Below are 54592 nucleotides of genomic sequence, written 5' to 3' on the forward strand. Positions count from 1 at the left end.
CGGTAGTTCAGTCGGTTAGAATACCGGCCTGTCACGCCGGGGGTCGCGGGTTCGAGTCCCGTCCGCTGCGCCATATTTTCCAGGTCTGACTTGTCAGGCTTGAGATTGAACAGCCAAGGCTGATTGATCAGATGTTTAAAGGCGGTTGAGGTGTTTTGCTCAACTGATCAAGCGATACGCAGCGGTAGTTCAGTCGGTTAGAATACCGGCCTGTCACGCCGGGGGTCGCGGGTTCGAGTCCCGTCCGCTGCGCCATATCTGCCTCAAGGCCCACTGAACGCCTTGAAGCACAAAGCAAGCCTTTGGCTACTTTGACCCGATAGCAAAGACCCTGGTCGAAAGACCGGGGTTTTTTGTGTCTGCGATTTGGTGGTGTGTTGCTAGAGCCGGCGAGCCGGCTCCTGCGGCATTGTTAGAATCCCAGCTTGTCGCGCAAGCCGTAGTACCACGCCCCCAGCGCCGCAAACGGCGTGCGCAACAGTTGCCCGCCCGGAAACGGGTAATGCGGCAGGTCGGCAAACGCATCAAAACGCTCTGCCTGGCCTCTCAATGCCTCCGCCAGTACCTTGCCCGCCAAGTGGGTGTACGTCACGCCATGGCCGCTGCAGCCCTGTGAGTAGTAGATGTTGTCGCCAAGGCGCCCCACCTGCGGCAAGCGCGACAGGGTCAGGAGGAAGTTGCCGGTCCAGGCGTAGTCGATCTTCACATCCTTGAGTTGCGGGAAGGCCTTAAGCATTTTCGGGCGGATGATCGCTTCGATATTCGCCGGGTCGCGCGCGCCATATACCACGCCGCCGCCGAAGATCAGGCGTTTGTCGCTGGTGAGGCGGTAGTAGTCGAGGAGGTAATTGCAGTCCTCTACGCAGTAATCCTGCGGCAGAAGGGTCTTGGCCAATTCATCCCCCAGCGGTGCAGTGGTGATCACTTGCGTACCGCAGGGCATCGACTTGGCTGCAAGCTCCGGTACCAGATTGCCCAGATAGGCATTACCCGCGACGATGATGAACTTGGCCCTGACCTTGCCCTGGGCTGTATGCACGACCGGATTGGCGCCACGCTCGATACGCACTGCCGCCGATTGCTCGTAGATCGTGCCGCCCAGGGATTCTACGGCCGCGGCTTCGCCGAGTGTCAGGTTGAGCGGATGGATGTGGCCCCCGCTCATGTCCAACAGGCCGCCTACGTAGTTGTCACAGGCCACCACCTCACGGATGCGACGCTCGTCCAGCAACTCCAGCTGAGTATGGCCGTAGCGCTCCCACAGGCGCTTCTGCGATTCCAAGTGGCCCATGTGCTTGCTGTTGAGTGCGGCGAACACGCCGCCGTCCTTCAAGTCGCACTGGATCTGGTACTTGGCTACCCGCTCGCGAATGATCCTGCCGCCCTCGAACGCCATCTGCCCCAGCAACTGAGCTTGCTGAGGACCTACGCTACGCTCGATCACATCGATGTCGCGGCTGTAGCTGTTGACGATCTGCCCGCCATTGCGGCCCGACGCGCCAAAGCCCACCTTGGCAGCTTCCAGCACGGTAACGCGAAAGCCGTTCTCTAGGAGAAACAGCGCACTTGAGAGTCCGGTATAGCCGGCACCAATGACGCACACATCGGTTTCGACTTCACCCTGCAGCATCGGGCGCGGCGGAACGGCATTCGCGGAAGCGGCGTAATACGACTGTGGGTAGGGGGTGTTCGCCATCCTGGAACCTCTGTTTTATATTTTTTACGAGTGCGCCGATCCTACCTGAGTTGAAAATTGCCTGCCAGCCACCCAAAAAATGCAGGTAGGTTGGTCGCAAATAAAAAATTCGCATATTCATAGGCTTAGCTGCAAAAAAGATGTTGACACCCCTCCGGAATTCCGTAGAATGCCGCCTCACAGCAGGCACGTAGCTCAGTTGGTTAGAGCACCACCTTGACATGGTGGGGGTCGTTGGTTCGAGTCCAATCGCGCCTACCAAACAAAATCCGCTCTGCTGGGCGGTCTAGAAGGGCTCACCGAAAGGTGGGCCCTTTTTTGTTGTCTGCGATTTGAAAAGTATCATTTCGTTGCCTGCCTCTCACTAGATAGTCTTCTTCATTCCCTCATCCGTGCCAATCCAGCCAGTTCGGGCTTGGATTTCTTTTTTGCAATGCCAGCCCTTGCGCGTTCACTTTCTACAGCTGAAATCTCAAGATCTTTGACGGGGTGTCGATACTGCCGTAGTGCCATCTTTTTGGGTGGGTGATGTTAAAACAGGGAGAAGCAAAATGTCGGGTGTAGAGTGGTATTACGCGCTGAGCGGTTCGCGACAGGGACCTTTTACGTTTGAGCAAATGCAAGGTTTCTTGAGTTCGAACACTATCAGCGCGCAAACAAAAGTATGGCCGGGCGAGGGCGATTGGGTCGCTCTGAAAGACACTGACTTGGCCCAAAGCATTCCACGCCCCTCGGGCCCACCACCTCTTGCAGCAACAGAAATAGACAATCGATTTGTATGGGCGTTGGCGGGCGTCCAGTTGGCGGGTGGGTTGATCGAATACTTTTCCGGTATGAGTATTTGGTGGGTTTTTGTGATCTTCAACGTAGCCCTGTGTGTTGTCGACGAAAAGCGTTTGAAAGCAGCCGGTCATGCCGCGCCACAAAGCTGGTGGGCGTTGATTGTTCCTGTTTATCTTTGGAAGCGAGCGGCGCTTTTGAAGCAGGAAAAGCACTATTTTTACGGTTGGGTGGCGGCGTTCGTTGTATCGGTCGTGCTGGGAATGTTCGGTGGCCAGTCCGCTATCGAAGAAGCGGCATGCCCAATTGTCACCGACATCATTCATAAGCAGTTTTACCAAACGTCATCGTGCGTTGCCGTGACGATTGACGACGAGATTAAAAGTGGTCTCTATCGTGCGAGCGCCTTGCTCGATAACGGAAATGAGATCGACATCACCATCGAGGAAAAGGGCAAGCAGATCCTTGTTCGGATTCCTCGCCAGTGATCGCATTGGCGTGACCAGTAAAAGCCCAACATTGTGTTGGGCTTTTTTTTGCTGCTGCGACTAAACGTGCAACGCTTGTCTAAAGTAATTGCCTGGCAGGCCGATGCATTCTCAAATCTCTGAACGTCGGATATTTGGCATGCTTATCAACATTAGCACTACCGTTTCCGTAGCAAGCACTCCAAGCACTGTCACGTCGACGGATACCGCCACCACCGAAAGTACACGTACCGCCAGCAGTTCCTCCGCTGGCGCGAGCGGTGAAACTAAAGGTGCGGCCGGCGCGGGCGGCGGCCAGGCCTCATCGAGCTCGCAGGAGTCCGATCGGGTCAAAGAGTTGAAAAAACAGATCGAGCAGTTGCAGCAGCAGCTTCAAGAACAGCAGCAGGCCCTTCAGAAGGCTCAGTCCAGTAGCCAGAGCGCAGACGCCAAGGCTGCCGCTATAGCCGCGGCTCAAACGCAAATTGCAGGCACTGCTGCCGCATTGCAGACGGCAACTTCGGCGCTATTGCAGGCCGTCACGGATGAGGGGGGCAGCGCGTCCGGTTCGATGGTCAGCACCACCGCCTGATCGCAGAAAAGTGTGTTGAACCGCCGTTTTTATCCGCGGTTCAGCACACTTTCTCCTGCACCCTTGGGCAATCGATACACATCCACCAGCGCCCACACCCCCAGCAACGCCACCCCGATGAACGCCACGCGGAAATCCCCCGACTGCGCCTGAACCTCATGGCCTTGCACGGTCATGGATGCGCGCAACAACAGCGCAGCCACCGTCACGCCCATGCCCATGGCCAGTTGGAATGACAGGCTGAACAACGCCGACGCTTCGCTCATGCGTGCCTTGGGCACATCTGCGAAGCCAATCGAGTTGTAACAAGTGAACTGCATTGAACGTGACAGCCCGCCCACAAACAACACGGCCGCAATCAGCGAAAACGGCGTCTGTGCCGTGAACAGCGCGCACGCCATTATGGACACCACGCCGATTACCCCATTGACCAACAACACTCTGCGAAAGCCGTAGCGTTGCATGATGGCGGTGGTGAAGGGTTTCATCGCCAGGTTGCCGGCAAACACCGCAAGTACCAACAGCCCCGCGTCCACTGGCGACAGGCCAAATGCGACCTGAAACAGCAGGGGCAGCAGGAAAGGCAGGGCGCTGATGGCAAGGCGAAACAGTGAGCCGCCGTAGATGCTCACGCGGAAGGTGTTGATGGACAGTGTATCGAGCGGCAACAGGGGAGCGCTGTAGTGCCCACAATGGTGCACGGCCCATACCGTCAGCAGTAAACCTGCCGCAACCAGCGCTGCGCCCGGGATGAGCATTTCGCCTGCCTGGCTGCCCAGCCATTCCAGCCCGCCCAAGAGGGCCACGCAGGCGCCTGCCAGCAGTAAAAAACCCTTCGTATCGAACTTGCGCACATCCGCCTCGCGGCCTTCCGGTACCAGCCACAGTGCCGCGACCAAGGCCAGGGCGCCCAATGGAAGGTTCACGTAGAAGATCCATGGCCACGATGCATGAGTCACGATCAGTCCACCCGCCAGCGGCCCAAGAATCGGCGCCACCAAGCCGGGCCAGGTAATCACTGCGACCATCTTCACCAAGTCTTTTTTATCGGTATTGCGCAGCACCGCTAGACGCCCGACCGGCACCATCAGTGCGCCACCGATGCCTTGCAGGACGCGGGCAAATACGAACATTTCGAGGCTTTGGCTGAGCCCGCAGAGCAGCGAGGCGAGGGTGAAAACAATGATCGCGCCAGCAAATACCCGGCGTGCACCGTAGCGGTCGGCGATCCAGCTGGACAGAGGAATGAAGATCGCCACGGCAAGAATGTAGGCGGTGATGCCAATGTTCATGTCGACCGGCGTCACGCCGAATGCCGCGGCCATGGTTGGCAGCGCGGTGGCGATCACCGTGGCGTCGAGGTTCTCCATAAAAAAAGTCACGGCGACCACCAGGGCGATCAGGCGGGTTTGCGTGCTGAGGCCGGTGTCGGCTGTGGATGAGGTCACCGGTATTTCCCCTTGTTGGATGAGGGATGGCTGCTTGGCGTCGGTCTCAGCCGTTCCATATTTAAAGTTGTAATGAAGGCGCCATAAGCACGCGGCGCCACGATGCGCGAATCTGTCGCCGACTGTCTACAGGTTGTTAACGGTGTGGACTCCAGTCGCCGACAAAATTTATTGGTTCGCAGCAACAATTTTTCTTGTTGGACACCTTCCGCTTTCAGGCAGCACAGTTGCTGCCACTGACGCTCGCCCTGACGGGTCAACAATAAAAAAACCGAGCCGACTGCACGCCACTTCCTGCTGTGAACCCTTTGTTCACATCCTGCTGTAATGGCGCCGCAGCGCGCACTTAAGGACCTCTCCGCCATGCAAACTGTTGTGAACTTATGGCCGTTGATCGGCGTACTTGTGATCGTGGTTGGCTTTGTTTTACGTTTCAATCCGCTGTTGGTGGTCACCGCTGCGGCTATTGCCACCGGGCTTGCTGCCCACTTCCCGCTGGAAAAAATCCTCGCCACCATGGGTGATGGCTTCCTTCAGACCCGTGCCCTGCAATTGATCCTGTTGTTGCCTCTGGCCGTCATCGGCTTGCTGGAGCGCCATGGCTTGCGCTTGCATGCGCAAAACTGGATTGCACGGTTTGAGCGTGCCACTGTCGGGCGTCTGCTGATCATCTATCTGTTCGTGCGTGAATCCACCGCCGCCATGGGCTTGACCAGTCTGGGCGGGCACCCGCAGATGGTGCGCCCGCTGTTGGCACCGATGGCCGAAGGTGCGGCGGAAAAGCGCTACGGCAAGCTGCCGGACAAGTTGCGGCATAAAGTGCTGGCCATGTGCGCGGCGACGGACAACGTCGGGCTGTTTTTTGGCGAAGACATTTTCGTTGCGTTTGGCGCCATTGCATTGATGCACACGTTCCTGCTGGGCTCTGGGATTGATGTCGAGCCGCTGCACATCGCGGTGTGGGGTATCCCGACGGCGATCTGCGCCTTCATCATCCATGCGATCCGCTTGCATCGGTTTGATCGACGATTGACGCGTGAGATGACTCCCGTCGCCACGCCGGCAGGGGCCTCCCAATGATTATTTCCATTCAATACCTCTACTGGCTGGCTGGTGTGTTGTTGCTGATCACCGCAGGCATGATTCTGTTGGACCGAACCCATCCCAAGCGCTGGTCCAGTGCCTTGTTCTGGCTGTTGTTTGCCATACCGTTTCTGGTGGGCGAGCGCCTGCCATCGGTGGTGATCGGTGCGGGTGTGGTGGTGATGGCATTGATAGCAGGGTTCGGCGGCGTGGGGCGTGGCACCCATGTCGAGCTGCACGACAAGGCCTCGCGCGCCAGTGCTGGCCGCCTGGGCCACAAGCTGTTTATACCGGCGCTGGCCATTCCCCTGACCACGGTAATCGGCTCGGTATTGCTCAAGCACACCGAGATCGGCGGTATACCGTTGCTGGATCCGAAAAACACCACCTTCGTGTCTCTCGGTATCGGCTGTCTGATCGCTCTCGGCCTGGCCTGCTGGCTGACCCGCGATACGCCGGTGCAGGCCTTGCGCGAATCACGCCGCCTCACCGAAGCCCTGGGCTGGGCCATGGTGTTGCCGCAGATGCTGGCGATGCTCGGGCTGCTGTTCAATGAAGCGGGCGTCGGCACGGCTGTCGCCCACGTCACCACCACTTACATCAACCTGGATTTCAAGTTGGTCGCGGTGATGGTGTATGTGTTGGGCATGGCACTGTTTACGGTGATCATGGGCAATGGCTTCGCCGCCTTCCCGGTGATGACTGGCGGCGTCGGTGTGCCGGTGTTAGTGGGCATTTACGGCGGCAACCCGGCAGTGATGGCCGCCATCGGCATGTTCTCCGGTTACTGCGGGACCCTGATGACGCCAATGGCCGCCAACTTCAACATCGTGCCGGCGGCGTTGCTGGAATTGCCGGACAAGAACGCAGTGATCAAGGCCCAGTTGCCGACGGCGCTGATGATGCTGGTGGTCAATATTGTGCTGCTCTACCTGTTGATGTGAGGTCTTGTATGCGTACCGTACTGCTGACGGGCTTTGAGCCCTTTGATCAAGATTCGGTTAATCCGTCCTGGGAGGCGGCGCGCCAATTGGACGGCGTGAAGCTCGCCAAGGATGTGCAGATTGTTGCGCGTCGGCTGCCCTGTGCGTTCACCACCGCCCCCGAGTGTCTGGTGCAACTGATCAATGAACTGCGTCCGGTCATGGTTATCGCCACTGGTCTGGCGCCGGGGCGCGGCGAGATTTCCATCGAGCGGGTGGCGATCAATATCAACGACGCGCGTATCCCCGACAACCTGGGGTATCAGCCCATCGATACGGCAGTTGTCGTGGATGGCCCGGCGGCCTATTTTTCGACGCTACCGATCAAGGCCATGGTCAAGGCGGTGCGTGGGGCGGGGATAGCCGCGGCGGTGTCCCAGACGGCGGGCACGTTTGTCTGCAATCAGGTGTTCTACCGTTTGCAGCACGTGCTTGCGGGCACGGATGTTCGCAGTGGTTTTATTCACGTTCCCAACCAGCCATTGATGGCGCTGTCGAGCTTGGTCGATGGGTTGCGCGTCGCAGTAGCTACGGCGTGGAGCACGCCGGTAGACGTGGTGGAAGTGGGCGGTCAGGTCAGTTGACGCCGCCCCTGGGATGACACTTCGGCTTGCCGGTGGCGGCAAGAGGCGATTGTTTACGCCTCGCGGCCAGGGAAAAACAGTTCGAAACAGGTCACGCCGTCCTTGCTGCTGACGCTGTACCGGCCGTGATGCAACTGCATGATGGTCGCCACAATCGACAGGCCCAGGCCATTGGACTGGGCCGAACGTTCCCTTGATTCATCCACCCGATAGAACCGCTCAAACAGTCGCGATAAATGCACGGCAGGGATGGTTTCCCCCTGGTTGCTGACTCGCAGGTGGATGCCCTCGGCGTCCGCAATCGCCTGGATCAACAACTCGGAACCCGGTGCGCCGTATTTGATGGCGTTGGCGCACAGGTTCGCCAGGGCCCTGCGCAGCAGCATCGGTTCGGCCCAGATCACGCCTTCACCCTCGGCACGAATGCTGATGTCCGCATCGCCTGCCAAACCTTCAAAGTAATCGGCGATGCGGGCCACTTCATCGGCGGCGCTGAGTGCCTGGCGCTGGCGCAGGGCGCTGGCCGGGTCGGTGCGGGCCAAGAACAGCATGTTGTCGAGCATTCGCGCCAGGCGCTCAAGCTCTTCGACATTGGAGGCCAAGAGCTGCTGATAACTTTCGATGCTGCGGTTCTGTTGCAGGGCAACCTGGGTTTCCCCCAGCAGGTTGTTGATCGGCGTGCGCAGTTCGTGGGCCATGTCGGTGGATACTTGGCCCAGTTGCGCAAAACCCTTGGCCAGGCGCTCAAGCATGGTGTTGAACGACTCGATCATCGGCAGCAGTTCTTTTGGTACTCCCTGGCCGTCGATGCGTTCGGCCAGGTTACCGACGCCGATCCCTTGAGCGTGTCGGGCCAGTCGACGTAACGGTAGCAGGCCGCGATGCACCAACAAGTAGCCCACCAGTGCGAGGAAGATCGCGGCGATGCTCGCCAGGACGTACACGCTCAACCGATAGCTGGCGAGCATGGCGGTACGCTCGGTCATCAGGCGCCCGCTGGTGACTTGCAGGCTCCCGAGGTCGCCGGAGTCTATGGATGCGGCCAAGGTGGAAAAGGGCACGCCATTTACGCCCGGCAAATGCTGCACATCGCTCAGCGTGAGGATGTGGCCTTTGGGGACCGGCTCGACTGCTGGCAGATCGATGTTGGCGGGGTTTACCAGCAGCAGCGGTTTTTGGCCGGGTGCGGCGATGCTCAGCACCGATTCCCGGTTGCCCAACATATTCTGGAACAGTTCCGGCTTGGTCTTGATCAAGTCCAGTGTGTTGCTGTCGTTAAGTAGGTTGCGTAGTTGATCCACGCGGGAAATCAATTGCACATCGTCGCGGCGGATCAGCTCGCGCTCCAACTCGCGGTACAGCGCCACGCCGACGGTAGCGAGCAGTGCAAAGGCGAGCAGGGCGAAGATCAGGGCCAGGCGCAGTGTCAGGGAATAATGGCGACGGTGGGTCATGGTTGGGTATCGAAACGGTAGCCAATGCCCCGCACGCTGTGGATCAACTTGAGCGTGAACGGGTCGTCGATTTTCAGGCGCAGGCGCCGTACGGCCACGTCCACCACGTTGGTGTCGCTGTCGAAGTTCATGTCCCATACCCGCGAGGCGATCAGCGAGCGCGACAGCACTTGGTCCTGATGGGTGGCGAACAGGTGCAACAGTGCGAACTCCTTATTGGTCAGGGTGATGCGTGTACCGGCGCGAGTGACGCGGCGTTTCAGTACGTCGATGTGCAAATCTGCGATTTGCAGGTGTTCTTCTTCCCTGATCGGGCCGCGACGGGTCAGGGTACGTAAGCGTGCTACCAGCTCGGCGAAAGAGAACGGCTTGATCAGGTAATCATCGGCACCCAGCTCCAGGCCCTTGATGCGATCGGCAATATCGTCGCGAGCTGTCAGAAAAAGCACTGGGGTGTCGGAGTCTTTACGCAGGCGGCGCAGTACTTCCCAGCCGTCCATTTTCGGCATCATTACATCCAGCACGATCACGTCGAACGGCGTTTCCAGTGCTTGGTGCAGGCCGTCCACGCCGTCCCGTGCCAGGCTTACGGAGTAACCCAGTTCCTGCAGGCCGTTGAGGAGGTAATTACCGGCCTTGGGTTCGTCTTCGACAACGAGGATGTTCATGTGAAATGCCTTGATTCAATACGTGGCGCCAGTGTAGCTCGATCAATTGTCACTGGCGTAGGCCATGGCCTGCACTGGGTAGTTGAGTCGTGCCAGTGCGCTCACGGTAACCCCGTACTTCAAACAGCCAGCCAACAGGATGATGACAAATTCGTAATGATTGGCTGGCTGTTGGGGCGTCAGCGTTTACAACCCAGTAGGTGATCCGTAGATTGCATCGGGCCGATTATTCGTTTCAGCTTACGAGGAAACCCCGCAGTGTCTATCCGAGGTTCAGCTGTATCAGCCCGCCCTTACCGCGCCTTCCTGTTCGATATGGATGGAACCCTGCTCAACTCCATTGCCGCTGCCGAACGAGTGTGGGGCATCTGGGCTGAACGCCATGGGCTGGACGTGGCGGCCTTCCTGACCACCATTCATGGTGCGCGGGCGATTGACACTATCACGCGCCAGGCATTGCCCGGCGTCGACCCGCAAGTTGAAGCGCAGTGGATTACCGAGGCTGAAATCAACGATGTGGAAGGCGTCGTGGCGATTCCCGGTGCCGTCGAGTTTCTCAATAGCGTGCCTGGTGATCAGTGGGCATTGGTCACCTCTGCGCCGAAGGCGTTGGCATTGCGTCGGTTGCAGGCAGCGGGTATCGCGCCACCGGCGGTGTTGGTAACGGCCGAGGATGTGGCTATCGGCAAACCGAACCCCGCCTGTTATGAGCTGGGTGCGCAACGCCTGGGCGTGCCGGTGCAGGATTGTCTGGTGTTTGAGGATGCGACGGTGGGGATTCGTGCGGGGGAGGCGGCGGGTGCGGATGTGCTGGTCGTAACATCGACGCACCTCAAGCCCATGCCCACGGAGCATCCATCGATTGAAGGGTATGAACAGTTGCAGGTGCATCGCAGCGCTGATGGCTTGTTGTACCTGCAGAGCGCAGTGGACTGACACAAAAAAGCCAAGTCCGTATCCGGTCTCGGCTTGGTTCGCTTGGTCAGCCGCCAGTTCTATTTTCGGCCCGCCGGCACAGCTGACGCTGCAATGCCTTCTGGATAGGCTTGAGGCAGAACATGAACAGGTACGCACACAGCAGCAGTGCCAAATCAAACCAGGACTTAGGATAGGCGGGGTCCGAACCTTCGACTTCCAGCCGCAGGCCATATTCTACGCCCACAAAGGCCAGCCCAATCAGCAGGGCAATCATCCAGGATCTGGAAAAAAATGGCTGCGCGGTAATAGGCCTCATCGACGTGCTCCTGAGTCCACACGGATGGAAGTATGTCAGTCAGGAGATTCGGCTTTGGATAGTGGAACAAGTTCCAGACGCGAGGATAATTTCATCTTTGGGGCGCATGGACTTTGGACGACGCTGATCACTCATTCAGCCCAAGAACAGTCCAATAGGCTTTCGCCAGCCGTTACATGAACGAAAGGGCTGGCTACTGAGTGCGCCTCAAGGCGTCTGGTTTTTATCCGGAGCGGTCAGGCCGGCCTGGATGCGCTGGTAGATCTCCTCGCGATGCACGGCAACATCCTTGGGGGCGTTGATGCCGATTCTTACTTGCTGGCCGCTGACGCCCAGGATGGTGATCGTGATGTCATCACCGATGTTTATGCTTTCACCGACTTTGCGGGTGAGTATAAGCATGGACTTCTCCTTGATTGCTTTTAGGACACATGTTTCAGACAGGGCAGGTGTCGGATGTGTGTAGCTTACTGCTAAGCGCTTCCCTGTGACTGCCTCTTTTAGGACGCATAGAGGCGACATTAATTCCCATGGCGGCATCATACAGGTCTGGGATACATCATTCGCATTGTTTAAGCCAACGTTTATGACGGCCAGAATAGACAGTGAATGATAAAGTTGCCTCTTTATCCTTAGAGGAGCAGGGCAGTGCGTAAAGTAGCGATGGCAATTGCGGTGTTGGCACTGGCCGGTTGCGGTGAAGGCAAACGCGTCGACGCCCCCAAGGCCAAGCCTGCCGTGACCGAAAGCCAGCCACAAACCGGTGCGATTGCCGCCCAAGAGTGGGACCTGCGAGTAGGTCCGCCGGACCACAAACTGCAGGCGATCACCGACCTGACCGCCTGGTTGCTGGAACATGGTTTTAATTTTTATATCGTGAAGGTCGACGGCAAGGACGAAGTGCTGTTGGGGCCGTTCGCAACTAAGGCCGAAGCCGAGGCAAAGCAGACCCTGCTTAACGAAAAGATGGCTCGTGCCAAGAAAACTGACACGGTGTCTGAGATCATCGAACACCAGCCTGCGCAGTAACGGGCCGATTGGGCGGCAGCGCCGCCCATCTTCAACCGCAGGCTTTCAGGTTGACCGGGCCGACAAACTCATTGCCACGCCCCATCACACACGCCACCGTCTGGTTACGCTGGCGCTCCCAGGCTTGGACCGGGTAGGTTTTGTTCCAGGCTTCGTACAACTGACGATCCTGTTTCGACAGGCGCAAGCCGTATTGTTTGCTCATGTAGAAGTAGGTTCGCGCGATCATCCCGCGTACGGAAGGTCGCGGCATCACCTTCTTGGCCTTGAAATCCACTTGGGTCAGGCATGAACCGTACTGCCCGCGTTGCACCGGCAGCCAGCCAAAGCTGAAGTTGCTTCGGTCTCCATTGACCTCGCCGATACTCGGCACCAAATTGTGCAGGTCTGCTTCGGCACGCTTGAACACGTCATCATGGCGCGTGCAGTTCTTGCGCCCGCCATTCTGCCAGCACTGGCGCTGATGTCCGATCTGCCAGGCCGGAACAATGTGTTCCCACTCGATGCGTGCGGCGCGGTTGGCGTTTTTGCGTGGGATATATCCGCAGGCTTTCAAGTCAACGCGGTTGCCGCTGTACTTGCAGCCGCAATAGAACTCGGTGGATTGCGGGGCGTAGAGTGTCCAGGCAACTTTTTTGGCTTCACTGAAGGTTCGGGGCGCCTGAGCGTGAGCGGTAACGGCAAAAAACAGGCAACACACAGCAATAAAACGGGCACTCATTCAATCAATCTTCCTTCGGCACAACCCAGAAAATCTGCACGCCACCGTCATCCCGGTAGGCTAGGGTGACGTTGTCGTTCTCCGCAATCTCCTCCAACAAGCGCTGCCAATCGTCCTCTGGTTCCTCCGGCAAGCGGAAGATCAGGGCTGCCTTGGCTTTTTGGGCATTGGTGGAGTTGATGATTTTTTGCACGCGAATGGCCAGGCGTGTGTAGGCATCGGGCGGGGTAGGTACTGCGGAAGATGACTTTGCCACGGAGCATTCCTTAATAAACTGTACGTGCATACAGTATTTAAGTGTGGGCAATTTCGCAACCGCTTAAAATTTAAGAGATTCGTCTGGCGGCGAGTTAGGGGGTTGGGTGTAGGGCGGGGGGAGAGGGATAGGTAGGTTGTTGTGGCGAGGGAAGTTGTTCCCGCTGGTCCGCGAAGCGGCCCCAAAAGAAGCTTTCGGGCGCTGCGTACATGAGCGGGAGCAAGCTCCCTCGCCACATACAAGGTTCAGTCAGGAATCAATATTCCCAGAAAATCCGTTGAAGCTCTTTGCTGTCTTGGGTCTTGGTCAGGGCAACCATTGCCAGAATCCGCGCTTTCTGCGGGTTCAGGTCGAGGGCAGCAACCCAGTCGTATTTGTCGTCAGGCTGTTCAGCGTTACGCAACACCATGCCGCCGGCATTCACGTGGGAGGAGCGAATGATCTGCACGCCTTGCTTGCGCAGTTCCACCAGGGCAGGCACCACTTTGGAAGATACCGAGCCATTGCCAGTACCCGCGTGGATGATTGCCTTGGCACCAGCCTGGGCCAGGGCTTTGTAGGCTGTGTCGCTTACGTTGCCGTAGCCGTAGGCGATTTCGACGTCCGGCAGGCTTTTGATGTTCTTGATGTCGAATTCCGAATCCATGGTATGGCGCTTGGCAGGCAGGCGGAACCAGTAGGATTTGCCTTCAACCACCATGCCCATTGGGCCCCATGGGCTCTTGAAGGCTTCGGTCTTGATATTGATCATCTTGCTTACGTCGCGACCCGATTGGATCTCGTCGTTCATGGTCACCAGCACCCCTTTACCGCGCGCGTCCTTGCTGCCGGCTACAGCCACGGCGTTGTAGAGGTTGAGCATGCCGTCGGCCGACATGGCGGTGCCTGGGCGCATGGAACCAACTACCACGATTGGCTTGTCAGTTTTTTCCACCAGGTTCAGGAAGTAGGCGGTCTCTTCCAGGGTGTCGGTACCGTGGGTGATCACGATGCCATCCACGTCTTTGTTGTCAGCCAGTTCGGCGACGCGGCGACCCAGTTGCAGCAGGTTTTCGTTGTTGATGCTTTCGGATGCAATTTGCATCACTTGCTCGCCACGCACATTGGCAATCTGGCTAAGTTCAGGAATACCGGCGATCAATTGCTCGATACCGACTTTGGCCGCCTGGTAGGTAGCGCTGTTGGCCGCACTGGCGCCAGCGCCGGCAATGGTGCCACCGGTGGCGAGAATTACCACGTTGGCCAGTTTGGTCTTGGATTCAACTTCCTTTGCCTGAGCGGCAACAGGGAACAGCAGCAGAAGGGCTAACGCGCCCGGAACAAAGTTCTTCAGTGCAGATTTCATTGTTTTTCTCTCTGGTTTTTGATGAGTGCTGTAGCAGGTTCATCTAGAGCGCCCGGGCGGTTCTGAATGCCACGAGGTGCTGGGTAGGAGCAGGATTTGTACCAGGCTGATTAAGTTCTTGGATATAAATTAACTAGCTGATTTATAACAATAATTGTCGTTCTTATGGCAGGTCCCGCAATGCGTCTGTCCGGCTTTCCGAACACGCTGCATGATTGCGTTCGGTTGTCCGAAGATGATCATCGGGAAATACTGAGTCGCATGAAGAGGTCTGTCGTTTCAGAGAACGAAGCGTTGGAGGGAATGTTTAATAACGTCCTTTCGCCGGACGGGAGGACAGAGGCTAGAGGCCTTAGATGAAAGGCTGTGTTCTACCGTTGACAAATCTCGACAAGGTTCTCATAGTTTGATTAACGCAAACGTTTGCGAGATGTTTCACGCGGCGCTCCCTGAGTGCTCTGAAAGATCGAATCAGCCACCCGTGTGGGATGGCTGCCGAAGGACTCTTCGGTGCAAGCGTTGCTCACAATAATCATAAGATCGGAGTGAACCCATGAAGCTGCCATTCGCTGGACGTCTTCTTGCTGTCGCTGTGCTTGCTGCCGCATCCGCCGCTTTACCTCTGTCCTCTGCCTTTGCTGACGACGCCGCCGCCAAACCCAAGGTCGGCCTGGTGATGAAATCTCTCGCCAATGAATTCTTCGTCACCATGCAGGACGGTGCCAAGGCTTACCAGAAAGACCATGCCGCCGATTTCGACATGATCACCAACGGCATCAAGAACGAAACTGATACCAGCGCGCAGATCGATATCGTCAACCAAATGATCCTCGCCAAGGTCAACGCCATCGTCATCGCGCCTGCTGACTCCAAGGCACTGGTCACCGTACTGAAGAAAGCCTCCGACGCCGGTATCAAGGTCGTCAACATCGACAACCGCCTGGACCCCGGTGTACTGAAAAGCAAAAATCTCGATATTCCCTTCGTTGGCCCCGACAACCGCAAGGGCTCCAAGCTCGTGGGCGACTACCTGGCCAAGCAACTGGCTGCAGGTGACAAGGTCGGCATCATCGAAGGCGTACCGACTACCACCAACGCCCAGCAGCGCACCGCCGGCTACAAAGATGCGATGGACGCTGCCGGTATGAAGATCGTTTCCACTCAATCCGGCAACTGGGAAATCGACCAGGGCCAGAAAGTCGCCTCGGCCATGCTGAGCGAATACCCGGACCTCAAGGCCTTGTTGGCCGGTAACGATAACATGGCCCTGGGCGCTGTCTCCGCGGTGCGTGCGGCAGGCAAGGCGGGTAAGGTAATGGTCGTGGGTTACGACAATATCGAAGCGATCAAGCCGATGTTGCAGGACGGCCGCGTACTGGCTACCGCCGACCAGGCAGCTGCCCAGCAAGCGGTATTCGGTATCCAGAACGCCCTTAAGCTGGTCAAGGGTGAGAAAGTCGATGCCAAAGACGGCGTGATCGAAACCCCGGTCGAACTCGTCCTCAAGAAGTAATTCTGGCGGCACCCAACAGCGCCCGCTCGTCCTGAGCGGGCGCCTGGAGATTTTCCTATGTCATCTTCCGCCCCGAACGCTGTCCTCTCGGTCAGCGGTATCGGTAAGACCTATGCCCAACCGGTTCTGTCCGACATCACCCTCACGCTCAACCGTGGGGAAGTGCTGGCGCTGACCGGCGAGAATGGCGCAGGCAAAAGCACCCTGTCCAAAATCATCGGCGGGCTGGTCACGCCGACCACCGGGCACATGCAATTCAATGGTCAGGATTACTGTCCTGCAAGCCGTACCCAGGCTGAAGCGTTGGGTGTGCGCATGGTCATGCAGGAACTCAACCTGCTGCCGACGCTGACCGTGGCCGAAAACCTGTTCCTGGATAACCTGCCCAGCCACTGTGGCTGGATCAGCCGCAAGCAACTGCGCAAAGCCGCGATCGAGGCCATGGCCCAAGTCGGCCTGGACGCCATCGACCCTGACACGCTGGTCGGCAGCCTGGGCATCGGTCACCAGCAAATGGTTGAGATCGCCCGCAACCTGATTGGCGACTGCCATGTACTGATCCTCGACGAACCCACGGCCATGCTCACCGCGCGTGAAGTCGAGATGCTGTTTGAGCAAATCACCCGCCTGCAGGCTCGGGGCGTGGCGATTATTTACATTTCGCACCGGCTGGAAGAGTTGGCCCGTGTTGCCCAGCGCATTGCGGTATTGCGCGACGGCAAGCTGGTCTGCGTCGAACCGATGGCCAATTACAACAGTGAGCAATTGGTCACCTTGATGGTGGGGCGCGAGCTGGGTGAACACATCGACCTGGGGCCGCGCAGCATCGGCGGCCCGGCCCTGACTGTGAAAGGCCTGAGCCGCTCGGACAAAGTCCGTGACGTGTCCTTTGAAGTGCGTGCCGGCGAGATCTATGGCATTTCCGGCCTGATCGGCGCTGGCCGTACCGAATTGCTGCGTCTTATCTTTGGTGCCGATCTGGCCGACAGCGGCACCGTGGCCCTGGGCTCACCGGCTAAGGTGGTGAGTATTCGCTCTCCCGTGGATGCAGTGGGGCATGGTATCGCCCTGATCACTGAAGATCGCAAGGGTGAAGGCTTGCTGCTGACTCAGTCCATCAGTGCCAATATTGCCCTGGGCAACATGCCGGAAATCTCTGGCGGCGGCGTGGTAAACAGCCGCGATGAAACCGCGTTGGCCAAGCGCCAGATCGACGCCATGCGCATCCGCAGTTCCAGCCCGGCGCAACTGGTGTCGGAACTGTCCGGCGGCAATCAGCAGAAAGTGGTGATTGGCCGCTGGCTGGAGCGCGACTGCTCGGTGATGTTGTTCGACGAACCCACCCGCGGAATTGATGTGGGTGCCAAGTTCGACATTTATGCCTTGCTCGGCGAATTGACCCGCCAGGGCAAAGCGCTGGTGGTGGTATCGAGCGACCTGCGTGAGCTCATGCTGATCTGCGACCGCATCGGCGTACTGTCTGCCGGGCGTCTGATCGAGACCTTTGAGCGTGACAGCTGGACCCAGGACGAATTGCTCGCCGCCGCCTTTGCCGGCTATCAGAAACGTGATGCGCTGCTCAATGACGCAGTGCTTAGGGATACCCCATGAAAACCACAACTACCTCCGGTAAAGCGGGCGGCAACTTCTACGGACTGGGCACCTACCTGGGGCTAGCGGGCGCCTTGCTCGCGATGATTGCGCTGTTTTCGGTGCTCAGTGACCACTTCCTGTCCTATGACACCTTCAGCACCCTGGCCAACCAGATCCCGGACCTGATGGTGCTGGCGGTGGGCATGACGTTCATCCTGATCATCGGCGGTATCGACTTGTCGGTGGGCTCGGTGCTGGCCCTGGCGGCGTCGGCAGTCAGCGTGGCGATTCTTGGGTGGGGCTGGAGCGTGTTGCCGGCCGCTCTGCTCGGCATGGGCTGCGCCGCGTTGGCCGGCACCATCACCGGCTCGATCACCGTGGCCTGGCGGATCCCGTCGTTTATCGTGTCCCTCGGTGTGTTGGAAATGGCGCGGGGCGTTGCGTACCAAATGACCGGTTCGCGCACCGCCTACATCGGTGATTCGTTTGCCTGGCTGTCCAACCCGATTGCGTTTGGTATCTCGCCGTCGTTCATCATTGCCTTGCTGGTGATCATCGCTGCGCAGCTAGTATTGACCCGCACCGTGTTCGGTCGTTACCTGATCGGTATCGGCACCAACGAAGAGGCCGTGCGCCTGGCCGGTATCAATCCCAAGCCTTACAAGATTCTGGTGTTCAGTCTCATGGGCCTGCTGGCCGGTGTCGCGGCGTTATTCCAGATCTCGCGTTTGGAAGCAGCGGACCCGAACGCTGGCTCCGGTCTGGAGCTGCAAGTGATCGCCGCGGTGGTGATCGGCGGCACCAGCCTGATGGGCGGGCGCGGTTCGGTAATCAGTACCTTCTTTGGCGTGTTGATTATCTCGGTATTGGCCGCTGGCCTGGCACAGATCGGCGCCACGGAGCCCACGAAGCGCATCATCACCGGTGCTGTGATCGTGATTGCCGTGGTTCTCGATACGTACCGCAGCCAACGTGCTAGTCGGCGGGGCTGAACCATGGCAACGATCAAGGATGTGGCGGCGCTTGCAGGGATTTCCTACACCACCGTGTCCCATGTGGTGAACAAGACGCGCCCAGTGAGTGAGCCGGTACGGGTCAAGGTCGAAGCGGCCATCAAGCAGCTCGACTATGTGCCCAGCGCCGTCGCGCGCTCGCTCAAGGCCAAGACCACGGCCACCATCGGTTTGCTGGTACCCAACAGCCTCAACCCGTATTTCGCGGAGCTGGCACGAGGCATCGAGGATTACTGCGAGCGTAACGGCTACTGCGTGATCCTCTGCAACTCCGACGACAATGCTGAAAAACAGCGCAGCTATTTGCGGGTGTTGTTGGAAAAGCGCATCGACGGCTTGATCGTGACCTCGGTGGGTGGTGATGACAGCGGCCTCGCCGCTGGGTTGAGCGCGGTGCGCACGCCCATGGTGATTGTCGACCGGGCGCTGGACGGCATTGATGTCGATCTGGTGCGCATCGATCATGAAGAGGGCGCCTACCTGGCGACCCGGCATTTGCTTGAGCTGGGGCATCGGGACATCGCCTGTATCGGCGGCCCGGCCCACACCCGTGTCGCGCAAATGCGCCTGGCGGGATACCAGCGCGCGCTCCGCGAGGCCGGTGTGGACGTTGCGCCCAATCGCACCCGGGAAAGCGACTTCACCAGCACCGGCGGTTATGCTGCTGCCGTGCAATTGCTGGCGCAGAACCCGCCCAGCGCAATTTTTGCCAGTAACGACATGATCGGCTTTGGCGTATTGCGTGCTGCAGCTGAGCGTAATATCCGCGTGCCCGGCGAGCTGTCGGTGATCGGATTTGATGATATTCAAATGGGCCGCTACGTGTACCCGGCCCTGACGACGGTCGGCCAGTCGATCCTGCAACTGGGCGAGACGGCCGCCGAGCTTTTACTGCGACGAATTGCAACACCCCAACTGCCGATCGATCAACGCATCGTGACGCCGAGCATCGTATTGCGCGAGTCGACGGCGCCCGTCGCCGGTGTGTTCGCGCAATACCGCTGAACCGAATTGATGAGTACTGATGTATGCCAGCAAAAGTAGTGGTAGTAGGCAGCTTGAACATGGACCTGGTCACCCGCGCCAGCCGGCTGCCCCGTGCCGGTGAGACCCTGATTGGCCAAACTTTTTCCACGGTGCCGGGCGGCAAGGGTGCCAACCAGGCCGTTGCATCGGCGCGACTGGGTGCGAGTGTGGCGATGATTGGCTGTGTCGGCACCGATGCCTACGGCACTGAGTTGCGTGACGCATTGCTGGTGGAAGGTATCGATTGCCAGGCCGTCAGTACCGTGGACGGTTCCAGTGGCGTGGCGTTGATCGTGGTGGATGACAGCAGCCAGAATGCGATTGTGATTGTTGCCGGCAGCAACGGCGAGCTGACGCCCGCGTCACTGCAGGCGTCTGATGCGGTGCTGCAAGCCGCCGATGTGATCATCTGCCAGCTGGAAGTGCCGATGGCCACCGTGGCCTATGCGCTCAAGCGCGGTCGTGAACTGGGCAAGACCGTGATCCTCAACCCTGCGCCGGCCAGCGCACCGCTGCCCGCCGAGTGGTATGCCTCGGTCGATTATCTGATTCCCAACGAAAGCGAGGCCACCGCATTGAGCGGTGTGACAGTCGACTCTCTGGACAGTGCCAAAGTGGCTGCCACGCAACTGATTAAAGCCGGTGCCGGCAAAGTCATCATCACTCTGGGCGCCCAAGGTGCATTGTTTGCGGATGGCAGTGGCTTTGAGCACTTGGTGGCGCCCAAGGTCAAGGCGTTGGATACCACGGCTGCCGGCGATACCTTTGTCGGTGGTTTTGCGGCGGCCCTTGCCAGCGGTAAAAGCGAAGCCGAGGCCATACGTTTTGGTCAGGTCGCTGCAGCATTGTCAGTCACACGTGCGGGTGCGCAACCTTCCATTCCTACGCTGCATGACGTTCAAGGTTTTGTACCTTTATGAAAAAGACCCCTCTGCTCAATATCGCTCTGTCGCGGCTGATAGCTTCCCTGGGCCATGGCGACATTCTGGTGATCGGCGATGCTGGTTTGCCGGTGCCGCCCGGCGTCGAGTTGATCGACCTGGCGCTTACAAAAGGTATTCCTGATTTCATCAGCACTTTGCGTATCGTGCTCAGTGAGATGCAGGTGGAAAGCCACGTGCTGGCGGAAGAAATCCTGCTCAAGCAGCCACCTGCGCTGGCGCAGTTGAACGTGCTGAGTGAACAGGCCGCCCTCGGCGAGCGACGTCTGCTCAGTCATGAAGCGTTCAAGCAACTGAGTCGCCAGGCGCGCGCGGTTGTGCGCACCGGCGAATGCCAGCCTTACTGCAATATCGCGCTGGTGTCCGGCGTAACGTTCTAGAGTTCCCCAACGACAAGGAGTGTTTTATGCAACGTGGTCTTCCAATCCTGAGAAATCTGTTTCGGAGTGTCCTGCTTTTGTCCGCGCTCACTGCTGCAAGCGCCCACGCGGCGGAAAAAATCGACCTCATCATCGACACTGACCCAGGTGCCGACGATGTAGTGGCCTTGCTCTTCGCCATGGCTTCCCCGGACGAATTGAACATCCGTGCGCTGACCACCGTCGCCGGTAACGTGCGCCTGGACAAGACCTCGCGTAACGCGCGCCTGGCCCGCGAGTGGGCAGGGCGTGAGGATATTCCGGTCTACGCCGGTGCACCAGCGCCGATGCTGCGCAAACCGATCTATGCCGAAAACATCCATGGCAAGGAGGGCATTTCCGGCGTCACCGTGCATGAGCCTAAAAAGGGCCTGGCCGAAGGCAATGCCGTTGATTACCTGATCAAGACCCTTCGTGCTGCCAAGCCTCACAGCATCACTATCGCCATGCTGGGTCCGCAGACCAACCTGGCGCTGGCACTGACTCAGGATCCGGAAATCACCCAGGGCATCAAAGAAGTGGTAGTGATGGGCGGCGCGCACTTCAATGGAGGCAATATCACGCCGGTTGCCGAGTTCAACCTGTTCGCCGATCCGATTGCTGCAGAGATCGTGCTCAAGAGTGGCGTCAAGCTGACTTACCTGCCGCTGGATGTGACCCACAAGGTACTGACCAGTGAGGCGCGTCTGAAAAAGATTGCCGACCTCAAGAACAACGCCAGCAAAGTCGTCGGCGATATTCTCAACGAATACGTCAAAGGCGATATGGAGCAATATGGCATCCCGGGCGGCCCGGTACATGACGCCACCGTTGTTGCGTACCTGCTCAAGCCTTCGCTGTTCAGTGGTCGCGAAGTCAATGTGGTGGTGGACAGCCGTGAAGGCCCGACATTCGGGCAGACCATCGTCGATTGGTACGACGGTCTGAAACAACCAAAGAATGCGTTCTGGGTTGAGAGCGGCGACGCTCAGGGCTTCTTCGATCTGCTGACTGAGCGCCTTGCGCGGCTGAAGTAAATCGATTGCCGGTCGACGTTCGTCGGCCGGTTCTTATTCGCGCTCGGGGTTGTGTGCCCCCATGTGATCGGCCGGGTATTTCTCGAATACCTGGCCAATGAAGGCTTGTGCCGCCTGAGTGCCGAGTTCCTTGACCAGCAGGTCTATACCGATGATTGCCAGTTCCTCTGGGCTTCCGGGGCTGTAGGAGCTTTGTCCTTGGGGCCACTTGGCTTTGATGTCGGCTTGGAGCGTTACGGTGGTCATGGAGGTCTCACGAGCTGAAATACTGGGTAATGCGCTGGGGCGCGGCTTTACCGGGCGCAGTTAAGCATTTTGCGCGGCGTTTGGCACTGCTACTTAGGCATGAATCAAGTGCTGTGCGACACTGTGCTCCTGTTTAATTGCCGGGGAATACCGCGTGCAGATCGATTTGAATGACCCCGAGAATCTCACCCTGGCCGCCGTGCGCCAATTGATCGCCAGTGCCAGTGATGACGAACATACTCAATTGCGTGTGACTAAGGCCGGTATCGCCTACCTATCATCTGGGGTAGTCGGGGGCACTGACATAGATGGCCTGTTGTTTCGTCTTGAGACCTGGGCAAAGGGCTCTGGTTACGTCGGAAATGTCGCTGCCAGCGACGAGGTCTGGGTCACACAGGTTTTCAACGCACTGAAGCAAAACTGGCCCAAGCCACCTTTTGACTACATCGACATCTACTGATTATGTTCATATCTGGTCACGATTGATCGGGCGAATGACTGCTGATAGTCAGGCAGACTTGCCCGACGGCGATTTACGTCTTGAAACCAATCTGCAAGACGGTTGTCGCACGATCTCTGTTCATTTTTTCAATAGGAGGCTTCATGCCTTGGAAGCTCGCATCATTCGGTACTTTGTTGGCAGCACTCGCGTTGGCGGGTTGCAGCACCCCGGGTACCTCTGAGCCAGCCAAAGACGCCGCAGTGACCGATGCAGGTCATAGCCGCTGTGAGTCAAAGGCTGCCGAGTTCACAATCGGCCAGAAAGCTTCGCCTCAGTTGCTGGAGCAAGCCCGGGCCCGTGCCGGTGCGCAGAATGCTCGCATCCTCAAGCCCAACGATATGATCACTTTGGAATACCGCTCCGACCGCCTGAACCTAAACGCTGACGACAACTTGGTGATCACTCGCGTCAATTGCGGCTGATCACTGCTTTTGCAGCGCCCATAAAAAACCCCGCCACATGGACGGGGTTTTTTTAGCTCAGCGGAGAATTACTCGCCGCGAACCTGTGCAGCTTGCATACCCTTTTGGCCTTTCTCAGCCACGAAGGAAACGGTTTGGCCTTCTTTCAGGCTTTTGAAACCGTCGCTTTCGATAGCTTTGAAGTGTACGAACAGGTCGTCACCGCCACCTTGAGGAGTGATGAAGCCGAAGCCTTTTTCATCGTTGAACCATTTAACGGTGCCGGTTTGGCGATTAGACATGGTGTATCTCCAAGAAACATATATTTTCAGTAGTGCTGTGCTGCTCAGGCCAACTGGGCACACCGGGCTATCATAGTCGAAATGTTCGGCTTGGGAGCCCCCCCAAGGCATTGTTTGCCAATCAATAGCGTTGCATTTAGTGCTTAGGTCGGCTGAAAGCCCCGGTCTACGGGGCTTTGGCGCGAAATATCAGCTGTTAAAAAAAGCCGTAAAAGCTGCGTAATTTGTGAGAAATGGCAGTTTTCGGGCGATTTTTCCAGCAGAGCGGCCGTCTGATCTGGCGCCGATCTTACTTTTTCTTCACGACTTTGCAGGATGAAATTGCAGCGACCGCTTTGTTTTTAAGTGGTGCACTGGCGTTCGGATTGGTCATCAATTCCTTGATTTCGGAACTGCTCAATTCGGCGTTGATCTTGTCGGCGCCACATTCGCAGTGGGCTGTGGCGGTTTTCACGTCCACGTTCTGGCTTGCCGCGGAAGTGCAGTCTTTGACGAAGCTGTCACGGGCACCGGCTGGCCAGTTGGAGGGCGCAGCAGCCTGCGCGCCGATGGAAAGGAGGCTCAGGGTAGCGGCGAGAGCGAGGGTAGAAGTAAAACGCATCATGGGATGCTCCTTTGGGTCGAGGACAAACAGCGATTCTCAGTGGGTTTGAGGTAGTGCGTACAGCTCAAGTTCCGTTTTGCAGCTATAAAGGCTGGAATTAGTAGTTACCTGGCCTGGCGCCGGCGCGATGACCGTTCATCTGTGCTAGCATCGCTCCCCTGGCTATTCTCGGGCGCGCCATTTGCCGCCTCGCCATGTTCTTTTTGTTCACTCCAGTCACTCTGGTTCGATTATCGGTTGGCCGAAAGGCTCCTGCCGCTGTAAGGCAGGCGTTCATCACTGAACGGCCTGGTATTGGATCTTGTACTGGCTCATCCCAACCCACGTGACCTTTGGTAGGGGTCACCACTAGGAGAGGAGGCGCCATGCCAACTATTACTCTTCCCGATGGCAGTCAACGTTCATTCGATCATGCTGTATCCGTATCCGAGGTCGCCGCATCCATTGGTGCCGGTCTGGCAAAGGCGACTGTGGCCGGCAAGGTCGACGGCAAACTGGTTGATGCCAGTGACCTGATCACCTCTGACGCCAGTCTGCAAATCATCACGCCCAAGGATCAAGAGGGGCTGGAGATCATTCGCCACTCTTGCGCGCACTTGATTGGCCATGCGGTCAAGCAGTTGTACCCAACCGCGAAGATGGTAATCGGTCCAGTTATCGAAGAAGGCTTCTATTACGACATCGCCTACGAACGTCCTTTCACTCCGGACGACATGGCTGCCATTGAGCAGCGCATGCACGCGCTGATCGAGAAAGATTACGACGTCATCAAGAAAGTCACCCCGCGCGCCGAAGTGATCGAAGTGTTCACTTCCCGTGGTGAGGACTACAAGCTGCGTTTGGTGGAAGACATGCCGGACGAGCAGGCCATGGGCCTGTACTACCACGAAGAATACGTCGACATGTGCCGTGGTCCGCACGTGCCGAACACACGCTTCCTCAAGTCATTCAAGCTGACCAAGCTGTCCGGCGCCTACTGGCGCGGCGACGCTAAGAATGAGCAGTTGCAACGTATCTATGGCACTGCCTGGGCTGACAAGAAGCAGCTGGCCGCCTATGTCCAGCGCATCGAAGAAGCTGAAAAGCGCGATCACCGTAAGATCGGCAAGCGCCTGAATCTGTTCCACCTCCAGGAAGAAGCGCCGGGTATGGTGTTCTGGCATCCGAACGGCTGGACCCTGTATCAGGTGCTTGAGCAGTACATGCGTAAGGTGCAGCGTGATAACGGTTACCTGGAGATCAAGACCCCGCAGGTCGTTGATCGCAGCCTGTGGGAGAAATCCGGGCACTGGGCCAACTACGCCGACAATATGTTCACCACCCAGTCGGAAAACCGCGACTACGCCATTAAGCCAATGAACTGCCCATGCCATGTGCAGGTGTTCAACCAGGGCTTGAAGAGCTACCGCGAGTTGCCGATGCGCCTGGCCGAGTTCGGTGCTTGCCACCGTAACGAGCCGTCGGGTGCGCTGCACGGCATCATGCGCGTGCGCGGCTTCACTCAAGACGACGCCCACATCTTCTGCACAGAAGAGCAGATGCAGGCTGAATCCGCTGCGTTTATCAAGCTGACCATGGACGTTTATCGCGATTTCGGTTTCACCGACGTCGAAATGAAGCTGTCCACTCGTCCGGAAAAGCGTGTCGGTTCCGACGAGCTGTGGGATCGCGCCGAAGCGGCACTGGCCGCAGCGCTTGATAGTGCGGGGCTTGCGTACGACCTGCAGCCGGGGGAGGGCGCGTTTTACGGTCCGAAGATCGAGTTCTCGCTGAAAGATTGCCTTGGCCGCGTCTGGCAGTGTGGTACCCTGCAGCTCGATTTTAACCTGCCGATCCGTCTGGGAGCCGAATACGTCTCCGAAGACAACAGTCGTAAGCACCCGGTTATGCTGCACCGGGCGATCCTCGGCTCGTTCGAACGGTTCGTCGGGATCCTGATCGAGCACTACGAGGGTGCATTCCCCGCGTGGCTGGCTCCGACCCAGGCAGTGATCATGAATATCACTGATAAACAGGCAGAATTTGCCGCTGAAGTTGAAAAAACTCTCAACGAAAGCGGATTTCGTGCCAAGTCCGACTTGAGAAATGAAAAGATCGGCTTTAAAATCCGCGAGCATACTTTGCTCAAGGTCCCCTATCTTTTGGTTATTGGAGATCGGGAAGTCGAGATGCAGACTGTCGCTGTGCGTACTCGTGAAGGTGCTGACCTGGGCTCTATGCCCGTCGCCCAGTTCGCTGAGTTCCTCGCGCAAGCGGTTTCCCGGCGTGGTCGCCCAGATTCGGAGTAATTATTATTAAGCGTGAAATGAGACAAGATAAACGAGCTGCACCGAAAGCCCCGATCAACGAGAATATCTCGGCACGCGAGGTTCGGTTAATTGGCGCTGACGGCGAGCAGATTGGCATCGTCTCGATTGATGAAGCGCTTCGTATTGCAGAAGAGTCCAAGCTGGACTTGGTGGAAATCTCCGCCGATGCAATCCCACCTGTTTGTCGGGTGATGGACTACGGCAAGTCGATCTTCGAAAAGAAGAAGCAGGTTGCCGCGGCGAAGAAGAACCAAAAGCAGATTCAAGTAAAAGAAATCAAGTTTCGTCCAGGGACGGAGGAAGGGGATTACCAGGTAAAACTGCGCAACCTGGTACGTTTCCTGAGTGATGGGGACAGGGCCAAGGTATCCTTGCGATTCCGCGGCCGTGAGATGGCCCACCAGGAGCTGGGGATGGAACTCCTCAAGCGGGTTGAAGCTGACTTGCTTGAGTACGGTTCGGTCGAACAGCATCCTAAGATGGAAGGACGCCAACTGATCATGGTCATCGCCCCGAAAAAGAAGAAGTAATCAACAGGGCACGGCAGGCCTTCTGATTATGTTTATCAACTGAATGCGGAGTATCCGAACATGCCAAAGATGAAGACTAAAAGTGGTGCTGCTAAGCGGTTTCTGAAAACTGCTAACGGTATCAAGCATAAGCACGCTTTCAAGAGCCACATCCTGACCAAAATGTCGACCAAGCGTAAGCGTCAACTGCGCGGTAGCAGCTTGCTGCATCCGTCTGACGTGGCAAAAGTCGAGCGCATGCTGCGCCTTCGTTAATTTTGGATCAAGAATAGAGGAAGTAACTCATGGCTCGTGTAAAGCGTGGCGTCATGGCCCGTAAGCGTCACAAAAAAATTCTGAAACTTGCTAAAGGCTACTACGGCGCGCGTTCACGCGTATTCCGTGTTGCCAAACAAGCGGTAATCAAGGCAGGCCAATACGCCTACCGTGACCGTCGTCAGAAAAAACGTCAGTTCCGCGCTCTGTGGATCGCTCGTATCAACGCCGGTGCGCGTGTTAACGGTCTGTCCTACAGCCGTTTCATCGCTGGCCTGAAAAAAGCGTCCATCGAAATCGACCGTAAGGTTCTGGCTGAACTGGCCGTGAACGAAAAAGCGGTGTTTGCTGCGATTGTCGAGAAAGCTAAAGCCTCCTTGGCTTAAGTACCCCCGACAGTCACCTTGGGCTGCTCCTGTAGCCCAAGGTGGTAAACGTCATAAATAGGGGAAGAGCCTTCAAGCTCTTCCCCTATTTTGTATCTGGAGTCTGTACATGGAAAACCTGGACGCGCTCGTCGCTCAAGCTCTTGAGGCTGTGCAAAGCGCTGAAGATATCAATGCCCTGGAGCAAATCCGGGTTCACTACCTTGGCAAAAAGGGTGAATTGACTCAGGTGATGAAGACCCTGGGGAATTTGCCAGCCGAAGAGCGCCCGCAAGTCGGCGCGCTGATTAACGTTGCCAAGGAGCGCGTCACAGAGGTTCTCAATGCGCGCAAGGCGTCGATGGAGGAGTCCGATCTCGCGGCCAAACTCGCCGCCGAGTCTATTGATGTAACTTTGCCTGGCCGTGGCCAAGCCTCGGGCGGTCTACATCCGATCACCCGGACTCTGGAACGTATCGAGCAGTTCTTCACCCATATAGGCTATGGCATTGCCGAAGGCCCTGAGGTCGAAGACGACTATCACAACTTTGAAGCGCTCAACATCCCAGGCCATCACCCGGCCAGGTCGATGCACGACACCTTCTATTTCAACGCGAACATGCTGTTGCGCACCCATACCTCACCGGTACAGGTCCGCACCATGGAAGCGAACAAACCGCCGATCCGCATCGTCTGCCCAGGTCGCGTTTATCGTAGCGACTCCGATATCACCCACTCGCCGATGTTCCATCAGGTCGAAGGCCTGCTGGTTGATCGCGATATCAACTTCGCCGACCTCAAAGGCACCATCGAAGAGTTCCTGCGAGTGTTCTTCGAGAAAGAGCTGGCGGTACGTTTCCGTCCATCGTTCTTCCCGTTCACCGAGCCTTCCGCTGAAGTCGACATGGAATGCGTGATGTGCAGCGGTAAAGGCTGCCGAGTCTGCAAACAGACTGGTTGGCTGGAAGTGATGGGCTGCGGCATGGTTCACCCCAACGTGCTGCGCATGTCCGGGATCGATCCGGAAGAGTTCTCGGGCTTTGCCTTCGGCATGGGCGTTGAGCGTCTGGCCATGCTGCGTTACGGCGTGAACGACTTGCGTCTGTTCTTCGACAACGACTTGCGGTTCCTCGCGCAATTTCGCTAGTCGTAACGAATCTTTAGGAGAGCAGGATGAAATTCAGTGAACAATGGCTGCGCGGCTGGGTAAGCCCGCAGGTAGATCGCGACGCGCTGGTTGCTCGTCTGTCGATGGCCGGTCTTGAGGTCGATAGCGTAACGCCGGCCGCCGGTGTTTTCAGTGGCGTGGTTGTGGGCGAGGTGCTTAGCACCGAGCAGCACCCGGATGCCGACAAACTGCGTGTGTGCCAGGTCAGCAACGGCGCGGAAACTTTCCAGGTGGTGTGCGGAGCGCCCAACGTGCGCCCGGGTCTGAAGATTCCGTTTGCCATGATCGGTGCCGAACTGCCAGGCGACTTCAAGATCAAGAAGGCTAAGCTGCGCGGCGTTGAGTCCAACGGTATGCTGTGCTCCCAGGCGGAGCTGCAGGTAGGCGAAGGTAACGACGGCTTGATGGAGCTGCCGGCGGATGCGCCTGTTGGCCAGGACATTCGTGTCTACCTGGAACTGGAAGACGCCAGCATCGAGGTCGACCTGACCCCAAACCGTGGCGACTGCCTGTCCCTGGCTGGGCTGGCCCGTGAAGTGGGCGCGCTGTACAACGCCCCGGTTACCCGTCCAGTAGTTGCCGCCGTGCCTGCGGTACACGATGAAGTGCGTCCGATTGAGGTGCTGGCGCCAGCTGCCTGCCCACGTTACCTGGGCCGCGTAATTCGCAACGTCGACCTGTCCAAGCCAACTCCGCTGTGGATGGTTGAGCGCCTGCGCCGCGCCGACGTACGCAGCATCGACGCTGCCGTCGACATCACCAACTACGTGATGCTTGAACTGGGCCAGCCGCTGCACGCCTTCGATCTCGCCGAAATCAACGGTGGCATCCGCGTACGCATGGCTGAAGAAGGCGAGAAGCTGGTTCTGCTCGACGGCCAGGAAGTCAGCCTGCGCGCCGACACCCTGGTGATCGCTGACCATTCCCGCGCTCTTGCGATCGCCGGCGTAATGGGTGGCGAGCACAGCGGTGTTTCCGCGACCACTCGCGACATCTTCCTTGAAAGCGCGTTCTTTGACCAAATCGCCATCGCTGGCAAGGCCCGTTCCTATGGCCTGCACACTGATGCGTCGCACCGTTACGAGCGTGGCGTAGACTGGAAGCTGGCCCGTGAAGCCATGGAGCGCGCCGCTGGCCTGCTGCTGGATATTACCGGTGGCGAAGCCGGCCCGATCACCGAGACTGTCAGCCAACAGTACCTGCCATCCGTGGCGCCGATCACCCTGCGCGCTAAAAGCGTTGAGCAAATGCTCGGCCTGGTCATCGCGCCGGCTGAAATCGAGCAACTGTTGTCGGCCCTCGGGTTGAATATTTCTGCAGGTGGGGAAGGGCAGTGGCATGTTGAAGTGCCAAGCCATCGCTTCGATATCAGCCTGGAAGTCGATCTAATCGAAGAGTTGGCTCGTCTGTACGGTTACAACCGCCTGCCGGTTCGTTATCCGCAAGCGCGCCTGGCACCGCAACCCAAGGCCGAGGCGCGTGCGCACTTGCCAGAGTTGCGTCGTCTGCTGGTTGCCCGTGGTTACCAGGAAGCGGTGACCTACAGCTTCATCGATCCGAGACAGTTCGAACTGTTCAACCCTGGTGTCCAGCCCCTGTTGCTGGCCAACCCGATCTCCAACGACATGGCCGCGATGCGCTCGTCTCTATGGCCTGGTCTGGTGAAGGCCCTTTCCCACAACTTGAACCGCCAGCAAGACCGCGTGCGCATGTTTGAAAGTGGTCTGCGTTTCGTGGGTCAGTTGGACGGTTTGAAGCAAGAGCCGATGCTGGCCGGTGTTGTCTGCGGCAGTCGCTTGCCGGAGGGCTGGGCGCAGGGCCGCGATGCTGTGGACTTCTTCGACGTCAAGGCTGACGTGGAAGCCGTCCTTGGCTTTGCTGGTGCATTGGATGCGTTCACCTTCGTTCCTGGCAGCCACCCGGCGCTGCATCCAGGGCAGACTGCACGTGTTGAACGTGAAGGTCGCTTGGTAGGCTTCGTCGGTGCTATCCACCCAGAATTGTCGAAAACCCTCGGTCTCGACCGTCCAGTATTCGTTTTCGAGTTGGTCCTGGCTGAAGTCGCCTCGGGCAAGATGCCTAAATTCAGCGAGCTGTCGCGCTTCCCAGAAGTGCGCCGCGACTTGGCACTGATCGCTGACCGTGAAGTTGCCGCCACTGCCGTTTTGGATGTTATCCGTGAAAATGCAGGGGAATGGCTGACAGACCTCAGGCTATTTGACGTCTATCAAGGTAAAGGCATTGATCCGCATAGAAAAAGCCTTGCAGTTGGCTTGACCTGGCAGCATCCATCGCGCACTCTTAATGACGATGAGGTGAATACCACGACACAAAATATCCTCACCTCGCTCGAACAAAGGTTGAACGCCACGTTAAGGAAGTGACGTATGGGGGCTTTGACGAAAGCTGAGATGGCGGAACGTCTGTACGAAGAGTTGGGTCTGAACAAGCGCGAGGCCAAGGAATTGGTCGAGCTGTTTTTTGAAGAAATCAGACACGCTCTGGAAGACAACGAACAGGTCAAGTTGTCCGGTTTCGGCAACTTTGACCTGCGTGACAAACGCCAGCGGCCTGGCCGCAATCCAAAAACGGGAGAAGAAATCCCGATCACGGCTCGCCGTGTGGTCACCTTTCGTCCAGGGCAGAAGTTGAAGGCCCGAGTTGAGGCTTATGCTGGAACCAAGTCATAACGACGAGCTACCCGTCATCCCAGGCAAACGATATTTCACCATTGGTGAAGTCAGCGAGCTTTGTGCGGTAAAACCGCATGTGTTGCGCTACTGGGAGCAGGAGTTTCCTCAACTTAACCCCGTCAAACGCACAGGGAACCGTCGGTATTATCAGCGCCAGGATGTGCTGATGATCCGACAGATCCGCGCGTTGCTGTACGACCAGGGGTTCACCATCAGCGGCGCTCGCCAGCGCATGTCCGGTGATGAGGCCAAAGACGATACCACCCAATACAAGCAAATGATTCGCCAGATGATCTCCGAACTCGAAGATGTGCTGGTGGTTTTGAAGAAGTAATACTGGCTTTTAAAATACTTCCACATTTCAAAAGCTTGCGGTATATTCCTGATCGCTTCGTTCAGAAGCGAACCCAGTAAAACGCCTAGTCGGGGCGTAGCGCAGTCCGGTAGCGCACTAGCATGGGGTGCTAGGGGTCGAGTGTTCGAATCACTCCGTCCCGACCATTATTCCTGAGTAATATCAGACACTTGAGCCGATCAGATAGATCGGCTTTTTTGTGCCTGCGCAAAACTGGCGCAAAACTACACAGTGATTTCGCTGATATTCAGGTCCGGAATCGCCTCTGACCAGATGATTTCCTCATGGTCCCGCTGGTAGTTTTTGGTCATGCCCTTGCTCGCATGGCCAGCGATCTTTTGCCCATCCTTTCCGGCTTTCTTGTACAGGTGCAGCGACAGCGCTCGCACTTCGTGAAAGCCCGGCATTTCCTCTTCCTTCGATCCCGCGTAGCAGTTCGCAGCCTGTCTGGCCTCCTTGAATGCTCGGGTCAAATACCGCTCCTCAACCTTCGTCCAGTGGTCCTTTGTCTGTGCCTGCTTCTGTTTCAGCCGATCTGGTTTACGGTGCACCAAGTAGGGCGAGGCGTGCGCAGTAGTGGTCGAATTCTTTGAGGGTTAGCGACTGATCAACGAGGAACTGAGTGATCATCCGCTGAACAATTACCGCCTCTTCCTGAGTGCTTGCAGCGTGCTTGAGGATTTCGAGCGCGTCGTCGATAAGGATGTGAGCGCTCATAGGTTGCCATCCACGTCGTCTTCGAGCTCTTCCCGTTCTGCTGCAACCGCGTCAAAGGCGTAGGGCCTGAGCAAATCCATGGCGATTCTTTCCGCGGCTTCGATGGGACGCTGTTCGCCCATCAGTTCCGCAGCGTGCCCGCGTGAATCCGCCTGACTGCCAAGGATCGAGGAAAGGAACAGTCGAGCGAACGAATCACGCTCGTCCAGGCCGTCGATCTGGCGCTGATTCAGGATGCCCTGCAGGTAAGTGCAATACCGATCAAACGTCACCACCTGCGGTTGGCCGTGGCGACGCTTCCACTTGATGTCCATGCCGCACACCAACTATTCCGCAGAATGTTCAAGCCACTCCTGTTCCGGATTCGCGTCGCTGACCTCTGGAGGCAACTTAGCGTCGAAACGCTCATGGCAAATCTTCAATGCTGCGTTTATGGTCGCCTCCAAGGTGGCGGGTTGTTCACCTGTATTCGTCAACACTCATGCCTCCCGCTGGTTGCCGATGGGCGCGGGGGAGGCGTGCTGACGTAATAGAGGTGGGGAAGGGGCCGGAATATCGCTTCTTGAGGGGGCTCGTCTTATTTCAAATAAGTGGCAACGTATCTGAGGCTGTGCCAGCATCCGGCAATAAATGTTGGCAAGGAAGCTGAACAATGCTCGATGCTCTGGAAGGCACGCCACTGTGGGTTTACGGCGCATTTCTCTTGGTCTGCTACTACGGTTTGAGTGCCAGGAAAACCAGTCGTGAAAGTCAGCGGTCGCTGATCATCACACCGGTTGTTTTGGTGGTCTGGTCACTCCTTTCTCTCAGCTACGCGGACCGCGTTGAGTTGACCGTGGGCAGTTGGGTCACGGGAATGCTTTTAGGTGGCTTAGTCGCATTTGCACTATTTCCTCGACGCGGACTGACTTTGGACGAGGAGGGCAAGCACCTGATCGTTCCTGGGACATGGAAAGTTCTTGGTATCTCGCTTCTCTTTTTTGCCGTGAAATACTTCATCGGTTATCAAGCTGCCGTACATCCAGAATTCTCGGCCACTGTGGGAATGCTCGCCCTTGCTGATGCCGCATCAGGGTTTACGGTCGGCTTGTTCTGCGGACGCACGGGTGTCTTCTACTTGGCGTGGCATGCACTTCGAGATATCCATGAAAGCAAACGCACTATCTGAGCTCGGTCGTTGATAGCTCGATGCGTTCTCATAGAGACGATCGGGCAGCAGCCTTGCAGTCGGCTGCCGTCATTCGATGACCGTCTTCACACTCAACGACGCGACGGCCGTTAAAGAGCCTTTTCCGGCGCCGGTTGGTCGTTGGGTTGGGCGATGATTGTTTTGAGCTCTGCGCTCATGGGGAATTTGAGATTCAAGCCTTTGGGAGGGATGGGCTGAGTAAACCATTTATCGTAGATGGCGTTGATTTCACCCGAGACAAAAAGTGACTTGATCGAGTCATCCACGACTTTTTTGAGATCCGGATCACCCCGACGCATTGTGCAACCATAGATTTCGTTGGATTGCGGGGTGCCAGTCACCACCCAATCTTCCGGTTTCTTCGCCTTGGCCATCTCGCCCGCCAGCAATGCGTCGTCCTGCATAAACGCAATGGCGCGGCCGGACTCGAGCATTTGGTAAGACTCGCCAATGTCTTTGGCAGAGATTACGTTCATGTTCATCTTTTTCTCGGCATTCATGACCTTGAGCATCCGCTCGGCAGTGCTGCCAGCAGTAGTCACTACGTTCTTGCCGTTGAGATCTTGAAAGTCCTTGTAAACCGAATCCTTCCTGACCAACAGGCGGGTGCTGGCTTCAAAAATGCCGACCGAGAAGTCGACCTGCCGAGCTCTCTCGGCGGTATTGGTTGTGGAGCCGCACTCCAGGTCCACAGTGCCGTTTTGCACCAGTGGGATACGCGTCTGTGATGTCACCAGGTTGTACTGTACGTTCAGCTTGGGCATACCGAGTTCTTGCTTGATAGCCTCGACAATCTTTAATTGAATGTCATGGGAGTAGCCCACCGGCTGACCGGATCCGTCGGCAATATAAGAGAACGGAATGGACGAGTCTCGGTGACCCAGGGTGATGGTCCCCGAGGTCTTGATTTTCTTAAGCGTGCCGGTGGGTTCGGCAGCCATGAGGGCAGTACTACTTAAGGTCACAGTCAGGGTAACGCCCAGGATTGCAGGGAAGGCACGCATCAAAAGCTCCTCATTAGGGTGAAGCGAGAGGTCTCGCGGGGCTTGGCGACTCGCTTGTTGTTAGTGACGGTCCAGCCAGACGGTCTGTGCATTACAGAATTCGCGCACACCGAAATGCGACAGTTCACGGCCAAAACCGCTTTTCTTTACGCCGCCGAAAGTGACGCGTGGATCGGTTGCGCAATAGCCATTGATGAATACGCCTCCGGTTTCCAGTTCGCCGGCCAGCTTCTGGGCAAGTTCGACATTGCTCGTGTAGATGGTCGAGGCGAGCCCGAATTCACTGTCATTGGCCAGTTCCAGAGCATGTGCGGCGTCCCGCGCAGTGATGATCGATGCCACGGGTCTAAGGCCGGAAACGTTAGTCATGACACCGTCCTGTAGGATGGGAATGGATGCATAGCTTCTAAGCAACAGCGCCGGTTTTGAATCAGATCGCGCGAGCCAAAATGGATTGTGCGCGACCAATGACCGGCGCATCGACCATTTGCCCATCCAGCACGAAAACGCCTTCACCTGAACGAGCGGCTTCGATAATGCGTTGCGCCCAGTGCAATTCTTCCTGGCTTGGTTTCAGCGCCTGATGAATGATCGCGACTTGGGTTGGATGGATACACAACGCGCCACCAAAGCCCATGTCGCGTGCAAAACGAACAGCACGTAGCAGCCCTGCGGTGTCCTGGATCGACGGAAATACCCCATCCAACGCTGGAGCGAGCGCGGCAACCCGGGTTGCAAGCAAAACGGCGTAGCGCGCATGGCTAAGGATTTCTTCAGCGGCAGGGCTGTCAGTAGACAGGTTCAGGTCCAGACCCAGATCCAGACTACCGAACGACAACCGCTCAACGCCTTGAGTGCCGGCAATTTCGTTGAGTGCTGACAAGCCCTTCGCGCTCTCGATGATTGGCCAAATCGGTTTTTCGGTACCGGCAGCTGTGGTGACCTGTTTCGCGCTTTCTGCTTTGGGCAGCAGAATTCCGATAACGCCGGCGTGGCGTCGGCAAAGATCCAGATCCGCAACATGCGCCCAGTGATCCGGGGCATTCACTCGGACCAGAATCCGTGCATCCGGGGCTTCGCTCAGGAACGCGTCGAGATTATCCCTCGCCTGCTCCTTGAGGTTTTCTTGCACGGCATCTTCCAAGTCAACGATGACTCGATCCGCTCCGGTGGCAATAGCTTTTGAGATGCGCTCTGGTCGAGTGGCCGGCACAAACAGGGCGGAGCGAACAATTGATTCGCTCATGGCGTTGCTCCATTGCTGAACTCGATCTCTCCAATCTGTGCTGTGCCGTCCTGATTGCCAGCCCAGACCTGTGCCTTGCCGTTTTCGATTAGACGTCCGCCCACCTCGAAAGGCTTAGGCGAAATCAGAGGTCGTACTCCGCGGAATGCGAAACGCTCCAGGCGCGCAGTTGGATGCGCTTTGGTAAAGGCACGCAAACTCAACGTGGCGATCAATGGACCATGTACCACCAGCCCCGGATAACCTTCGTTCTCTGTCACATACGGCCAGTCATAGTGAATACGATGACCATTGAAGGTCACTGCGGAATAGCGAAACAGCAGGGTTGGAGTGGGCTCTATCCGTTCCTGCCATTGGCCTTCAGGTAGCTTTTCGGTACCGTTAAGTTTGGGCGGGGAAGGTTCACGGTACACAATGTCCTGATCGTCTTGAAGCGCGCGTTTGCCGTCCTGGAAAAACTCATGGCGTACTGTGACGAACAATAAGGAACCCGTGCGACCGTGCTTCTCCTCGACGTTGAGGATGGTCGATACACAGGTCACTTCAGCATCCACTTTTAATGGCTGGAAAAACTCAATTCGGCTTCCCGCCCACATGCGATTGCGGTTATGGGCCGGCGGCAAAAATCCCCCAAGCGCTGGATGGCCGTCCGGCCCCAGTTCGCTGGCACCCACCGGCTCCTGAAAAAATGCCCAGTGCCACAGGGGCGGCAGCGGCTCACCAGGTTGTGGTGCCGACTCGCCCAATGTCGCGGCAATGCGTCTGACCAGAGTGAAACTGATCCGGTCCTGGCTTTCCTGACGTCGTCCAATCCAGGCGGAAAAATCGGAACTGATGCTCATATTCTTTGCTCCAATTGGTCAGTGATCAGGCCAGGGTGGCCATTTCTGGAATCGCTTCAAAAAGATCCGCCACCAAGCCGTAATCGGCCACCTGGAAGATCGGCGCTTCCTCGTCCTTGTTGATCGCAACGATCACTTTGGAGTCTTTCATGCCGGCCAGGTGCTGGATCGCGCCGGAGATACCGACGGCGATGTACAGCTGTGGAGCAACGATCTTGCCGGTCTGACCGACCTGCATGTCGTTCGGAACAAAACCGGCGTCGACCGCGGCGCGCGAAGCACCCACGGCAGCGCCCAGCTTGTCGGCCAGGGCGTACAGGTGTTTGAAATTGTCGCCGTTCTGCATGCCGCGGCCGCCGGAAACGACGATCTTGGCAGCGGTCAGTTCCGGACGATCGGACTTGGCCAGTTCTTCGCCAACAAAGCTGGAGATGCCAGCGTCGTGGGCAGCGGAGACGGCTTCAACGGCAGCCGAACCACCTTCAGCAGCAACCGGGTCGAAACCGGTGGCACGCACAGTTATCACCTTGATCGCAGCGGTCGATTGCACGGTAGCGATGGCGTTACCGGCGTAGATCGGACGCTTGAAAGTGTCTGTGCTTTCGACCGAGATGATCTCGGAAATCTGGTCAACGTCCAGCTGGGCGGCAACGCGCGGCAGGATGTTTTTGCCGTTGGAAGTGGCGGCAGCCAGGATGTGGCTGTAACCAGCGCCCAGCTCGGCTACCAGCGAAGCAACGTTTTCCGGCAGCTGATGCGCGTAAGCGGCATTGTCAGCGTTCAGGACTTTGCTCACGCCAGCGATTTTCGCAGCGGCTTCAGCCACGGCGCCAGCGTCCTGGCCTGCAACCAGAACGTGGATGTCACCGCCGATTCTTGCAGCAGCAGCCACGGTGTTCAGCGTGGCCGGAGCCAGCACTTTATTGTCGTGTTCAGCAATAACCAAGATAGTCATTTCAGGCTCCTTAACTCAAAGTACCTTCGCTTCGTTTTTCAGTTTCTCGACCAGTTCCGCCACCGACTTGACCTTGATACCCGCGCTGCGTGCAGCAGGCGCTTCGACTTTTACGGTCTTGTTGGTGGAGGCGGTGGAAACGCCCAAAGCGTCCGGAGTCAGCACTTCGAGAGGCTTCTTCTTGGCTTTCATGATGTTTGGCAGGGACGCGTAGCGCGGCTCGTTCAAACGCAGGTCGGTGGTGACGATGGCTGGCAGTTTCAGGGAAACCGTCTGTGCGCCGCCGTCGATTTCGCGGGTGACAGCAACGTTGCCGCCGCTGATTTCGACTTTCGAAGCGAACGTGCCCTGACCGTAGCCGCTCAATGCAGCGAGCATCTGGCCAGTCTGGTTGTTGTCGCTGTCGATGGCTTGTTTGCCAAGGATCACCAGCTGTGGCTGTTCCTTGTCGACAACAGCTTTCAACAGTTTGGCAACAGCAAGGGACGTCAGATCTTCGGCGGATTCGACGAGGATGGCGCGATCGGCACCCAGAGCCAGCGCGGTGCGCAGTTGCTCTTGAGCGGTGGTCGGGCCGATGGAGACGACGATGATTTCAGTCGCAACACCTTTCTCTTTCAGGCGTACGGCTTCTTCCACTGCGATTTCGCAGAACGGGTTTATCGACATCTTGACGTTGGCGAGGTCTACGCCGGAATTGTCCGCCTTGACGCGGACCTTGACGTTGTAGTCGACCACTCGTTTCACAGCTACCAGTATTTTCATTGGGCAGTGTTCTCTCGAAAAACTTTGATCGTTGCAGGCAGGTTTTTTGTTTTCAGATGAAGGCTAAATCGCCCCGGCTGCGCGCATTAGTTCAATACGGTCTGTATCCAGCCCCAGTTCCCTGAGCACCTGTTCGGTGTGCTGACCGAGACCCGGTACGGCATCCATACGTGGCTCGAACGCGCTGTTGCTGCCGGGAGGTATCAAGCTCGGGACGGTACCGGCGGAGGTTTCGACTTCCCGCCAGCGATCACGCGCCTGAAGTTGCGGATGGTCCCAAACACCTTGCATGTCATTGACCCGAGCATTAGCAATTTGCGCATGCTCCAATCGATCAAACACGGCATCGAAATTGAGTGTGGAGAACGATTCAACGATGAGTGCCCGCAGCGCCTGGCGGTTTTCGACGCGCTTGAAGTTGGCAGAGAAGCGTTCATCTTTCGCCAGTTCAGGGGTAAGCAGTACCTTGTCGCAAAACAGCCGCCACTCTCGTTCGTTCTGCAACCCCAGCATGACTGTGGTGCCGTCACCGATAGGGAAGGGGCCATAGGGGTAAATCGTGGCGTGCGCGGCGCCGGCGCGAGGGGGAGGGGGAGAGCCGTTGTAGGCGTAGTACATCGGGTAGTTCATCCACTCGACCAGGCTTTCCAGCATGGACACATCAAGGTGGCTACCTTCGCCAGTGCGTCCACGCAACAGCAAGGCAGACAGAATTCCGGTGTAGGCGTACATGCCGGCCGCGATGTCAGCAATCGAGCAACCTGCCTTGGCCATTTCTTCCTCACCTGGTCCGCCGGTGACCGACAGGAAACCGCCTTCGCTTTGGATCAACAGGTCATAGGCTTTTTTCTTTTCATACGGGCCGCCTGCGCCGTAGCCTGAAATGTCACAAACGATCAGGCGCGGAAACCGCTGATGCAAAGCCTCAAATGAAAGTCCCATTCGTGCTGCGGCACCCGGCGCCAGGTTCTGCACCAGGACATCGGCAGTGGCCAGCAAGCTGTCCAGCACCTCGGTGGCCGAATCTTGTTTCAGATCGAGGGTCAGGCTTTCTTTCGAACGATTGGTCCAGACAAAGTGCGAGGCGAGACCGTTGACGCGTTGGTCGTACCCTCTGGCGAAGTCACCCGTGCCTGGGCGTTCGACCTTGATCACGCGCGCGCCAAGATCGGCCAATTGTCGGGTGCAGAAGGGAGCTGCAATGGCATGTTCAAGGCTGACGACGGTAATGCCATCGAGCGGACGGACGCCTTTGGATTGGCTCATGATTATTATCTCTTTTGTCATGGCTCCCCAGTCGCGCCTGTTCGAGCCGACGCGCTGGGTTTTACGCTGATCCTTTAAAAGGAGCGCGGCAGTTCAAGCAGGTGTTCGGCAACGTACGACAGGATCAGGTTGGTGGAGATGGGCGCCACCTGATACAGACGGGTTTCACGGAATTTGCGCTCGACGTCGTACTCGCAGGCAAAGCCAAAACCGCCGTGAGTCTGCAAGCACGCATTGGCGGCTTCCCAAGAGGCTTTCGCCGCCAGGTACTTGGCCATATTGGCACTGGCCCCGGCGTTGATACCGCTGTCGTATTCCTCGCAAGCACGCCAGCGCATCAGGTCAGCCGCTTCGATTTCAATGTGTGCTTCAGCGATGGGGAACTGAACGCCCTGGTTCTGCCCGATAGGGCGTCCGAACACGACGCGATCACGCGCATAGGCGCTGGCTTTTTCGATAAACCAGCGGCCGTCACCAATGCATTCGGCTGCGATCAGTGTGCGCTCGGCGTTCAGTCCGTCCAGGATGTAGCGGAAACCTTTGCCTTCCTCGCCGATGAGGCTATCGGCAGGAATTTCCAGGTTGTCGAAGAACAGTTCGTTGGTTTCGTGATTGACCATGTTGGCGATCGGCTGCACGGTCATGCCGTTGCCGATGGCCTCCCGTAGATCGACGAGGAAGATCGACATGCCCTCGGATTTTTTCTTCACGTCGGCCAACGGCGTGGTACGCGCCAGCAAGATCATCAGGTCGGAGTGCTGGACCCGCGAGATCCACACCTTCTGTCCGTTGATCACGTACTTGTCACCGCGTTTGATCGCTGTGGTCTTGATCTTGGTGGTGTCGGTGCCAGTGGTGGGTTCAGTGACGCCCATCGATTGCAGGCGCAATTCGCCGCTGGCCAGTTTCGGCAGGTAGTAGCTTTTCTGCGCCTCGCTGCCGTGTCGTAGCAGGGTGAACATGTTGTACATCTGGCCGTGCACGGTGCCGGAATTACCGCCGCAGCGGTTCACTTCTTCCAGGATTACCGAGGCCTCAGCCAGCCCGAGGCCGGAGCCACCATATTCGACAGGGATCATCGCTGCCAGCCAACCTGCGTCGGTCAGTGCCTTGACGAAGGTTTCCGGAAAACCTTTTTCCTCATCGACTTTACGCCAGTAAGCTGCATCGAATTCAGCGCACAGAGCGCGTACGCCCTCGCGGATGGCATTGAGTTCTTCAGAGTTGTGATCAGTCATTATTATTCTCCTCCACGCGTCACGCACAGCACCTGCCCTGCGTGACCGGGACCGGGCAAAAGGCAATCAGATCGGGTTGAAACCCAGGGCGGCACGAAAGCGATTCTTGATGTAGTGACCATCACGTGGTGGCAGCACCCGTGGCGGGTTTTCCGCCTTGATTTTGATCGTCGCAAGCTTGACGCCATCGCGAGTTGCAAAGCGCTCGCGCAAGTTATGTACGCCTTCCATGTCACGGATTTCATCGGTCCAGCTGAAGCCGCAAGTCTTTGCGACCTGATTCAGGGAAATACCAAAACCGGCGTGGCTGACTTGCATGCCGGTTTCACCAAAGTGACCGTTATCCAGCACAGCGATGGTCAGGTTGGCAGGCTTCTGCAGTGCCACCGTGGCCAGTGCGCCGAACCCCATGAGCAACTCGCCGTCACCGGTGACCACCACCACCGATTTGTTTGGCTGCGCATTCGCCAGGCCCAGGCCCACAGTGATTGCGCTGCCCATGGCGGCCCAGAGGTAATAATTCAGATCGTTGTCACCGGCTGCCATCACGTCATAGGACGCAGAGCCCAGCCCCGTCACGACCAGCACGTCTTTGCGGTCGGCCAGTAAGGCCTTGACCACTTCGCGGCGGCACAGAGTGTGGTTTGCGCTTACTTGACCCATTTCTTTTCTCCAATCAGGCGCTGGCCGAGCAGCAGGGCAGTGGACGAATCACCGTTGAAGGCCATGGTCGCGGCACCGTGCAGCAGCGGGGCGACGTCTTCCGGGACGTCCGCGCGCCAGGTCATCACTTTCATCAGGTTCAGGGAGGCTTCTGTGGCCTGGCCCATCGGGTTCTGCCACGCGTTGAATTCGGCCCAGTCGCCGCGCATGGTGACCACCATCAACAGCGGGAAGCCGGCACAGACTTGAAGTGCCAGAGTGTTGATGCAGTTACCGACTCCGCTGGACTGCATCAGGAGGGCACCGCGTTCGCCGCCAAGCCATGCGCCGGCGAGATAGCCGATGCCTTCTTCCTCGGTGGTGAGGACAACAGCCTTGATGTCCGGGTCTGCATACGACATACGGATCGCCGCCGAGTGGCCTGCATCCGGTACGAAGACCACGTGTTTGACGTCGTGGGCCTTGAGCACGCGGAACACGTCCTCTTGCCAATCCTGTCCCACGGTGTGTTCAGCTTCTGTTGACATGCCAATCTCCCAAGCAGTGCTGCTTTTGTGTTTTCACCCATTCTGGGAGGGATGGAGGAGAAGGACGACTACCGTTTTTGTCTTTGAGATATGCCCATTTTGTATAGCAGGGGGGGAATGCGTGGCCTCTTGGGCAACGGCGATAGCCACGCATTATGGGAAGGGAAATGATTGACGCAGAGAGGTGCAGAACGTACGGAATCGCTTCGCGACCCCTACGCAATGAAGCGTCATCCATAGCGTAGACAATGCGAATGTAAGGGCCAAGGCCAAAAGCGCTTCCATGCACCACTGCCACATCCGCGTCGTCGAGCAGCGCATGCGCGACATCTTTGTCGGTGTGCAGTACTCGGCCGGTATCAAGAGGCCCGTCTTTGACTCAAGTCAGTTCAAGGATCTTGATCTGGATTGCAGGCATGGCCAAACCGGGGAAGGTAACCAAGGTTCATCAAGCGCATTCATCACAAGTAGCATAGGTATTCGCTATCCAATGATTTTAAAAGGGCCCATGGGCCCTTTCAAAAAACCACGGTAATCGTCAGTGCCTCAGATCCTTGCAGCCTGCGATTTGATGCAGCCCCTAAGTCCGGTGCGTTCTTCGATCTCACCCGAGCCGCTGATGTAACCATAGCGGGACAGGTTGGGCATTAGCATCGCTGCGATGAACGTGATGGTTACTACGGCCGCGACGTAGAAGAAGAAATACTCCTCAATACCCTGCGACCGAAGCGACAAGGCGACGTATTCGGCGGTGCCACCGAACGCCGCGTTGCCGACGGCATAAGGAAAGCCCACACCCAATGCACGTACCGCTGGCGGGAACAGTTCAGCTTTGACGATACCGGCAATCGGGGTGTAGAGCGACGCGATTGCCAGGCCGCCAAATACCAGCAGGAACGCTGTAAATGGACTGCTGACTGATTGCAGTGAATAGAGCAGGGGGATCACCAGTAGCATGGCCAACCCGGAAAACAACAACATATGGACCTTGATTCCGATTCGGTCAGCGAGCAGACCAAAGAGTGGCTGACAAAACATGAAACCGACCAGGGCGGCCGTCATGATGAAACTCACCGTTTCCGGACTAAACCCCGCAGAGATCACCAGAAATTTCTGCATGTAGGTGGTGAAGGTGTAGAAGTAAAGTGAACCGCCAATGGTAAACGCGACCACCAGTGCCACTGCGCGTTTGTGTTTGAACATGCCACGTAGCGAGCCGGCATCTTTGCGGTTCATTTCTTTTTTTGTGGCGGTTTCATGCATCGCGCGACGCAAATACACGACTACGATAGAACTAAAGGCGCCGATGAAAAAAGGAATTCTCCAGCCCCATTCCCGCAATTCCTCGCCGGTAAGGGTTTGTTGAAGTATGACCACGGTCATCAGGGCGAGGAGTTGGCCTGCGATGATGGTGAAGTACTGGAATGATCCATAGAAACAACGGCGCCCAGGTGTCGCGATTTCACTGATGTAGGTGGCGCCGGTGCCGTACTCCGCGCCCACTGACAGCCCCTGAATCAGCCTGGCAACGACAAGCAAAACTGGCGCCGCCACACCGATGGTTTCATAGGTCGGCGTGACGGCAATCAACAAGGAACCGGCGCACATCATGAACACCGAGATAATCATCGATACCTTGCGGCCGCGGGTATCAGCAATCCAGCCAAAAATCCAACCGCCGAGCGGCCGCATGAAAAAGCCGACGGCGAAGACACCGGCGGTTGCGAGCAACTGACTGGTGGTGTCGCCTTTGGGGAAAAACGAGCTCGCAAAATAGATGGCGGTATAGGCGTAAATGAAAAAGTCGTACCACTCCACCAGATTGCCCGAGCAGGCACCCATGATGGCTCTGACACGATTCGGACTTTTCATCTGATCGGACTTTTCAGTGTGGCGTGTTGAGTCGCTGGTTGATGCAGACATTCTGTTCACCCTTGTTTCAAGGCGAGACGATACGAGGCCCACGCTGATGCGTGTCCGACGTTGCTAGCTCGATGGGTTGATGTGCTTAACGCAAGTGCTGTGACCCTTCGACGACCAAGGCACATGAAGCGGGGGGGTGTATATGAGAGGTCAGCTGTTCGCTGACTGTATAAGGCGGGTCGGTCAGGTAACGAGAAAGGTAGTAAATCATGGCGGCAAGCCCTCGAATCTTATTCTTGTAGTCAGTCGATCGCTCTTGGCGTCGACGTTGATTGCACGCTACCGCAGAGTGACGAGGGTAATAAGCCGTCAGCCAGGTCTAACTGATATACCGAAATTCTATAGCTTGTCTTGCAGCCCCTACGGGCTGGGGGATACAGCCGGCTATAAAGCCATTAGGCCCCATGCGACGCGGGCCCTGTGGCATTCCAGGAAACGCTAATGCGTTTACACTCATACTACTTTCGACGCATTTCGCGCCGAGCCCGACTTTGACTGGCCTGGTAATGGATGTCGTTCAACTCAAAACCTTGATTCACGTGGCCGAGCTAGGCAGTCTCAGCAAGGCCTCAGACCGGCTTCACATCGCACAACCGGCACTCAGCCGACAAATTCGAATGCTGGAAAAAGAACTCGGCACCTACCTGTTTGATCGACATGGACGAGGCATGGAGATTACCGATGCTGGTCGCGAGGTGCTGGCGCATGCCACTCGAATCATGGAGGAAATGGAATCCATTCGAAGTTCGGTGGTGGGCGGAAAGACCTCTTTTCGGGGAACGGTCGTCATCGGTACGACGCCGACGGTAGCGGAAATTGTCACCGTTCCTTTAGTGCGCAAAATCAAAGACGCGCATCCGAATCTTGCCGTCAGATTTTCCTCGGCCTTCAGCGGTTATCTGCTGGATTGGGTTCAGCGTGGCGAATTGGAACTGGCGATTTCTTACGATCCCCAACCCCTGCATACGCTGCGTATCGTGCCGGTAATGATGGAAAACTTGCTGCTGGTCGGACCTGCCAGTGCCAAGCTGCGCCTGGATGTGCCGGTGTCATTCGAGTCTTTGGCCGAGCAGCAGTTGGTGTTGCCAAGCGCCCGCCACAGTCTTCGCGTGATTCTGGATAATTGTGCGCGAGAAGTCGGCATCAAGCTCAAAACCAGCGTTGAAGCTGACTCCTTCGGCGCGATGATTGACCTAGTTCGTAATGGCTTCGGTTTGACAGCTTTGCCACTGGCATCGATTTATACGCAGATTGAATCGGGAGTGCTCAGTGCTGCACCTTTGGTCGACCCTATTCCCATGCGTAAATTGGTCCAGGTATTTCCCGCGGACAGGCGAGTCAGCCCGGCTGCAAAATTTGTTGGGGATGCGTTCATCGAGATTGCTGCCGATCTAGTAGGTCGCGAAATCTGGGCAGGGCACATGCTTTGAACAACATCAATCCTCGACCATGAACCTATGAAGGAAACCCCTGTTGTGTGAGTTCACGCCGCTTTTGGCCCTTTTTCGCGCTGCCTTTGGCACCAATCCTGTCTGATATTTCTCTTCCTTTCTCAGCTTTTTCGCATGTCAGATAGCCTTGCCAAAAGCCCTGTTTCCGGGCGATTAGGGCGTTTTTCCTCACCGGCTCCGCGGCGCTAAACCCTGGAAGCTCAGTTCCGATTCTTCGTTCTTAAAGGTCACCATCCAACATCCGCGAAACCGGCTGTACGTCACGCGGGACGTGCCTTTGAAGACAAACGGAAGCAGCGAAAGCCGGACTTCCGATTGTGCGCTAGGGAAACGGAACAGAGCGCGGGGAGGGCGCATCTATTCGAATTGATTGCTGACGGGCTGTGGGCCTCCTGAAGACCCTTTGATCACAAGGCCCAGGGGCCGATTTGGAATCAAACAATCGCGTTCGAGAGCCTGCCTCATACCTCCAAATTCGACGTTTTTGGGCTCAAACCGCAGTGCCAAACAGACCGCAAATTCACCCGACTTCTTGCTGTTTTGGTGACAAACCATTTTGCAGGTAGTTGGCACCGATTGAGTGCCGCTGAACCCTCGAAAGATCCGTCGGCCGCGGCTTCTAGCGGTCAGCTCGGAATCTCTTGCAAGGTCCTGGTCGGTGCCAAATCCGCTGCTAACTCACAGCGCTATACCGAGAGCTTCGCTCAGTACGTTGTGGCGATGACCTGTGCTAATTGCATATCAGGCATGAACGGTGGGCTGTAGGTCGAGTGATAGTACCTGGACGCCTGCTCAAACTGGGCGCCGCGGATCTCGCCCTCTGAACCGATAAACGCCAGTGCATCGGCCTTGGCGGCGCCGAAATATTTGCTGGGATGGCTTGTCACATCACTGGCGAAGGAGCTGAAGAAGGTGGGCCCCGATGTCGTCCAGAACATGGCGCGGTCGCCGGGTTTCTTGATCTCTCCTGCCATCGATTGAGTGGAAAATAACGCCAGCCCTGCGATGATTGCTGCCTTCCATGATTCCATTCGTCGTCGCGCCCCTTTTGTTTAATCAGCCCAGGGTAGCAGCGCAGGCGCGGTGATTTTGCTGGGCTGGAAAAATTTCCCATATCCGGCGCATCCATCTCGGTGAAGGAGAAGCTCAATTAGGCCTAACGCGCACGTATCAAAACGTTTGCCCCATGGAGAACTGGAACACCTGCTTATCCGCATTCTCCGGCGTTCGAATCGGATACGCCAAGTTCACACTCAGCGGCCCCAAAGGGCTGTACCACGTCACGCCCACGCCTACCGAGCTGGCCATCTGGCTCAAATCCACGCTGCCACAGCCCTGGGTGGTGCTGAGGTAGCACTTGTCCGAATACACCGTGCCTACATCCCAGAACACTGAGGTCCGTACGGATTTGTTGTCTTTGATAAACGGCACCGGGAACAGGTATTCCGCCCCGCCGGTTATCAGGATATTGCCGCCCAAAGCCTCGGTGTCGCGGTCGGTGTAGTACGCCTGGCCGGCGCTGGAGTAGGCGCCGGTGGCCGGGGTGTTGCGTGGGCCGAGGGTGCCACTTTCAAAACCACGCACACTACCTTCGCCGCCTGCCGTGTAGGTTTCGTAGAAGGGCAGGCTATCGGTCGAGCCATAGCCGCCGCCGTAGCCAAGCTTGGTATGGAAGCGCAGCGACGTGCTGTTGGTGATAGGCAGGAAGGTCTGCCCCGAGTAGTCGATCTTGTAGAAGCTCAGGTCGCTGCCGGGCACTGTCACCATCACGTTGAGGTTCTGTGAGTGTCCGCGGGTGGCCAGTACACCCTTATTCAGCGTCGATTCCGACCAGCCCAGGTTGGCCTTGAAGTTGGTGAACTCCTTGCCTTCGCGGTCGACGAAGTCGTAGATCTCGTCGGCGCTGTAGGTGCCCGGTTCAATGCTGTCGTGTTGCGCCGTGAGGCCAAAACTCAGGCGAGAGGTTTCGTTGATCGGGTAGCCCAGGGTTGTGCCAAGGCCAAAGCTATTGATTGCGTAATAGGAAACGCCATCATCGTAGTAGTCGTTGTAGTCAGTCTTGCTGTAGAACGCGTTGTAGCCGAGGCTCACGCCGTCGGCAGTGAAATAGGGGTCGGTAAAACCGATGTTGTATTTGCTCTGGTACGACGAGCGGGTCAGCCCCAGGCTGGCGTAATTACCGGTGCCCAGGAAGTTGCTCTGGCTGATCGAGCCGCCGAGGATCAGGCCCGAACTTTGGGCAAAGCCGACACTGGCGGTAATCGATCCAGACGCCTGTTCTTCCACGGCGTAGTTCACGTCCAGTTGGTCATCCACACCGGCCACCGCCGGCGTTTCTACGTTCACTTCCTTGAAGAAGCCCAGACGGTCAAGGCGCACTTTGGATTGGTCGATCAAGTAGGTCGACGCCCAGCCACCCTCCATCTGGCGCATCTCACGGCGCAGCACCTTATCGTCTGTCTTGGTGTTGCCACGGAAGTTGATCCGATTGACGTAAGCCCGCTTGCCGGGGTCGACGCTGAAGGTAACGTCAACCGTATGATCTTCCTCATGCACCTGCGGAACGCCGTTGACGTTGGCGAACGTATAGCCCTCGTTTCCCAGGCGACGGGTGATCAGCTCCGAAGTGGTGGTCATCAACTTGCGCGAAAACACCTGGCGCTTTTGTACCAGCAGCAGCGAATTGACCTGATCCTCAGGCACCTTCAGCTCACCACTCAGCTTCACCGAACGGACCCTGTATTTCTGGCCTTCCTGGATGTTCACGGTGATATACACGTGTTTTTTGTCCGGGGTCATGGAGACTTGGGTCGAGGCGATATCCATGTTGATATACCCACGGTCCAGGTAGTAGGAGCGCAGCCGTTCGAGGTCGCCGGAGAGTTTTTCCCGAGCGTATTTATCGTCGTTCTTGAAAAATGACAGCCAGTTGCTGGTCTTGAGCGTGAACTGGTCGATCAGTGCTTCATCCGGGAATGCTTTATTGCCCACCACATTGATGTGCTGGATCGACGCCACTTCGCCTTCATCAATCTTGATCTTCACGCCCACGCGATTGCGCGGTTGGGGCACGACCTCAGTGTCGACCGAGGCCGAGTAGCGGCCCTGGGCAACATATTGGCGCTGCAATTCGTTGCGCACGCCTTCCAGCGTGGCTCGCTGGAAAATCTCGCCCTCAGCCAGGCCGGACTGCTTCATGCCTTTCATCAGGTCGTCGGTGGAGATCGCCTTGTTACCCTCGAACTCGATACTGGCAACCGAAGGCCGCTCAACTACATTAATAATCAGCACGTCGCCTTCGCGGCTAAGTTGAATGTCCTGGAAGAACCCGGTCTTGAGCAGCGCGCGCGTCGAGTCCACCAGGCGCCGGTCATCCGCTTCATCGCCTACGTTCAGCGGCAATGCGCCAAACACACTGCCAGCAGAGACCCGTTGCAGGCCGTTGATTCGGATATCCGAGATTTTGAAACCCTGGGCGAGCGCCAGTGAGGTATTGAGCAGCAGCGCAACCGAGCAGAGCAGGCGCGAAAAATTCATCAAGATCTTTTCCAGAATACAGCGCCGGCGCAGCCGGACGGGTGAACAGGCAGCTTAAGAGCGTGCGGCGTTTGGTGCGGTTAACCGAATGTCAAGTTAGGTAAAGGTTGGCCTGCAAAAACGCGCCAGGGCCAATAATGCGCGACCACCCACTGACGAGCTCGCGATGATCTCCGTACTGTTAGTCGACGATGACCAGGAACTCACTGGAATGCTGAGCCAATACCTGGAGCGCGAAGGATTTGCTGCGACCGCCGTGCACACGGGCGAGGAGGGTGAAGCAGAGGCGTTGTCGGGGCGCTACAGCATTGTGGTGCTGGACGTCATGCTGCCCCAGCGCTCGGGGATCGAGGTGCTCCGGCGCATTCGCGCCGTCAGCCAGGTGCCGGTGGTCTTGCTCACCGCCCGTGGCGACAACATCGACCGCATCACCGGCCTGGAACTAGGTGCCGATGATTATGTACCCAAGCCCAGCTCCCCCGGTGAGCTGGTCGCTCGCCTGCGCGCCATCATGCGCAGGGTGCAGCCAGCCGGCCAGCCGACTTCGGAGATGATCAAGACCGGCTCACTGGTGTTGTGGCCGGGCAAGCGCCAGGCAATATGGAAAGGGGTTGAGCTGGGCGTGACCAGCACCGAGTTCAGCCTGCTCGAAGAGCTCGCCCGCAGTGCCGGGCAGGTGGTGAGTAAAAAGGACCTGTCGTTGAACGCCTTGGGTTGCCCATTGACCCGCTACGACCGGCGTATCGACGTGCACATCAGCAGCATTCGGCAAAAACTCGGGCCACGCGCGGATGCCAAGGCGTGGATTCAAAGTGTGCGCGGCCTCGGCTACCTGTTGATTGCCGAATGACCAAGCCCAGCCTGCTGTTCTGGAAGCTTTTCCTGGCCTTCTGGTTGGCCACCAGCCTGACGTTCCTGGCGGGGGTCGGCGTGATTGAACTGGGCAGTTTTCGCGCGGGTGATCCGCACGTGGAAGCCATTCTTACCAGCGAAGAAAGACTGCTGGAGCAATTCGGTGTCGAAGCGGCCACCCAACTGCTTAACGTGTGGGAGCATCCCTCGGACGAGGCCATTGGGGTGTATGACAGCGCGGGTCACCTGGTGGCCGGTTCAACGGTGCTGAACCCGGTCTATGAGCGATCAATCATCAGTAAGGAAGGGCTGTCGCTGTCGGTCAAGTCCACCCATGCCCCCGACGATCACGGCAGGCCCTGGCGCCAGATTCCGCTGATTATCGGTACGCTGATGAGTGCGTTGTTCAGCGGTTATATGGCGTATTACCTGGCCTGGCCCCTGGCTCATCTTAAGCGGGCCATGAGCGACGCGGCCCAAGGGCGTTTTGAAACCCGGGTCAAGCCCGCCATGGGCAAGCGCCGAGATGAAATCGTCGACCTGGCCGAAGACTGCGACCGCATGGCCAACCAGCTGAAGGTGCTGGTGGAGGCTCAGCAGCACTTATTGCACGATATCTCCCATGAGCTGCGTTCACCCCTCACGCGCATACAGGCCGCCATCGGGTTGTTGCGCCAAGATGTGGCGCGCGTGGAAATGCTCGAACGCATCGAGCGCGAATCCGAGCGCATGGACACGCTGATCGAGGCGCTGCTCACCCTGGCTCGTCTGCAGGGGCGCCCCGAAAGCATTGAGCGTGACGCCGTGGACATCGTCGAGTTGCTGGGGATGATTGTCGAGAATGCGCAATTCGAAGCCGGCATCAAAGGCTGCCGCGTGCACCTTGGGGCATGTCCGCCATTTATTGCCTGTGTCAGCGGCGAATTGCTGTACCGCTGCTTCGAAAACGTGATCCGCAACGCTGTGCGCTACACACGGCCTGGCACCACGGTACAGGTGTCGGCCCGGATCAGCAGCGATGGGAACCGCCTCTGCGTGCACATCACCGACCAGGGGCCGGGTGTCGAAAACCGCCGGCTGCGCAGCATCTTTAACCCGTTCGAGCGCGGTGCAGGGGACGCCAGCGTGGGCTTTGGCCTGGGCTTGGCCATTGCGGCCAGGGCAGTGCAAATGCATGGCGGCAACATTGTGGCGCGCAACGAGCCGACCGGGGGACTGACGGTAGAGGTTAACCTGCACAGCGCGCGATCTTTACACGACATTACATTGGCTTGACCGCCCTGTACGTCGCACCTCTTTAGACTGGTCACCATTGATTGAGTGGAGGTGGCGATGTTTCAGGTGCATAAAAAAGGCTTTGTGCCCGGCAGGAAAATGGTCGATGGCCTGGTCCCCTATGACTTCTTTTGTGAAGACAGTCCGGCGATCAATCTGTTTGTGTTTACCGGCGCGGCCACGCCGGATGCGACCGTGCAGGAGCAGACTTTATGGGGTTTCACCCGGCTCGAACGTTTTGAAGCAATGACCGGCGCCCTGTTGAGCAACAAGCAGCACGCCGGATGGTTTCAAAGTGTCAGCGTCCTCACCGGACCCAGCCAGAACGGAACGCAGAGCGTGAAATTCCAGCGCGTGCTGAAGATCATCAAGCACGCCAGCGCCACCCGCAACGTCGACTACGAGATCCTGACTGACGAAGGCGACACCTACTTCACCCGTCAGACCGTTGCGCAGGACACCGCACAAACCATCATCTATTCGGCCGAAGCCGTCTGATTCTGCACGTGCAGGTGGCTGTTACCGGCGACCGCACTGCCCCGGCATGGGGCATTTTCTGAGCCATTTGGTAGCACATTCCTACACCGTCTTTGCGCGTGCCGTCAGGCACTTGCGACCTATTTCATCCAAATCAATCACTTGGCTTACCCCCTGAACGATTGGCACGCATTCTGCATTTTTGCATCCATGGATAATTGGATACAAAAATTCAAAAGGTGCAGCCGATGCAGTTCGCCCCCGCTTACGTTGACCGCCAGCCTCTCACCGCCGAGGAGGAGGCCTACAAGTTCCTCCTCGACGCCATCTGCGGTGGCCGCTACCACAAGGGCGACCGGCTGATTGCTGAGGATATCGCCAGCGAGATCGGCATGAGCCGCATGCCGGTGCGCGAGGCGTTCCGTCGCCTGGACGCCCAGGGCCTGGTGACCTTGCGTCCCAACCGTGGCGCCATCGTCAGCGGCCTGGATATCGATGAACTGCACGAAGTGTTCGAGATGCGCAGCGCCCTGGAAGGTCTGGCGGTGCGCGTCGCGGTGGGCCGTATCGGTGAGCGGCAACTTGCCGCGCTGGAGCGCCTGCTCGACGAGATGGACGACTACCGCGATGAAAGCGCCGTGTGGGTCAGTCGTCATCGTGCCTTCCACGAATACCTGTGCAGCCTCAGTGGTCGCCCGCGCCTGATGAAGCAAATCTCGGCGCTGTACTCGCTGGTGGAGGCGCCCATGCGCTTGTGGTTGCAACACGGCGAAAAACCCCTCAGCGCACGTCAGGAACACGCGGTGATCCTTGAGGCGATCCGCGCCGGTGATGGGGCACGCGCTGAAGCGGTGGTGCGCGAACACATCGAAGGCACCGTGCCCGCCCTGATCCAATTCCTGCAATCCGAACAATAAGAAAGCTGTCGTGTGTTGACGTTGAGTCCTGCCCCCGTTACTTAACGAACTGGAGTGTCTGGTCATGCATAAACGCCGTGCCTTGCTGATGGCTGTCTCCCTCGGCCTCTGTACCCAATGGGCTTTTGCTGCGCCCCAGGTGCCGGAGCGCCTGCAGAAAGTCGACAAACTCACCTACTGCTCGGGGATGGATTCACCGCCCCTGGTGTCCTTCGACGAAACCCAGCAACCGCGCGGGCTCACTGTCGATCTGGGGCTGGAAATAGCCAAACGCCTGGGCGATAAGCACGTGCAATGGCGGGTGATTCCGTTCGCCGGGCTGGTGCCGGCGTTGCTCGCCCAGCAGTGCGACATGATCGTTGACCAACTGTTCGACAAACCCGAGCGGCGCCAGGTGATCGACATCGTCAACTACATGTATTCCAGCCAGTCGGTGGTGGTGCCCAAGGGCAACCCCAAGGGCATCAAGACCCTGGATGACTTGTCCGGGCACAAGGTCGCGGTGCTCAACGGATCCACTATCAAGACCCTGCTCGATACCCAGAATGAAAGCCTGACCAAGGCCGGCAAGCAGCCGATGAAACTGGTGGTCTACAACACTGACACCGATGCCTTTCAGGCCCTGCGCATCAGCCAGGTTGACGCATACGGCACCACCGTGGAAACCGCCGGCTACTACGCCGCAATGGCCCCGGATCTGTTCCAGGAAGGTGTGCCCGCGTTCAGCCGCATCCTCACCGGCCTGGGCATGCGCAAGGACGACCCGCAGCTCACCGCCGCCGTACAGCAGGTGATCAGCGACATGCGCAGCGACGGCAGCTACGTGCAATTGCTTAACAAATGGCATGTCAGCAGCGACACACTCGACTGAGGCGCACCGACGATGAATTTCAATTGGGATGTGTTCTGGCAGTACCTGCTCCAGCCCAGTGGGGTGTACCTCACCGGGCTGTGGCTGACCTGCCTGATCAGCATATTGGCGATGCTGCTGGGCTGTGCGTTGGGTTTGGCGGCGGCGCTGTTGCGCCTGTCGAAGAATCCGCTGCTGCACCTGCCGGTGCGCTTTTACGTGTGGTTGATGCGCGGCACACCGTTGCTGGTGCAGATCGTGTTTTTGTACACCGCACTGGCGGCCGGCGGGATTTTCCGCTTCGAAGACATCGAGCTGTTCGGCCTGATCGTTCCCGGCAATATCCAGGCAGCCATCATCGCCCTGGGCCTCAACGAAGGTGCGTACATGGCCGAGATCATCCGCGCCGGTATCGGCGCGGTGGACAAAGGCCAATACGAAGCGGGGCGTTCCCTGGGTATGGGCTTTGCCAAACTGATGCGGCGCATCGTGCTGCCCCAGGCGTTCCGCGTGATCGTGCCGCCGTTGGGCAATGAGTTCAACGTCATGCTCAAGAACACCACCCTAGTCAGCGTGATCGGCGTGCAGGAGCTATTGCTTAGCACGCAGATGATCACCTCGGCGACCTTCCGCGTGTTCGAGCTGTACCTGGTGGTCGCCCTGTATTTCCTGACGCTGACCACCCTGTGGGGCTTCTTCCAGCGCTGGCTCGAAAATCGCTTCGGCCAGTCCGATCGACCTTCCTCGCCACCGCCGGCCGCCAGCCGTATGTTCGGTCGCAGCACCCTGAAATTGCTGAGGGGACGTTAACCATGGCGCACCAAAGTGAAGAGCTGATCATTGAGGCTTTGGATGTTCAAAAGTCGTTCGGCGAGTTGCAGATTCTCAAGGGCATCTCTCTGCAAGTGCGGCGGGGCGAAGTGGTGGTGCTGATCGGTGCCTCCGGCTCTGGCAAGACCACCTTTATCCGCTGCATCAACCTGCTCGAAGATATCCAGGGCGGACGCATTCGTGTCAACGGCCGCGCCATGGGCTATCGCGAACGCAGCGACGGCAGCCTGGTACGCGATTCGGAGCGCAACATCGCCCGTCAGCGCCGGGACATCGGCATGGTGTTCCAACGCTTCAACCTGTTCCCCCATATGACTGCGCTGGAAAATATCATCGAGGCGCCGATCCAGGTGCTCGGCACCCCGCGTGCCCAGGCGCTGGAACAGGCGCGCGGCCTGCTGGCGCGGGTCGGCCTGGCCGACAAAGCCGACCATTACCCGTCAATGCTCTCCGGCGGCCAGCAGCAAAGGGTAGCG

At 57.6% G+C, this 54592-nt stretch carries 60 protein-coding genes, 3 tRNA genes and 2 pseudogenes (1 of these 65 cut by a window edge); 36 read left to right on the plus strand and 29 right to left on the minus strand.

Going from position 1 to position 54592, the window contains the following annotated elements; translation table 11 throughout:
* The first annotated feature begins 178 nt into the window (after window positions 1–178).
* Window positions 179–255: transfer RNA gene (locus tag AOA61_RS21250), tRNA-Asp, on the plus strand.
* Window positions 256–412: 157 nt separating this feature from the next.
* Here the strand turns inward: AOA61_RS21250 and AOA61_RS21255 are convergent.
* Window positions 413–1696 carry an FAD-binding oxidoreductase gene (locus AOA61_RS21255; RefSeq protein WP_099602671.1) on the minus strand — a complete coding sequence of 428 codons (1284 nt, stop codon included), beginning with the start codon at window positions 1694–1696 and terminating at the stop codon, window positions 413–415.
* Between the two features lie 184 nt (window positions 1697–1880).
* Between AOA61_RS21255 and AOA61_RS21260 the strand changes: the two genes are divergently transcribed.
* From AOA61_RS21260 to AOA61_RS21270, 3 genes are all read left to right on the plus strand, one after another.
* Window positions 1881–1957: transfer RNA gene (locus tag AOA61_RS21260), tRNA-Val, on the plus strand.
* Between the two features lie 290 nt (window positions 1958–2247).
* Window positions 2248–2964 carry a DUF4339 domain-containing protein gene (locus AOA61_RS21265; RefSeq protein ID WP_050442833.1) on the plus strand — a complete coding sequence of 239 codons (717 nt, stop codon included), beginning with the start codon at window positions 2248–2250 and terminating at the stop codon, window positions 2962–2964.
* 139 nt (window positions 2965–3103) lie between these two features.
* The gene (locus AOA61_RS21270) at window positions 3104–3535 is read left to right on the plus strand and encodes a hypothetical protein (protein ID WP_095185568.1); all 432 of its coding nucleotides are present in this window, start codon (window positions 3104–3106) and stop codon (window positions 3533–3535) included.
* Window positions 3536–3564: 29 nt separating this feature from the next.
* Here the strand turns inward: AOA61_RS21270 and AOA61_RS21275 are convergent, their stop codons facing one another.
* Window positions 3565–4983 (minus strand): MFS transporter, encoded by a 1419-nt coding sequence (locus AOA61_RS21275; RefSeq protein WP_256583475.1) that lies wholly within the window; start codon window positions 4981–4983, stop codon window positions 3565–3567.
* Window positions 4984–5346: 363 nt separating this feature from the next.
* On the opposite strand from AOA61_RS21275, the gene AOA61_RS21280 reads away from it, so the two are divergent.
* The 3 genes from AOA61_RS21280 to pcp are packed head-to-tail and all read left to right on the plus strand — an operon-like array spanning window position 5347 to window position 7633.
* Window positions 5347–6063 (plus strand): DUF969 domain-containing protein, encoded by a 717-nt coding sequence (locus AOA61_RS21280; protein WP_032887001.1) that lies wholly within the window; start codon window positions 5347–5349, stop codon window positions 6061–6063.
* Window positions 6060–7010 carry a DUF979 domain-containing protein gene (locus AOA61_RS21285; protein WP_032887000.1) on the plus strand — a complete coding sequence of 317 codons (951 nt, stop codon included), beginning with the start codon at window positions 6060–6062 and terminating at the stop codon, window positions 7008–7010. Before AOA61_RS21280 ends, AOA61_RS21285 begins: the two co-directional genes overlap by 4 nt.
* A gap of 8 nt (window positions 7011–7018) precedes the next feature.
* Entirely contained in the window at window positions 7019–7633 is a 615-nt protein-coding gene (pcp, locus tag AOA61_RS21290) for a pyroglutamyl-peptidase I (RefSeq protein WP_099602673.1), read from the plus strand.
* A 53-nt stretch (window positions 7634–7686) separates the two neighbouring features.
* Here the strand turns inward: pcp and AOA61_RS21295 are convergent, their stop codons facing one another.
* Together AOA61_RS21295 and AOA61_RS21300 are read right to left on the minus strand one after the other, a co-directional pair.
* Window positions 7687–9087 carry a heavy metal sensor histidine kinase gene (locus AOA61_RS21295; RefSeq protein WP_095185571.1) on the minus strand — a complete coding sequence of 467 codons (1401 nt, stop codon included), beginning with the start codon at window positions 9085–9087 and terminating at the stop codon, window positions 7687–7689.
* A complete protein-coding gene (locus tag AOA61_RS21300) occupies window positions 9084–9755 on the minus strand; it encodes a heavy metal response regulator transcription factor (protein WP_032886997.1) in 672 nt (223 codons plus the stop codon). Before AOA61_RS21300 ends, AOA61_RS21295 begins: the two co-directional genes overlap by 4 nt.
* 258 nt (window positions 9756–10013) lie before the next feature.
* On the opposite strand from AOA61_RS21300, the gene AOA61_RS21305 reads away from it, so the two are divergent.
* A complete protein-coding gene (locus tag AOA61_RS21305) occupies window positions 10014–10691 on the plus strand; it encodes an HAD-IA family hydrolase (protein WP_095185572.1) in 678 nt (225 codons plus the stop codon).
* Window positions 10692–10737: 46 nt separating this feature from the next.
* Here the strand turns inward: AOA61_RS21305 and AOA61_RS21310 are convergent, their stop codons facing one another.
* Window positions 10738–10989 carry a hypothetical protein gene (locus AOA61_RS21310; protein WP_099602674.1) on the minus strand — a complete coding sequence of 84 codons (252 nt, stop codon included), beginning with the start codon at window positions 10987–10989 and terminating at the stop codon, window positions 10738–10740.
* A gap of 207 nt (window positions 10990–11196) precedes the next feature.
* The gene (gene csrA / locus AOA61_RS21315; protein ID WP_003192511.1) at window positions 11197–11391 is read right to left on the minus strand and encodes a carbon storage regulator CsrA; all 195 of its coding nucleotides are present in this window, start codon (window positions 11389–11391) and stop codon (window positions 11197–11199) included.
* A 261-nt stretch (window positions 11392–11652) separates the two neighbouring features.
* On the opposite strand from csrA, the gene AOA61_RS21320 reads away from it, so the two are divergent.
* Window positions 11653–12018 (plus strand): penicillin-binding protein activator LpoB, encoded by a 366-nt coding sequence (locus AOA61_RS21320; RefSeq protein ID WP_081797711.1) that lies wholly within the window; start codon window positions 11653–11655, stop codon window positions 12016–12018.
* 31 nt (window positions 12019–12049) lie between these two features.
* On the opposite strand, the gene AOA61_RS21325 is transcribed toward AOA61_RS21320, so the two are convergent.
* The 3 genes from AOA61_RS21325 to AOA61_RS21335 all read right to left on the minus strand — a co-directional run bounded on the left by AOA61_RS21325 (window position 12050) and on the right by AOA61_RS21335 (window position 14340).
* Window positions 12050–12739, minus strand: a complete 690-nt coding sequence (locus AOA61_RS21325; RefSeq protein WP_095185574.1) for an endonuclease — start codon at window positions 12737–12739, stop codon at window positions 12050–12052.
* 4 nt (window positions 12740–12743) lie between these two features.
* Entirely contained in the window at window positions 12744–12995 is a 252-nt protein-coding gene (locus tag AOA61_RS21330; RefSeq protein WP_095185575.1) for a DUF1654 domain-containing protein, read from the minus strand.
* A 256-nt stretch (window positions 12996–13251) separates the two neighbouring features.
* Window positions 13252–14340 carry an asparaginase gene (locus tag AOA61_RS21335; RefSeq protein WP_099602675.1) on the minus strand — a complete coding sequence of 363 codons (1089 nt, stop codon included), beginning with the start codon at window positions 14338–14340 and terminating at the stop codon, window positions 13252–13254.
* Between the two features lie 553 nt (window positions 14341–14893).
* Here AOA61_RS21335 and AOA61_RS21340 point away from each other — a divergent pair.
* The 7 genes from AOA61_RS21340 to AOA61_RS21370 are packed head-to-tail and all read left to right on the plus strand — an operon-like array spanning window position 14894 to window position 21861.
* On the plus strand, window positions 14894–15853 hold the full coding sequence (locus AOA61_RS21340; RefSeq protein WP_032886989.1) for a sugar ABC transporter substrate-binding protein: 960 nt from the start codon (window positions 14894–14896) through the stop codon (window positions 15851–15853).
* 57 nt (window positions 15854–15910) lie between these two features.
* The gene (locus AOA61_RS21345) at window positions 15911–17464 is read left to right on the plus strand and encodes a sugar ABC transporter ATP-binding protein (protein ID WP_095185576.1); all 1554 of its coding nucleotides are present in this window, start codon (window positions 15911–15913) and stop codon (window positions 17462–17464) included.
* Entirely contained in the window at window positions 17461–18438 is a 978-nt protein-coding gene (locus AOA61_RS21350; RefSeq protein ID WP_032886985.1) for an ABC transporter permease, read from the plus strand. Before AOA61_RS21345 ends, AOA61_RS21350 begins: the two co-directional genes overlap by 4 nt.
* Window positions 18439–18441: 3 nt before the next feature.
* On the plus strand, window positions 18442–19464 hold the full coding sequence (locus AOA61_RS21355; protein ID WP_032886984.1) for a LacI family DNA-binding transcriptional regulator: 1023 nt from the start codon (window positions 18442–18444) through the stop codon (window positions 19462–19464).
* A gap of 23 nt (window positions 19465–19487) precedes the next feature.
* The gene (rbsK, locus tag AOA61_RS21360) at window positions 19488–20405 is read left to right on the plus strand and encodes a ribokinase (protein ID WP_099602676.1); all 918 of its coding nucleotides are present in this window, start codon (window positions 19488–19490) and stop codon (window positions 20403–20405) included.
* The gene (rbsD, locus tag AOA61_RS21365) at window positions 20402–20806 is read left to right on the plus strand and encodes a D-ribose pyranase (RefSeq protein ID WP_032886981.1); all 405 of its coding nucleotides are present in this window, start codon (window positions 20402–20404) and stop codon (window positions 20804–20806) included. Before rbsK ends, rbsD begins: the two co-directional genes overlap by 4 nt.
* Window positions 20807–20832: 26 nt before the next feature.
* The gene (locus AOA61_RS21370) at window positions 20833–21861 is read left to right on the plus strand and encodes a nucleoside hydrolase (RefSeq protein WP_099602677.1); all 1029 of its coding nucleotides are present in this window, start codon (window positions 20833–20835) and stop codon (window positions 21859–21861) included.
* A gap of 33 nt (window positions 21862–21894) precedes the next feature.
* Here AOA61_RS21370 and AOA61_RS21375 read toward each other — a convergent pair whose 3' ends face one another.
* Window positions 21895–22107, minus strand: coding sequence for a hypothetical protein (locus AOA61_RS21375; protein ID WP_032886978.1), 213 nt, complete (start codon window positions 22105–22107; stop codon window positions 21895–21897).
* A gap of 154 nt (window positions 22108–22261) precedes the next feature.
* Here AOA61_RS21375 and AOA61_RS21380 point away from each other — a divergent pair, with 154 nt between their 5' ends.
* Together AOA61_RS21380 and AOA61_RS21385 are read left to right on the plus strand one after the other, a co-directional pair.
* Window positions 22262–22567, plus strand: a complete 306-nt coding sequence (locus AOA61_RS21380; protein WP_032886977.1) for a hypothetical protein — start codon at window positions 22262–22264, stop codon at window positions 22565–22567.
* A gap of 143 nt (window positions 22568–22710) precedes the next feature.
* Window positions 22711–23031 carry an I78 family peptidase inhibitor gene (locus AOA61_RS21385; protein ID WP_032886976.1) on the plus strand — a complete coding sequence of 107 codons (321 nt, stop codon included), beginning with the start codon at window positions 22711–22713 and terminating at the stop codon, window positions 23029–23031.
* Window positions 23032–23099: 68 nt separating this feature from the next.
* On the opposite strand, the gene AOA61_RS21390 is transcribed toward AOA61_RS21385, so the two are convergent.
* Both AOA61_RS21390 and AOA61_RS21395 read right to left on the minus strand, forming a co-directional pair.
* The gene (locus tag AOA61_RS21390; protein ID WP_003234260.1) at window positions 23100–23312 is read right to left on the minus strand and encodes a cold-shock protein; all 213 of its coding nucleotides are present in this window, start codon (window positions 23310–23312) and stop codon (window positions 23100–23102) included.
* 289 nt (window positions 23313–23601) lie between these two features.
* Entirely contained in the window at window positions 23602–23916 is a 315-nt protein-coding gene (locus tag AOA61_RS21395; protein ID WP_099602678.1) for a hypothetical protein, read from the minus strand.
* A gap of 365 nt (window positions 23917–24281) precedes the next feature.
* Here AOA61_RS21395 and thrS point away from each other — a divergent pair, with 365 nt between their 5' ends.
* The 9 genes from thrS (at window position 24282) to AOA61_RS21440 (ending at window position 31737) form a co-directional block, all read left to right on the plus strand.
* Window positions 24282–26204: a threonine--tRNA ligase gene (thrS, locus tag AOA61_RS21400; protein WP_095185580.1), complete on the plus strand. Its 1923-nt coding sequence runs from the start codon at window positions 24282–24284 to the stop codon at window positions 26202–26204.
* Window positions 26204–26755, plus strand: coding sequence for a translation initiation factor IF-3 (gene infC / locus AOA61_RS21405; RefSeq protein WP_015884933.1), 552 nt, complete (start codon window positions 26204–26206; stop codon window positions 26753–26755). The genes thrS and infC overlap by 1 nt, the downstream gene beginning before the upstream one ends.
* Window positions 26756–26815: 60 nt before the next feature.
* Complete coding sequence (rpmI, locus tag AOA61_RS21410; protein WP_002553160.1) at window positions 26816–27010, plus strand: 50S ribosomal protein L35; 195 nt, start codon at window positions 26816–26818, stop codon at window positions 27008–27010.
* Window positions 27011–27039: 29 nt separating this feature from the next.
* Window positions 27040–27396, plus strand: coding sequence for a 50S ribosomal protein L20 (gene rplT / locus AOA61_RS21415; protein WP_003192488.1), 357 nt, complete (start codon window positions 27040–27042; stop codon window positions 27394–27396).
* 109 nt (window positions 27397–27505) lie between these two features.
* Window positions 27506–28522, plus strand: coding sequence for a phenylalanine--tRNA ligase subunit alpha (gene pheS / locus AOA61_RS21420; protein ID WP_099602679.1), 1017 nt, complete (start codon window positions 27506–27508; stop codon window positions 28520–28522).
* Window positions 28523–28548: 26 nt separating this feature from the next.
* The gene (gene pheT / locus AOA61_RS21425) at window positions 28549–30927 is read left to right on the plus strand and encodes a phenylalanine--tRNA ligase subunit beta (protein WP_099602680.1); all 2379 of its coding nucleotides are present in this window, start codon (window positions 28549–28551) and stop codon (window positions 30925–30927) included.
* 3 nt (window positions 30928–30930) lie between these two features.
* The gene (gene ihfA, locus AOA61_RS21430) at window positions 30931–31233 is read left to right on the plus strand and encodes an integration host factor subunit alpha (protein ID WP_002553164.1); all 303 of its coding nucleotides are present in this window, start codon (window positions 30931–30933) and stop codon (window positions 31231–31233) included.
* A complete protein-coding gene (locus AOA61_RS21435; protein WP_003219935.1) occupies window positions 31214–31570 on the plus strand; it encodes a MerR family transcriptional regulator in 357 nt (118 codons plus the stop codon). Before ihfA ends, AOA61_RS21435 begins: the two co-directional genes overlap by 20 nt.
* Before the next feature lie 90 nt (window positions 31571–31660).
* Window positions 31661–31737 (plus strand) — tRNA-Pro (locus AOA61_RS21440).
* A gap of 78 nt (window positions 31738–31815) precedes the next feature.
* Here the strand turns inward: AOA61_RS21440 and AOA61_RS32365 are convergent.
* The 3 genes from AOA61_RS32365 to AOA61_RS21455 all read right to left on the minus strand — a co-directional run bounded on the left by AOA61_RS32365 (window position 31816) and on the right by AOA61_RS21455 (window position 32622).
* Window positions 31816–31998 (minus strand): hypothetical protein, encoded by a 183-nt coding sequence (locus tag AOA61_RS32365; RefSeq protein ID WP_241150124.1) that lies wholly within the window; start codon window positions 31996–31998, stop codon window positions 31816–31818.
* 133 nt (window positions 31999–32131) lie between these two features.
* Window positions 32132–32308: a hypothetical protein gene (locus tag AOA61_RS31580; RefSeq protein ID WP_095185582.1), complete on the minus strand. Its 177-nt coding sequence runs from the start codon at window positions 32306–32308 to the stop codon at window positions 32132–32134.
* The gene (locus tag AOA61_RS21455) at window positions 32305–32622 is read right to left on the minus strand and encodes a hypothetical protein (RefSeq protein ID WP_241150125.1); all 318 of its coding nucleotides are present in this window, start codon (window positions 32620–32622) and stop codon (window positions 32305–32307) included. The genes AOA61_RS31580 and AOA61_RS21455 overlap by 4 nt, the downstream gene beginning before the upstream one ends.
* 338 nt (window positions 32623–32960) lie before the next feature.
* Between AOA61_RS21455 and AOA61_RS21460 the strand changes: the two genes are divergently transcribed.
* Complete coding sequence (locus AOA61_RS21460; protein ID WP_099602681.1) at window positions 32961–33476, plus strand: hypothetical protein; 516 nt, start codon at window positions 32961–32963, stop codon at window positions 33474–33476.
* Between the two features lie 110 nt (window positions 33477–33586).
* On the opposite strand, the gene AOA61_RS21465 is transcribed toward AOA61_RS21460, so the two are convergent.
* The 12 genes and pseudogenes from AOA61_RS21465 to AOA61_RS21525 form a co-directional block, all read right to left on the minus strand.
* Window positions 33587–34501, minus strand: a complete 915-nt coding sequence (locus tag AOA61_RS21465) for a transporter substrate-binding domain-containing protein (RefSeq protein WP_099602682.1) — start codon at window positions 34499–34501, stop codon at window positions 33587–33589.
* 60 nt (window positions 34502–34561) lie between these two features.
* Window positions 34562–34846, minus strand: a pseudogene (locus tag AOA61_RS21470) (aldehyde dehydrogenase family protein); the annotation flags it as partial.
* 85 nt (window positions 34847–34931) lie between these two features.
* Complete coding sequence (locus AOA61_RS21475) at window positions 34932–35747, minus strand: CoA ester lyase (protein ID WP_099602683.1); 816 nt, start codon at window positions 35745–35747, stop codon at window positions 34932–34934.
* Window positions 35744–36589 (minus strand): MaoC family dehydratase N-terminal domain-containing protein, encoded by an 846-nt coding sequence (locus tag AOA61_RS21480; RefSeq protein WP_032886965.1) that lies wholly within the window; start codon window positions 36587–36589, stop codon window positions 35744–35746. The genes AOA61_RS21475 and AOA61_RS21480 overlap by 4 nt, the downstream gene beginning before the upstream one ends.
* A 25-nt stretch (window positions 36590–36614) precedes the next feature.
* The gene (locus AOA61_RS21485) at window positions 36615–37544 is read right to left on the minus strand and encodes an electron transfer flavoprotein subunit alpha/FixB family protein (RefSeq protein ID WP_099602684.1); all 930 of its coding nucleotides are present in this window, start codon (window positions 37542–37544) and stop codon (window positions 36615–36617) included.
* Between the two features lie 15 nt (window positions 37545–37559).
* Window positions 37560–38309 carry an electron transfer flavoprotein subunit beta/FixA family protein gene (locus tag AOA61_RS21490; RefSeq protein WP_095185587.1) on the minus strand — a complete coding sequence of 250 codons (750 nt, stop codon included), beginning with the start codon at window positions 38307–38309 and terminating at the stop codon, window positions 37560–37562.
* Window positions 38310–38372: 63 nt separating this feature from the next.
* Window positions 38373–39575 (minus strand): CaiB/BaiF CoA-transferase family protein, encoded by a 1203-nt coding sequence (locus AOA61_RS21495; protein ID WP_163033175.1) that lies wholly within the window; start codon window positions 39573–39575, stop codon window positions 38373–38375.
* Between the two features lie 74 nt (window positions 39576–39649).
* Entirely contained in the window at window positions 39650–40813 is a 1164-nt protein-coding gene (locus AOA61_RS21500; RefSeq protein WP_032886957.1) for an acyl-CoA dehydrogenase family protein, read from the minus strand.
* Window positions 40814–40879: 66 nt separating this feature from the next.
* The gene (locus AOA61_RS21505; RefSeq protein ID WP_032886955.1) at window positions 40880–41476 is read right to left on the minus strand and encodes a thiamine pyrophosphate-dependent enzyme; all 597 of its coding nucleotides are present in this window, start codon (window positions 41474–41476) and stop codon (window positions 40880–40882) included.
* A complete protein-coding gene (locus AOA61_RS21510) occupies window positions 41464–42003 on the minus strand; it encodes a thiamine pyrophosphate-binding protein (protein ID WP_003442221.1) in 540 nt (179 codons plus the stop codon). Before AOA61_RS21510 ends, AOA61_RS21505 begins: the two co-directional genes overlap by 13 nt.
* A 153-nt stretch (window positions 42004–42156) precedes the next feature.
* Window positions 42157–42358, minus strand: a pseudogene (locus AOA61_RS32370) (aminotransferase class I/II-fold pyridoxal phosphate-dependent enzyme); the annotation flags it as partial.
* Window positions 42359–42549: 191 nt separating this feature from the next.
* Window positions 42550–43926 (minus strand): MFS family transporter, encoded by a 1377-nt coding sequence (locus AOA61_RS21525; protein WP_095185591.1) that lies wholly within the window; start codon window positions 43924–43926, stop codon window positions 42550–42552.
* 506 nt (window positions 43927–44432) lie between these two features.
* Between AOA61_RS21525 and AOA61_RS21530 the strand changes: the two genes are divergently transcribed.
* A complete protein-coding gene (locus AOA61_RS21530) occupies window positions 44433–45356 on the plus strand; it encodes a LysR substrate-binding domain-containing protein (RefSeq protein WP_095185592.1) in 924 nt (307 codons plus the stop codon).
* 725 nt (window positions 45357–46081) lie between these two features.
* Here the strand turns inward: AOA61_RS21530 and AOA61_RS21535 are convergent.
* Together AOA61_RS21535 and bamA are read right to left on the minus strand one after the other, a co-directional pair.
* Window positions 46082–46408: a DUF2388 domain-containing protein gene (locus tag AOA61_RS21535; RefSeq protein WP_099602685.1), complete on the minus strand. Its 327-nt coding sequence runs from the start codon at window positions 46406–46408 to the stop codon at window positions 46082–46084.
* A 139-nt stretch (window positions 46409–46547) separates the two neighbouring features.
* Window positions 46548–48914, minus strand: a complete 2367-nt coding sequence (bamA, locus tag AOA61_RS21540) for an outer membrane protein assembly factor BamA (RefSeq protein ID WP_099602686.1) — start codon at window positions 48912–48914, stop codon at window positions 46548–46550.
* Window positions 48915–49080: 166 nt separating this feature from the next.
* Between bamA and AOA61_RS21545 the strand changes: the two genes are divergently transcribed.
* The 7 genes from AOA61_RS21545 to AOA61_RS21575 all read left to right on the plus strand — a co-directional run.
* Entirely contained in the window at window positions 49081–49764 is a 684-nt protein-coding gene (locus tag AOA61_RS21545) for a response regulator transcription factor (protein WP_032886945.1), read from the plus strand.
* Window positions 49761–51041, plus strand: a complete 1281-nt coding sequence (locus AOA61_RS21550) for an ATP-binding protein (RefSeq protein WP_095185596.1) — start codon at window positions 49761–49763, stop codon at window positions 51039–51041. The genes AOA61_RS21545 and AOA61_RS21550 overlap by 4 nt, the downstream gene beginning before the upstream one ends.
* A 57-nt stretch (window positions 51042–51098) precedes the next feature.
* A complete protein-coding gene (locus AOA61_RS21555) occupies window positions 51099–51539 on the plus strand; it encodes a hypothetical protein (protein WP_099602687.1) in 441 nt (146 codons plus the stop codon).
* A 227-nt stretch (window positions 51540–51766) separates the two neighbouring features.
* The gene (locus AOA61_RS21560) at window positions 51767–52435 is read left to right on the plus strand and encodes a GntR family transcriptional regulator (RefSeq protein ID WP_032886938.1); all 669 of its coding nucleotides are present in this window, start codon (window positions 51767–51769) and stop codon (window positions 52433–52435) included.
* Between the two features lie 64 nt (window positions 52436–52499).
* Complete coding sequence (locus tag AOA61_RS21565) at window positions 52500–53306, plus strand: ABC transporter substrate-binding protein (RefSeq protein ID WP_099602688.1); 807 nt, start codon at window positions 52500–52502, stop codon at window positions 53304–53306.
* Window positions 53307–53318: 12 nt separating this feature from the next.
* Window positions 53319–54095 (plus strand): amino acid ABC transporter permease, encoded by a 777-nt coding sequence (locus tag AOA61_RS21570; protein WP_032886933.1) that lies wholly within the window; start codon window positions 53319–53321, stop codon window positions 54093–54095.
* 2 nt (window positions 54096–54097) lie between these two features.
* Window positions 54098–54592, plus strand: the 5' portion of a protein-coding gene (locus AOA61_RS21575; protein WP_099602689.1) for an amino acid ABC transporter ATP-binding protein. Its footprint extends 285 nt past the window's final position; the window shows 495 of its 780 coding nt (coding positions 1–495); it begins with the start codon at window positions 54098–54100; its stop codon lies beyond the right edge, outside the window.

Origin of the sequence: Pseudomonas sp. 2995-1, assembly GCF_002742505.1 — a bacterium.
In the GTDB taxonomy this organism is placed as follows: Bacteria; Pseudomonadota; Gammaproteobacteria; order Pseudomonadales; family Pseudomonadaceae; genus Aquipseudomonas; species Aquipseudomonas sivasensis.

Excerpts from the sequence above, each read along its gene's own strand:
- AOA61_RS21325 (WP_095185574.1), bottom strand. The coding sequence starts at position 12,739 with ATGAGTGCCCGTTTTATTGCTGTGTGTTGCCTGTTTTTTGCCGTTACC.
- AOA61_RS31580 (WP_095185582.1), bottom strand. The coding sequence starts at position 32,308 with ATGAGCGCTCACATCCTTATCGACGACGCGCTCGAAATCCTCAAGCAC.
- AOA61_RS21555 (WP_099602687.1), top strand. The coding sequence starts at position 51,099 with ATGTTTCAGGTGCATAAAAAAGGCTTTGTGCCCGGCAGGAAAATGGTC.
- AOA61_RS21375 (WP_032886978.1), bottom strand. The coding sequence starts at position 22,107 with ATGACCACCGTAACGCTCCAAGCCGACATCAAAGCCAAGTGGCCCCAA.
- AOA61_RS21435 (WP_003219935.1), top strand. The coding sequence starts at position 31,214 with ATGCTGGAACCAAGTCATAACGACGAGCTACCCGTCATCCCAGGCAAA.
- AOA61_RS21545 (WP_032886945.1), top strand. The coding sequence starts at position 49,081 with ATGATCTCCGTACTGTTAGTCGACGATGACCAGGAACTCACTGGAATG.
- pcp (WP_099602673.1), top strand. The coding sequence starts at position 7,019 with ATGCGTACCGTACTGCTGACGGGCTTTGAGCCCTTTGATCAAGATTCG.
- AOA61_RS21350 (WP_032886985.1), top strand. The coding sequence starts at position 17,461 with ATGAAAACCACAACTACCTCCGGTAAAGCGGGCGGCAACTTCTACGGA.
- AOA61_RS21490 (WP_095185587.1), bottom strand. The coding sequence starts at position 38,309 with ATGAAAATACTGGTAGCTGTGAAACGAGTGGTCGACTACAACGTCAAG.
- AOA61_RS21345 (WP_095185576.1), top strand. The coding sequence starts at position 15,911 with ATGTCATCTTCCGCCCCGAACGCTGTCCTCTCGGTCAGCGGTATCGGT.
- pheS (WP_099602679.1), top strand. The coding sequence starts at position 27,506 with ATGGAAAACCTGGACGCGCTCGTCGCTCAAGCTCTTGAGGCTGTGCAA.
- AOA61_RS21460 (WP_099602681.1), top strand. The coding sequence starts at position 32,961 with ATGCTCGATGCTCTGGAAGGCACGCCACTGTGGGTTTACGGCGCATTT.
- rbsK (WP_099602676.1), top strand. The coding sequence starts at position 19,488 with ATGCCAGCAAAAGTAGTGGTAGTAGGCAGCTTGAACATGGACCTGGTC.
- AOA61_RS21340 (WP_032886989.1), top strand. The coding sequence starts at position 14,894 with ATGAAGCTGCCATTCGCTGGACGTCTTCTTGCTGTCGCTGTGCTTGCT.
- AOA61_RS21500 (WP_032886957.1), bottom strand. The coding sequence starts at position 40,813 with ATGACTGATCACAACTCTGAAGAACTCAATGCCATCCGCGAGGGCGTA.
- AOA61_RS21270 (WP_095185568.1), top strand. The coding sequence starts at position 3,104 with ATGCTTATCAACATTAGCACTACCGTTTCCGTAGCAAGCACTCCAAGC.
- AOA61_RS21535 (WP_099602685.1), bottom strand. The coding sequence starts at position 46,408 with ATGGAATCATGGAAGGCAGCAATCATCGCAGGGCTGGCGTTATTTTCC.
- AOA61_RS21530 (WP_095185592.1), top strand. The coding sequence starts at position 44,433 with ATGGATGTCGTTCAACTCAAAACCTTGATTCACGTGGCCGAGCTAGGC.
- AOA61_RS21370 (WP_099602677.1), top strand. The coding sequence starts at position 20,833 with ATGCAACGTGGTCTTCCAATCCTGAGAAATCTGTTTCGGAGTGTCCTG.
- csrA (WP_003192511.1), bottom strand. The coding sequence starts at position 11,391 with ATGCTTATACTCACCCGCAAAGTCGGTGAAAGCATAAACATCGGTGAT.
- AOA61_RS21560 (WP_032886938.1), top strand. The coding sequence starts at position 51,767 with ATGCAGTTCGCCCCCGCTTACGTTGACCGCCAGCCTCTCACCGCCGAG.
- AOA61_RS21335 (WP_099602675.1), bottom strand. The coding sequence starts at position 14,340 with ATGAAATCTGCACTGAAGAACTTTGTTCCGGGCGCGTTAGCCCTTCTG.
- AOA61_RS32365 (WP_241150124.1), bottom strand. The coding sequence starts at position 31,998 with ATGCCGGGCTTTCACGAAGTGCGAGCGCTGTCGCTGCACCTGTACAAG.
- rpmI (WP_002553160.1), top strand. The coding sequence starts at position 26,816 with ATGCCAAAGATGAAGACTAAAAGTGGTGCTGCTAAGCGGTTTCTGAAA.
- AOA61_RS21480 (WP_032886965.1), bottom strand. The coding sequence starts at position 36,589 with ATGAGCATCAGTTCCGATTTTTCCGCCTGGATTGGACGACGTCAGGAA.
- AOA61_RS21505 (WP_032886955.1), bottom strand. The coding sequence starts at position 41,476 with ATGGGTCAAGTAAGCGCAAACCACACTCTGTGCCGCCGCGAAGTGGTC.
- AOA61_RS21550 (WP_095185596.1), top strand. The coding sequence starts at position 49,761 with ATGACCAAGCCCAGCCTGCTGTTCTGGAAGCTTTTCCTGGCCTTCTGG.
- thrS (WP_095185580.1), top strand. The coding sequence starts at position 24,282 with ATGCCAACTATTACTCTTCCCGATGGCAGTCAACGTTCATTCGATCAT.
- AOA61_RS21355 (WP_032886984.1), top strand. The coding sequence starts at position 18,442 with ATGGCAACGATCAAGGATGTGGCGGCGCTTGCAGGGATTTCCTACACC.
- AOA61_RS21385 (WP_032886976.1), top strand. The coding sequence starts at position 22,711 with ATGCCTTGGAAGCTCGCATCATTCGGTACTTTGTTGGCAGCACTCGCG.
- ihfA (WP_002553164.1), top strand. The coding sequence starts at position 30,931 with ATGGGGGCTTTGACGAAAGCTGAGATGGCGGAACGTCTGTACGAAGAG.
- AOA61_RS21265 (WP_050442833.1), top strand. The coding sequence starts at position 2,248 with ATGTCGGGTGTAGAGTGGTATTACGCGCTGAGCGGTTCGCGACAGGGA.
- AOA61_RS21525 (WP_095185591.1), bottom strand. The coding sequence starts at position 43,926 with ATGTCTGCATCAACCAGCGACTCAACACGCCACACTGAAAAGTCCGAT.
- AOA61_RS21570 (WP_032886933.1), top strand. The coding sequence starts at position 53,319 with ATGAATTTCAATTGGGATGTGTTCTGGCAGTACCTGCTCCAGCCCAGT.
- AOA61_RS21395 (WP_099602678.1), bottom strand. The coding sequence starts at position 23,916 with ATGATGCGTTTTACTTCTACCCTCGCTCTCGCCGCTACCCTGAGCCTC.
- AOA61_RS21285 (WP_032887000.1), top strand. The coding sequence starts at position 6,060 with ATGATTATTTCCATTCAATACCTCTACTGGCTGGCTGGTGTGTTGTTG.
- bamA (WP_099602686.1), bottom strand. The coding sequence starts at position 48,914 with ATGAATTTTTCGCGCCTGCTCTGCTCGGTTGCGCTGCTGCTCAATACC.
- AOA61_RS21475 (WP_099602683.1), bottom strand. The coding sequence starts at position 35,747 with ATGAGCGAATCAATTGTTCGCTCCGCCCTGTTTGTGCCGGCCACTCGA.
- AOA61_RS21485 (WP_099602684.1), bottom strand. The coding sequence starts at position 37,544 with ATGACTATCTTGGTTATTGCTGAACACGACAATAAAGTGCTGGCTCCG.
- pheT (WP_099602680.1), top strand. The coding sequence starts at position 28,549 with ATGAAATTCAGTGAACAATGGCTGCGCGGCTGGGTAAGCCCGCAGGTA.
- AOA61_RS21295 (WP_095185571.1), bottom strand. The coding sequence starts at position 9,087 with ATGACCCACCGTCGCCATTATTCCCTGACACTGCGCCTGGCCCTGATC.
- AOA61_RS21455 (WP_241150125.1), bottom strand. The coding sequence starts at position 32,622 with ATGGACATCAAGTGGAAGCGTCGCCACGGCCAACCGCAGGTGGTGACG.
- AOA61_RS21390 (WP_003234260.1), bottom strand. The coding sequence starts at position 23,312 with ATGTCTAATCGCCAAACCGGCACCGTTAAATGGTTCAACGATGAAAAA.
- AOA61_RS21510 (WP_003442221.1), bottom strand. The coding sequence starts at position 42,003 with ATGTCAACAGAAGCTGAACACACCGTGGGACAGGATTGGCAAGAGGAC.
- AOA61_RS21495 (WP_163033175.1), bottom strand. The coding sequence starts at position 39,575 with ATGAGCCAATCCAAAGGCGTCCGTCCGCTCGATGGCATTACCGTCGTC.
- AOA61_RS21280 (WP_032887001.1), top strand. The coding sequence starts at position 5,347 with ATGCAAACTGTTGTGAACTTATGGCCGTTGATCGGCGTACTTGTGATC.
- AOA61_RS21320 (WP_081797711.1), top strand. The coding sequence starts at position 11,653 with ATGGCAATTGCGGTGTTGGCACTGGCCGGTTGCGGTGAAGGCAAACGC.
- AOA61_RS21310 (WP_099602674.1), bottom strand. The coding sequence starts at position 10,989 with ATGAGGCCTATTACCGCGCAGCCATTTTTTTCCAGATCCTGGATGATT.
- AOA61_RS21565 (WP_099602688.1), top strand. The coding sequence starts at position 52,500 with ATGCATAAACGCCGTGCCTTGCTGATGGCTGTCTCCCTCGGCCTCTGT.
- rbsD (WP_032886981.1), top strand. The coding sequence starts at position 20,402 with ATGAAAAAGACCCCTCTGCTCAATATCGCTCTGTCGCGGCTGATAGCT.
- rplT (WP_003192488.1), top strand. The coding sequence starts at position 27,040 with ATGGCTCGTGTAAAGCGTGGCGTCATGGCCCGTAAGCGTCACAAAAAA.
- AOA61_RS21465 (WP_099602682.1), bottom strand. The coding sequence starts at position 34,501 with ATGCGTGCCTTCCCTGCAATCCTGGGCGTTACCCTGACTGTGACCTTA.
- AOA61_RS21255 (WP_099602671.1), bottom strand. The coding sequence starts at position 1,696 with ATGGCGAACACCCCCTACCCACAGTCGTATTACGCCGCTTCCGCGAAT.
- AOA61_RS21300 (WP_032886997.1), bottom strand. The coding sequence starts at position 9,755 with ATGAACATCCTCGTTGTCGAAGACGAACCCAAGGCCGGTAATTACCTC.